The following is a 56316-nucleotide window of genomic DNA, read 5'->3' on the forward strand; positions in this document are numbered from 1 at the left end:
ACCATGCGGGTCGAGACGCCCCACGAGGTCTGCCAGACGAGCTCCTGCTTGCCTTCCTTCGACAGGTACTGCGTGTTGAAGGCCTTGGCGAAGTTGGTGCCGAGCTCGTGGCTCGTGCCCAGCTGGAGGGCCTTGCCGTCGCCCATCATGCCCTCGAGGGTGAGGGTGTTGATGGCGCCGGCGAAGCGCTCCTTCGCGGTCTTGCGGCCCAGCACGACGTCGATGCCGAGCACGTTCGTCATGAAGTCGCCGTAGACGTCGCGGTGGATCCGGGCGGCGTAGTCGCGGGCGTCCTCGTACGTGGCGTGGGCGGTGTGGCCCTCCTGCCAGAGGAACTCGCTCGTACGGAGGAACACGCGCGGGCGCATCTCCCAGCGGACCACGTTGGCCCACTGGTTGATCAGCAGGGGCAGGTCGCGGTAGCTCTGGACCCACTTGGAGAAGTAGTCGTTGATGATCGTCTCGGAGGTGGGCCGGACGACGACCGGCTCTTCCAGCTCCTTGCCGCCGCCGTGCGTGACGACCGCGAGCTCGGGGGCGAAGCCCTCGACGTGCTCCGCTTCCTTCGTCAGGTACGACTGCGGGATGAACAGCGGGAAGTACGCGTTCTGGGCGCCCGCGTCCTTGATGCGCGCGTCCATCTCCTGCTGCATCCGCTCCCACAGGCCGTAGCCGTACGGTCGGATGACCATGGTGCCGCGGACCGGACCGTTGTCGGCCAGTTCGGCCTTGTTGATCAGATCCTGGTACCAGCGGGGGAAATCCTCCGCCTGCGGGGTGAGAACGGGTGCCTTTGCCATGGCGCGAATGGTACGGCGCCGGGCGCGCCGAGCGTGAATCGGGTGGCGCGCTCCTCTGGACGCGGACGCGAATGGGGAGTTCTCTGGCAACGGGGGCAAGGGGGCGACACGGAATCAGGAGCGCTCTTTCGATGACACCGATGCCGACGGCCACGCTCGTCGCCCGGGACTGGGCCGAGATCCAGGAACGGATGCTGGTACCGCTGTACGAGGCGGTCTACGACCGGCTGGAGGTCGGGCCGGGCGATCGGCTGCTCGGCCTCGACTGCGGGGCCGGGCTGGCCCTGCTGCTCGCGGCCGGGCGGGGAGCCGTGGCCACGGGTGTGGAGGCGGATCCGGCGCGGCGCGCGCTGGCCCGTGAGCGCCTCCTGGACGTCCTGGCGGAACCTCCCGCGGCGCCGCCGGGGAACCGCCCGTACGACGCCCTGCTGGCCTTCTCGCCGGCCCCGGCGGCCCTGGCCGCGGCGCTGCCCGCGGTCCGGCGGGGCGGGGCCGTGGTGCTGGCCGACTGGGGTCCGGCGGAGCGCTGCACGGTGCCGTCGGTGCTGGGCGGCGGGCCGGTGCCCCGGGACCTGGACGCGCTGGTCGAGCGGGCCGGGCTGCGGCCGGACGGCTCCGGGCGGGTCTTCTGCCCCTTCGGGTACGCGGACGTGGACAGCGCCGTACGCGGGCTGCTGTCGACCCGCCTCTACGACGGCGCCGCGGACGCCTCGCTGGCGGAGAAGGAGCTGGCCGAGGCCCTTCACCCGTACGAGCGGCCCGACGGGTCCGTATGGCTGCCGAACATCTTCCGGTACGTGATCGCCCGAATGGCCTGACCCGTGCCGCTCACTCCGGGTCGGGGCCCTTCGTCAGGCGGGTGATGCCGGCGGCGGCGTACGCGGCCCGTTCGTCCAGGGTCTCGTTGGCGAGCAGGGCCTCGGCGAGGGAGTCGAGTTTCGGACGGTGTTCGCGCAGGAGGCGGCAGGCCTCCACGTAGCACTCGTCGACGATCCGCCGCATCTCGTGGTCCACCGTGTCGAGGGTGGTGGGGGCGGCGGACAGGCCGTACGGGCCGCCGCCGTCGGACGGGATGGCGGTGAGCTTGCCGACGCGCTCGCTCATGCCCCAGCGGCCGACCATGCCCCGGACGATGTTGGTGACCTGTTCGAGGTCGTTCTCCGCGCCCGTGGTGATGACGTCGTAGACGACGTGCTCGGCGGCCATGCCGCCGAGCGCCCCGATGATGCGGCCGCGCAGGTAGTCCTCGGTGTACGCGTACCGGTCGGCGTCCGGGGTCGAGAGGGTGACGCCGAGGGCGCGGCCGCGGGGCACGATCGTGATCTTGCGGACCGGGTCGGCGCCCGGCTGGAGCATGCCCAGGAGGGCGTGGCCGCTCTCGTGATAGGCGGTGCGGCGGCGTTCCTCCAGCGGCATGACCAGGGACCGCTCGGCGCCGAGCTGGACCTTCTCCAGGGCGTCGGACAGATCGGACTGGGTGACCTCGTCCTGCCGGCGCTTGACGGCCAGCAGGGCGGCCTCGTTGGCCAGGTTGGCCAGTTCGGCGCCGGTCATTCCCGGGGTGGTGCGCGCCACTTGGGCGAGGTCGACGCCCGGTGCGAGCGGGATGTCCCGGGTGTGGATGCGCAGGATGGCCTCGCGGCCGCCCCGGTCGGGCGGGGAGACGGTCACCGTGCGGTCGAAGCGGCCGGGCCGGGTCAGGGCGGGGTCCAGGACGTCGGCGCGGTTGGTGGCGGCGAGGACGACGACCCCCTCCGAGCCGGAGAAGCCGTCCATTTCGGTGAGGATCTGGTTCAGGGTCTGTTCGCGTTCGTCGTGGCCGCCCATGGCAGCGCCGCCGCCCCGCACCCGTCCGATGGTGTCGATCTCGTCGATGAAGATGATCGCGGGGGCCACCTTGCGCGCCTCGGTGAACAGTTCGCGCACCCGTGAGGCGCCGACGCCGACGATCATCTCGATGAACTCGGAGGCGGAGGCGGAAAAAAACGGCACCCCGGCCTCGCCGGCCACCGCCCGCGCGAGCAGGGTCTTTCCGGTGCCGGGCGGGCCGGACAGGAGCACGCCGCCGGGCATCCGGGCGCCCAGCCTGCGGTAGGCGTGCGGGTTCTTGAGGAAGTCGACGACGTCGTTGAGCTCGCCCTCGACCTCGTCGATGCCCGCCACGTCCTCGAAGGTGGTGCGCTGGGCGCCCTCCTCCAGCTCCACCGGCTTGGGCGGCGCCTTGCGGCCGAGCCCGCCGAGGCCGCCGCCCATGGCCGCGCCCATCCGCCGGGCGACGAAGACCCACAGCAGGACCAGGAGCAGCATCGGGGCGAGGGAGAGCAGCAGGTTGGCCAGGAAGCTGCGCTGCTCGACGACCGGGGAGGCGGTGACGTTCACGTTCTGCTTGGTGAGGTCGGCCCACAGGTCGTCGTCGGCGAAGGCGGGGCGCTGGGTGACGAACTTGGTGTAGTCGCCCTTGCCGCCGTCGGGCACCGGCTGCTTGGCCTTCAGCTGGCCCTGGATGGCGTCGCCTTTGGAGTAGATCTTCGAGACGTTGCCGCTCGCGACCTGCTTGCTGAACTCGGTGTACGAGATCGTCGGCTCGTCGCCCTCGTTGAAGAAGGACAGCACCAGGTTGGTGATCAGGTACACGATCAGTGCGGTGAGGATCAGCCACCGCCAGCCGCCCGGCATCCGCTTCTTCGGCGGAGCGGTGGGCGGCGCACCCTCGGAGCGCCAGGGCGTGTCGGCCCGGTCGCGGGGCGGTACGGGGGTGGGGCTGGGCACGGGGCGCCTCCTTCTGCCGACCTCCCGGCCGACGATAAGCGACAAATCCACCCACTGCCCCGCAGAATGCAGAGGGCCCCGGCCGTGACACACGACCGGGGCCCTCCGCTGCCTGCTCGCGCGGCCGCTACTTCATGAACTTCTTGAACTCGTCCGGAAGGTCGAATTCCTGTCCCGGGCGGCCGTCGCCGGCCGGAAGGCCGAAGGGGCTGCCGCCGGCCGCGGGCTCGATCGCCTGCGGGCCCTGCTCGCGGCGGGCCGCGGCTGCGGCCTCCTCTTCCTTGCGCTTCATCGGGTTGCCGCTCTTGCGCTTGCCCTTGGCCTGCTTGACCTGCTTCTTCTGGCGGCCGGGGCCGCCGCCCATCCCGGGGATGCCGGGCATGCCCGGCATGCCGCCGCCCTGGGCCATGCGGGACATCATCTTGCGGGCGTCGAAGAAGCGCTCGACCAGCGACTTGACGGCGCTGACCTCGGTGCCGGATCCCTTGGCGATACGGGCACGGCGCGAACCGTTGATGATCGTCGGGTCCTGGCGCTCGGCCGGGGTCATCGACTTGATGATCGCGGCGGTGCGGTCCACGTCACGCTCGTCGATGTTGTTGATCTGATCCTTGATCTGGCCCATGCCCGGGAGCATGCCGAGCAGCTTGGAGATGGAGCCCATCTTGCGGACCTGCTCCATCTGGGCCAGGAAGTCGTCGAGCGTGAACTCCTTGGGGCCCTTGGCGAGCTTGGCCGCCATCTTCTCGGCCTCGGCCTGGGAGAAGGTCTTCTCGGCCTGCTCGATGAGGGTGAGCATGTCACCCATGTCGAGGATCCGGCCCGCCATGCGGTCCGGGTGGAAGGCGTCGAAATCGTCGAGCTTCTCGCCGTTCGAGGCGAACATGATCTGCTTGCCGGTGACGTGCGCGATGGAGAGCGCGGCGCCACCGCGGGCGTCGCCGTCGAGCTTCGAGAGCACCACGCCGTCGAAGCCGACGCCGTCGCGGAAGGCCTCGGCGGTGTTGACCGCGTCCTGACCGATCATGGCGTCGACGACGAAGAGGATCTCGTCGGGCGAGACCGCGTCGCGGATGTCGGCGGCCTGCTGCATCAGCTCGGCGTCGATGCCGAGGCGGCCGGCGGTGTCGACGATGACGATGTCGTGCTGCTTGGTGCGCGCGTACTCGACGGAGTCCTTGGCGACCTGGACCGGGTCGCCGACGCCGTTGCCCGGCTGCGGCCCGTAGAACGCCACGCCCGCGCGGTCCGCGACGACGGAGAGCTGGTTGACGGCGTTGGGGCGCTGCAGGTCGCACGCGACGAGGAGCGGGGTGTGGCCCTGCCCCTTGAGCCAGAGGCCGAGCTTGCCCGCGAGGGTGGTCTTACCGGCACCCTGGAGACCGGCCAGCATGATCACGGTGGGGGCGGTCTTGGCGAACCGGAGCCGCCGGGTCTCGCCACCGAGGATCGTGACGAGCTCGTCGTTGACGATCTTCAGGACCTGCTGGCCGGGGTTCAGCGCCTTGCTGACCTCCTCGCCGCGGGCCCTTTCCTTGACGTTCGCGATGAAGGAGCGGACGACCGGGAGGGCGACGTCGGCCTCAAGGAGCGCGATACGGATTTCCCGGGCCGCCGAGTCGATGTCAGCCTCGGACAGCCGGCCTTTGCCGCGCAGGCCCTTGAAGGTATTCGCCAAGCGGTCGGAGAGCGTATCGAACACGGTGGTCGCGATTCCTCGGGTCGGGGGCGTGTAGTCGTCCCCCAGGGTATCCGCCCTCGCCGCCCATCCGGCCTTGCGGGCGACTTTCCCCCGGGGCTCCGCCCCGGACCCCGCCTCTCAAGCGCCGGGGAGGCTGGATTTTTGCCCGCCTGAGTACACAGGTGAGGGCACAAGATCGGGGCTCCGCCCCGCACCCCGCGCCTCAAACGCCGACGGGGCTGGATCTTCAGCCCGCCCGGCGTTTGAGGGCACGGGCGCGCAGCGCACGTATGGGGTCTGGGGCGGAGCCTCGGGGAACGGTGGAAGGGCGGGTAGGGGACGGCCCCGCGCAGCGGCCGCACCCGCTACGCCAGGGCCGACTCCACCAGCCCGGCCAGGGCGGTCGCGTCCGCGGGGTCCAGCGGCTTCCCCTCGGGGGTGGTGACGTACAGCGTGTCCACCGCGTTGGCGCCCAGCGTCGAGACGTGCGCGCTGCGGACCCGGACCCCGCCCGACTCCAGCGCCCGCCCGATCCGGTGCAGCAGGCCGACCGCATCCGGCGCCCGGACCTCCAGCACCGTGGCCAGCGAGGAGACGTCCGGTACCACCTCGACCCGCGGCGGGGGCGGGACCACGCCGCGCCGGCGCGGGTACGCCGCCTCGCGGTCCGCCAGCCGCCCCGGGACGTCCAGCGAGCCGTCCAGGGCCCGGATCAGGTCGGTCCGCAGCCGCGCCGCCTCCGGCAGGGAGCCGTACGCGGCCGCCACCCTCCAGCGCAGCACCAGGACCTCGCCCAGCCGGTCCGGAAGCTCCACGGAGCGCAGGTCGGCCGCCCGGACGGTGAGGCGGTGCAGGGCCAGCACCCCGGCCACCGCGGGGAGGACTCCCGGCTGGTCGGGGACGGCCACCACCAGCTCGACGCCGACCGCGTCCTCCTCCGGCCGGGTGTGCAGCGCGAGCACCGGTTCCCCGGTGCGCAGGGCCTCCACGGCCAGGCGCTCGTGTTCCGTGGTCGCGACCTCCGGCTCCCCCGCCACCGGGGCCGTGCCGCGCAGGACGGCGGTGACCCGCCCGACGAGGTCGGACACCAGGGAGCCCCGCCACGCGCTCCACGCCGCCGGCCCGGTGGCCAGGGCGTCCGCCTCCGTCAGGGCGTGCAGGATCTCCAGGGTGCCCACCGATCCGACGGCCTCGGCGACCGAGCGGACCGTGGCCGGGTCGTCCAGGTCGCGCCGGGTCGCGGTGTCGACCAGAAGCAGGTGGTGCCGTACGAGGGTGCCCAGGACGGCGACGTCCTGCGCGTCGAAGCCGAGCCGGACGGCCACGTCCCGGGCGATGGTCTCCCCGGCCACCGAGTGGTCCCCCGGCCAGCCCTTGCCGATGTCGTGCAGCAGGGCGGCCATCAGCAGCAGGTCGGGGCGGCCGACCCGGCGGGTGAGGGCCGAGGCCCGGACCGCCGTCTCGATCAGGTGTCGGTCCACCGTCCAGGTGTGGACGGGATTGCGCTGCGGGCGGCAGCGCACCCGTTCCCAGTCGGGCAGCAGGCGGGTGATCAGGCCCTCCGCCTCCAGGGCCTCCCACACGGCCACCGTCGGCTCCCCCGCGCCCAGCAGCGTCACCAGCTGCTCCCGGGCCTCCGCCGGCCACGGCACCGGCAGGGGCTTGGCCTGTACGGCGAGCCGGCGCAGGGCGTGCAGCGATACGGGAAGACCCGCCTGCGCGGCGGCCGCGGCGAGCCGCAGCGGCAGCACCGGGTCGCGGTCGGGGCGGGCGGCCAGGGCCAGGACGGCCTCGCCGTCGGACTCCACGACCCCCTCGGCCAGCGGCGCCCGCTCGGCCGCCGGGGCGCCCCGGGTGCCCAGCAGCCCGCGCAGCCGCGGACGGGCGGAGCGTGCCCGCAGTACGCGCCCCACCTCCCGCCAGGTCACGTCGGCGGCGTAGGCGACGACCCCCGCGGCCTCGTAGACCTCGCGCAGCAGTGCGTCCGCGTCGAGCACCCCGAGCCGGGCGGCGACCTGGTCCTGTTCCTGGAGGGAGAGCCGGTCGGTGGCCCGGCCGGTCACCAGGTGCAGGGCGTCCCGCGCGTCCAGGAGCCGGCGCCGGGCGTCGGCGAGGCCCTCGCGCGGGGCGTCGGCCAGCCAGGACGCCGCCACCGCCCGCAGCGCGGTGGCGTCCCGGAGCCCGCCGCGGGCCTCCTTCAGGTCGGGTTCCAGCAGGAAGCGCAGCTCCCCGGCCCGCTCGGCCCGCTCGCGGCACAGGGCGTCCAGCTGCGGGAGCCTCTTCGCGGCCTGGTTGCGCCAGTCGGCGAGCACGGAGGTCCGCAGGCCGGCGAGGAGGCCGACGTCCCCCGCGACCGGCCGGGCGTCCAGCAGGCCGAGGTGCACCTTGAGGTCCTCGGAGGCGGTCTTGCGGGCCTCGCCGGGGGTCCGTACCGAGTGGTCGAGGGCCAGGCCCAGGTCCCACACCGGGTACCAGAGGCGGTCGGCCAGCGCGCTCAGCGCCCGCGGATCGGCCTTGCCGTCGTGCAGCAGTACCAGGTCCAGGTCGCTGCGCGGGGAGAGTTCGGCCCGCCCGTAGCCGCCGACGGCCACCAGCGCGGCGCCGCGTACTCCGGTCTCCCGGACGGCGGTCGTGAACAGGGAGTTCAGCCATTCGTCGGTCAGCCCGGCCAGCGCGGAACGCCGGGAAGGCCCGGACCGCGACTCCTCCTGGAGGAGTCGCAGCCGGGCCGCGGCGTAGCCGCCGGGTCCCGAGTCGGCCGTGTGGTCCGTGGTCTCTTCGGCACTCGTCACCCGGGAGCTCCTCTGACTAGAGCGCGTCAGCGCCGCGCTCGCCGGTGCGGACCCTGACCACCGAGTCCACGGGGACGCTCCACACCTTGCCGTCGCCGATCTTTCCGGTGGCGGCGGAGCTCACGATGACCCGGATCACCTCTTCGGCGTCGGCGTCCTCGACCAGTACCTCGATGCGGATCTTGGGTACGAGGTCCACGGTGTACTCCGCGCCGCGGTAGACCTCGGTGTGGCCCCGCTGGCGGCCGTAGCCGCTGGCCTCGGTGACCGTGAGCCCCTGGACCCCGTAGGTCTGGAGGGCTTCCTTGATCTCGTCCAGCTTGTGCGGCTTGACGATCGCGGTGATCAGCTTCATGCGTCAACCTTCTTGCTCGCGGCGGCAGCGGGGACGGGGGCGGCGGTGCTCCGGGAGGAGGAGCCGCCGCCGGCGCCGCTGAAGTCGTAGGCGGTCTCGGCGTGTTCGACCTGGTCGATGCCGGAGACCTCGTCGTCCTCGGAGACCCGCATCCCGATCGTCTTGTCGAGGAGGAAGGCGAGCACCGCGGACGCGACGAGAGAGTAGGCGAGGACGGAGAAGACTCCGATGGCCTGCTTGCCGAGCTGCTCCAGGCCGCCGCCGTAGAAGAGGCCGGCCGCGTCGGACTGGACCCCGCCGGTGGCGAAGAACCCGACGAGCAGCGAGCCGACGACACCGCCCACGAGGTGGACGCCGACGACGTCGAGGGAGTCGTCGTAGCCGAACTTGTACTTGAGGCCGACGGCCATGGCGCACAGCAGACCGGCGATGGCGCCGATGGCGATCGCGCCGAGGGGGGAGCAGGAGCCGCCGGACGGGGTGATGGCGACGAGGCCGGCGACCGCGCCGGAGGCGGCGCCGAGGGTGGTGAAGGAGCCGTGGCGCAGCTTCTCGTAGAGGAGCCAGGCGAGCATGGCGGCGGCGGTGGCCACCTGGGTGTTGACGAACATGACGGCTCCGACGCCGTCGTCGTTGCCGAGCCAGGAGCCCGCGTTGAAGCCGAACCAGCCGAACCAGAGGAGACCGGCGCCGAGCATGACGAGCGGCAGGCTGTGCGGGCGCATCGGGTCCTTCTTGAAGCCGACGCGCTTGCCGATGACCAGGATCACGCCGAGGGCGGCGGCGCCGGCGTTGATGTGGACGGCGGTGCCGCCCGCGAAGTCGATGACGCCGAGCTCGAAGAGCCAGCCGCCGGCGCCCCAGACCCAGTGGGCGACGGGGAAGTAGACGACGGTGACCCACAGGACGGTGAAGAGGGTCCAGGCGCTGAACTTGACGCGGTCGGCGAGGGCGCCGCTGATCAGGGCCGGGGTGATGACGGCGAACATCAGCTGGAAGACGGCGAAGACGTAGACCGGGATGGTGTAGCCGTCCCACAGCTCGGTGATGCCGATGCCGCTGAGGCCGACGTAGTCGGAGTTCCAGCCGATGAGGGAGCCGGAGTCGGTGCCGAAGGCGAGGCTGAAACCGTAGAGCACCCAGAGGATCGTGACGATCCCGAGGCTGATGAAGCTCATCATCAGCATGTTGAGGCTGCTCTTGACGCGGACCATGCCTCCGTAGAAGAAGGCGAGGCCCGGGGTCATCAGCATGACCAGGGCGGAGCAGATGAGCATGAACCCGGTGTTCGCGGCAGACAGCGTGGGGGCGTCTGCCGCGAGGGTCGTGATGGCTGATGCCATCGGCGTCTCCTCGTCGTCGGTACGTTCGCGTGCGGGCGATCGTGAAAACCTGAGCGGCGGTGTAAGGAACTGGCCGGTTATTGGCCATGAGATTCGCGCAGGCCGGTTTCCGGCGGCGCCGCTCGGTGTTTCGTGCCCGTGACGAAGAGGTCGGGCGTGTTACGCGTCCATGAACGAGTGGTCTTCACAACCGGCCGCGGCGGTACCCGGACGTCCTGGCTGGGGGAGCCTGATCGGGCTTCACGGGGTGACTGCCGCGGCCGGGGCCTTGGGGGCGGCCGCGTGGGCCGTCAGACGGCCTCCGCCGCTTCGGGGAGGCGGGAGGCGAGGTGGTCGGTGAGCCGGACCACCTCGGCGACGTCGCCGTACTCACGGGCGGCGGTGTCGACGGTCTTGCGGAGCCGGGTGTTCACCCGTTCGGACCGAACCTTTCCGGCCACGTCGAGGGCCCGGCCGACGAGGACGGCGGCCTGTTCGGGCTCGCGCTGGAGCAGGTGGACGGTGGCCATGCCGATGAGGTTGAGGGCGTACGAGCGCTGGTGCTCCGGGTCCTTCTCGAACAGTTCGACGGCCCGTTCCATGACGGGTTCGGCGAGGGAGGCGTAGGTCGGGCTGCGGCCGGCGACGTAGGCCAGGTCGCGGTACGAGTGGGAGTTCTCGCCGTTCAGCTCGGCCTCGGAGAAGAAGCGGATCCAGTCGGGTTCCGGCTCGCCGCCGAAGCCGACGTCACCGAAGGTGTCCTCGGCCATCCGCACGGCCCGCTTGCAGCGGCTGGGCTGGCCCATGTTGGCGTAGGCGCGGGCCTCCATCGCATACAGCATGGCCTGCGTGCGCGGGCCGGCGCAGTCGCGGCTGCCGTACTGGGCGAGGTGGATGAGTTCGAGGGCGTCCTCGGGGCGGCCCAGGTGGATCATCTGGCGGCTCATGCTGGAGAGGATGTATGAGCCCAGCGGCTTGTCCCCGCCCTCCTTGGCGGCGTGCAGCGCGAGCACGAAGTACTTCTGCGCGGTGGGGTGCAGGCCGATGTCGTAGCTCATCCAGCCGGCCAGTTCGGCGAGCTCGGCGGCGACCTTGAAGAGCCGCTTCATGACCGGGGCCGGGTGGCTCTCCTGGAGCAGGTCGGTGACCTCGTGGAGCTGCCCCACGACGGCCTTGCGGCGCAGCCCGCCCCCGCACTGGGCGTCCCACTGGCGGAACATGACGGTGGTGGCGTCGAGGAGGTCGAGCTCGGGCTCGGAGAGCCGGGGCGGGCGGTGCCCCCCGAGGGCGCCCGCCGGCCCCGGCTGGCGCGGTCCCGGGTCGGCGGCCGGGACCGGGACGAGCCAGCGCTGCATGGGCTCGATGAGGGCGGGGCCGGCGGAGAGGGCGAGCGAGGTCCCGAGGAAGCCGCGGCGGGCCAGCATCAGGTCACTGCGGGAGAACTCGCCGAGCAGTTCGACGGTCTGCGGTCCGGCCCAGGGCAGGTCGACGCCGGACACCGAGGGGGTCTGGTGGGCGGTGCGCAGGCCGAGCTGCTCGATGGCGACGACCGAGCCGAAGCGCTCCGAGAACAGTTCGGAGAGGATCCGCGGAACGGGCTCGCGGGGCTGTTCGCCGTCGAGCCAGCGGCGGACCCGGGAGGTGTCCGTGCTGATGTGGTGGGCGCCCATCTGCCGGGCCCGGCGGTTGACCTGGCGGGCCAGCTCGCCCTTGGACCAGCCGCTGCGGACGAACCACGACGTCAGCTGTTCATTGCGCGCAGCAGGATGGTCCACCGTTCCGCTTGCGCCGTTGCCGCTCACTGGAACGCCCCCATCCGCTCAGCCTCTTCCACACGAAACCCTGTCGGGTGCGGCAAGCGCCGCCACGGACCTTCACAGGTCCTCCACACATTGCCTCCGGCATACCCACGGACGGGTCCGCCTTCGGGGTTCGTGCACTGAAAGTAATCCTACGATCACCCCTCCCGCGAGGCCGATTCCAGAAACGCCACCATTCGCCACCCCTTCGAATGAACAAGCCACCCGCCAGGCGCGATTCACTTGACATCGAGGTGAAACGGCTTTGGTTGGACTGGAGTGCGCTCGGGGCGCGCGCGGCGAGGAGTGCGCCGGGCCACCTCGCAGGACGCTCCGCGGACGACACCCCCGCGGCGGACCGCCCGCAGCCGGGGGAACCTCCCGGCGGCGGCCGGGGGAGTCCGGCCGACGTCGTAACCACCGGCGCGTCCGACCCGTTGGAGGGGGCATGGGCATGGGCTTCACGATCGGCGGCAGCCGCGGCACCAGGGAGTTCCGTTCCGGCATCCGGCGCCGCGGCCGGACCTCGGAGTGCACGGCGGTGGCGGAGTACACCGGCCTGTGGGGCTGGGACGTGGTCCCCGGAGCCCGCGCCGCGGCGCCCGCCCGGGACTGCTCCTGCGGGGACGCGCGATGCGCCGCCCCCGGCGCGCATCCGCTGGACTTCGCGCCCACGGTCAAGGCCGGGGCCACCCTGGACGAGGTCACCGAGGCCTGGGGCGAGTACCCCGGCGCGGCGGTGCTGCTGCCCGTCGGCCGCTCCTTCGACGTCATCGAGGTCTCCGAGGAGGCCGGGCGGCGGGCGCTGGTCCGGCTGGAGCGGATGGGCCTGCCGCTCGGGCCGGTCATCGTGACCCCGGACGGCCGGGCGCAGTTCTTCGTCGCCCCGGGCGCGGCCGCCGACCTTCCGCAGCTGCTGTACCGGATGGGCTGGGACGACGCCCACCTCGACCTCCGGGCCCTGGGGGACGGCGCCTTCGTCACGGCCCCGCCGTCGGACCGGGCCGGGCTCGGCCCGGTCGGCTGGCTGCGGCCGCCCGCGCTCGACTCGGCCGGGAGCCCGCCGCAGGCGCGGCTGCTGCTGGGCACGCTCGCCTACCTCTGCCACCGCTTCCGCCGCTGATGCCGTAGCCGCCCCCGGCCGCACATGCCGGTGCCCCCGCGTTCCGGGCGGAACACGGGGGCACCGGCATGGATCCGCGGGATCTGCGCCGTCCCTGCCCGCCCTCAGTCGCCGATCAGGGCGTCCACGAACGCCTCCGGCTCGAAGGGCGCCAGGTCGTCCGCTCCCTCGCCGAGGCCGACGAGCTTGACCGGAACACCCAGCTCCCGCTGGACGGCGATGACGATGCCGCCCTTGGCGGTGCCGTCGAGCTTGGTCAGCACGATGCCGGTGATGTCCACGACCTCCGCGAAGACACGGGCCTGCATCAGGCCGTTCTGCCCGGTGGTGGCGTCCAGGACCAGCAGGATCTCGTCGAGCGGGCCGTGCTTCTCCACGACGCGCTTGACCTTGCCGAGCTCGTCCATGAGGCCGGTCTTGGTGTGCAGGCGGCCGGCGGTGTCGATGAGCACCACGTCGGCGCCCTCGGCGATGCCCTCCTTGACCGCGTCGTACGCGATCGAGGCGGGGTCGCCGCCCTCGGGGCCGCGCACGGTACGGGCGCCGACGCGCTCGCCCCAGGTCTGGAGCTGGTCGGCGGCGGCGGCCCGGAAGGTGTCGGCCGCGCCGAGCACCACGCTGCGGCCGTCGGCGACGAGCACGCGGGCCAGCTTGCCGGTGGTGGTGGTCTTTCCGGTGCCGTTGACGCCGACGACCATGATCACGCCGGGGGTGTCCTCGCCGCTCTCGGTCTTCACGACACGGTCGAAGTCGGTGCCGACCAGGGTCAGCAGCTCCTCCTTCAGCAGCGCGCGCAGATCCGCGGGGGTGCGGGTGCCGAGCACCTTGACCCGCTCGCGGAGCCGGTCGACCAGCTCCTGGGTCGGGACGACGCCGACGTCGGCGACCAGGAGGGTCTCCTCGATCTCCTCCCAGGTGTCCTCGTCGAGGTGCTCCCGGGAGAGCAGCGTGAGCAGCCCCTTGCCGAGCGAGTTCTGCGAACGGGCGAGCCGGGCGCGCAGCCGGACCAGACGGCCGGCGGTGGGCTCGGGCACCTCGATCGGGGGCGCGGCCGGGACCTCGGGCTCCGCCGTCGGCGCCTCGACGGGAGCCGCGGCCTCCGCCTCCGGGAGCACGACCTCCTCGATCGTGCGGCGCGGCTCTTCCGCCGTCTCTACGGCGTCCTCCCCCACCTGCGGTTCGGCAGGCGGGGCAGTGATGGTCGGCGTGCTCGGCGGTGCCTGGGGCGGCAGCTGCTTCTTCTTGCGGCTGCTGACCACGAGCCCGCTGATCGCGCCGACCGCGACCAGGGCGATGACTACAGCAAGGATGAGGATGTCCATAACCCCACCAGTATCGGCCACGGGCGGCCCAGACCCCGGACCTCGGGCGTTCACACGGGACGGAAGCCCCCATTTGTGCTTTTAGCGGCACATCCATGATGATGAGCAGCTTCCCCCGCACCCTCCCCCACGGAGTCACCGCATGCCTGCCGAAGAGACCGCGGTCGAGACCCGCGGCCTGGAGCCCGTCCCGGACAGCGAGCGCGGCGGCCGGGTCCGCGAGCTCGTCCCCACCTGGGTGGCCGCCAACATCAGCGTGCTGCTGCTGACCATGGGCGCCGGCCTGGTGATCTTCAACAAGCTCAACATCTGGCAGGTGCTGGTCGTCGCGGTCGCCGCGCCCGTCGTCTCGTACGGGATCGTCGGCGTGATCTCGATCGCCGGCAAGCGCGGCGGCGCTCCCGGCATGGCCCTGTCACGGGCGGTGTTCGGGCAGCGCGGCAACCTCTTCCCGGGGGCGCTGATCTGGGTGGCCCGCTGGGGCTGGGAGACCATCAACGCGGTCAGCGGCGCCTACGCCGTCCTGACCGTGCTCGACCTGCTCTTCGGGGTCGAGAGCAGCACCCCGCTCATCGTCGTCACGCTGCTGTTCTTCGTGGGCTGCACCTTCGTGGTCTCCGGCCTGGGCATCAACGCCCTGCGCGTCTGCTCGAAGTGGTCCACGTACCTCTTCGGCGCCTTCAGCGTGCTCGTCCTCGCCTACCTGGTCTTCACCACCGACTGGGCCGCCGTCCTCGGCAAGCCGGCCGGCTCCACGGCCATGATGATCGCGGGCATCGGCACGATCGCGGCCGGCGGGATCAGCTGGGTGCCGTCCGGTCCCGACTTCACCCGCTACCTGCCCCGCACGGCCTCCTCCAAGGGCATGGTCGGCGCGACGATCGGCGGCGCGGGCGTGGTCGTCCTCCCCATGGTCCTGATGGGCGCGGTCATGGCCGTCGGCACCCCGGACCTGGCCTCCGCCCAGGACCCGGTCTCCTTCATCGGCGAGCTGCTCCCGGCGTGGATCGCGGTCCCGTACCTGCTCATCGCGCTCGTCGGCATGCTGCTGATCAACTCGATGTCCATGTACTCGGCCGGTTTCACCGCGCAGACCCTCGGCATCAGGGTCCCGCGCGCCTGGGCGGTCAGCGTCAACGCGGTGATCAGCCTGGTCTTCGGCTTCCTGCTGATGGTGGTCGCGACCGGCTTCTTCGGCTCCTTCATATCCTTCCTGACCCTGCTGGCCGTGGCCTTCTCCGCGTGGATCGGCGTCTTCGGCGTGGACATGCTGCGCGGCCGGACCTACGACGGCCCCGCGCTGCTGGACACCACGCGCACCAGCGCCTACTGGTACCGGGGCGGTTTCGCCTGGCAGGCGATGACCGCCTGGGGCCTCGCCCTGGTCGTGGGCCTGCTGTTCACCGAGGTGGACTGGTTCAGCGGACCGCTCGCCTCCACCAGGATCGGGGAGAACGGCCTGGGCTGGGCGGCGGGCATCCTCACCTCGGCGGTGCTGTACGCCGTACTGCCGCGCACGGCGCCCGTCGAGCCGGCCGCTGCCGAGGAGCGCGAGCTCGCCGGATCCCTGTCCAACTGACGCCACGTCAGCTAACGTCCCCCTTCGCCCACCCACATCCGGCGAAGGGGGACTTCTCCATGCCCATCACCGTGGCCCGGTTCAACCTCGTCGACCCGAACGGCACCCCCGAGTCCCTGTCCGCCCGCTACAAGGCGGCGCTGGAGATGGCCCGGTACGCGGACGACCGCGGGATCGACACCGTCCAGACCGAGGAGCACCACGGCACCGGCAACAACTGGCTGCCCTCCCCCTTCGCGTTCGCGGGCGCGGTCTTCGGCGCCACCCGCCGGATCGCCGTCACCGTCTCGGCGATCATCGGCCCGCTGTACGACCCGCTGAAGGTGGCCGAGGACATCGCCGTCCTCGACCTCCTGAGCGGCGGGCGCCTGGTCACGGTCGCGGGGATCGGCTACCGGCCCGAGGAGTACGAGCAGCACGGCGTGGAGTGGGGCCGGCGCGGCCGGCTCCAGGACGAGCTCCTCGAAACCCTGCTGAAGGCGTGGACCGGCGAGCCCTTCGAGTTCCGCGGCCGGACCGTACGGGTCACTCCGCGGCCCTTCACCCGGCCGCACCCGATGCTCCTGGTCGGCGGCAGCTCCGAGGCCGCCGCGCGGCGTGCGGCCCGGCTGGGGCTGCCCTTCTTCCCGAGCGCGCACCTGCCGGAGCTGGAGGCGTACTACCGGGCGAAGCTCGCGGAGTACGGGACGGAGGGCTTCTGCATGATGCCCGCGGCCGAGACCCCGCTGCTGCACATCTCCGAGGACCCCGACCGGACCTGGGCCGAGCACGGCGAGCGCTTCCTGCACGAGGCGCACATGTACGCGTCCTGGCAGTCGAAGGACATCCGCAGCGCCGTACGGTCGACCGCGCGGTCGGTGGCGGAGCTGCGCGCGGAGGGCGTCTACCGGATCCTCACCCCGGACGAGGCGGTGGCCCACGCCCGGGGCGCCGGCGAGTCGGGGAACCTGGTGCTGCACCCGCTGTGCGGCGGGATGCCGCTGGACGAGGGCTGGCGCAGCCTGCACCTGCTGTGCGAACAGGTACTGCCCCGGCTCAAGGACTGAGCCGGGGCAGTATCGAGGAGAAGGGGTGGTGGCGGGGAGTGTTACCCCATCTCCTCCAGCGCCTTGCCCTTGGTCTCCGGCACCCACTTGAGGATGAAGGGGATCGAGAGCACGGCGAAGACCGTGTAGATGACGTACGCGCCGGACAGGTTCCAGTCCGACAGGCTCGGGAACGTGACGGTGATGACCCAGTTGGCGATCCACTGGGCCGCGGCGGCGACGCCGAGGGCCGCGGCCCGGATGCGGTTGGGGAACATCTCGCCGAGCAGCACCCAGACCACCACGCCCCAGGACAGGGCGAAGAAGAGCACGAAGCAGTGCGCGGCGATGAGCGCGACCGTGCCCTGGGTGTCGGGCATGGAGATGTTGTCGCCGGTGCCGGTCTTGTAGGAGAACGCCCACGCGCAGAGGCCGAGCGAGAGCGCCATGCCGGCCGAACCGATGAGCGCGAGCGGCTTGCGGCCGATCCGGTCCACGAAGATCATCGCGATCACCGTGCCGATGATGTTGATGATCGACGTGGTGAAGGAGTACAGGAACGAGCTGGTCGGGTCGATGCCGACCGACTGCCACAGCGAGGAGCTGTAGTAGAAGATCACGTTGATGCCGACGAGCTGCTGGAAGACGGAGAGGCCGATGCCGATCCAGACGATGGGCAGGAAGCCGAAGCGGCCGCCGAGGAGGTCCCGGAAGGTGGACTTCTGCTCGGAGCGCATGGCCAGCTCGATCTCGGCCACGCGTACGTCCAGGTCGATCTTGGAGCCCTCGACCTCGCGCAGCACCTGCTTGGCCTGCTCGGTGCGGCCGACGGAGATCAGGAAGCGCGGGGACTCCGGGATGACGAAGGACATCATCCCGTAGAGCACGGCGGGGACGACCATGACGCCGAGCATCCACTGCCAGGCCTCGAAGCCGGCGAGCTTGCCGCGCTGGTCGCCGTCGGCGAGGTTCAGGATGCCCCAGTTGACGAGCTGGGACACGGCGATGCCGATGACGATGGCGGCCTGCTGGAAGGAGGCGAGGCGGCCGCGGTAGGCGGCCGGGGACACCTCGGCGATGTAGGCGGGGCCGATCACGGAGGCCATGCCGATGCCGAAGCCGCCGATCACGCGCCACGCGGCCAGGTCCCAGAGGGCGAACGGCAGGGCCGAGCCGATGGCGCTCGCCGTGAAGAGGAGGGCGGCGATCTGCATGCAGCGGATGCGGCCGATCCGGTCGGCGATGCGGCCGGCGGTGGCGGCGCCGAGGGCGCAGCCGATCAGGGCGGCGGCGATGACCTGGGCGAGTGCCCCGGACCCGATGTCGAAGCGGTCGCGGATGGCGACGACGGCGCCGTTGATGACGGAGCTGTCGTAACCGAAGAGGAAGCCGCCCATGGCAGCGGCCGCGGTGATGAAGACGACGTGGCCGAGGTGGTCGGGGTGGGCGGCGCGGCCACTGCCTGACGCTGGTGCGTTCGCTGTGCTGGTCAAGATGCGCTCCTGGGCCCGGCGTCGAGGGCGGCCGGTGTGGGGGTATGCGTGTTTGAGCGTGTTCCTCCAGTGGCGCACAGCAAACCGCTCACCACCACCTGAACGTCGAACACGGCACGGCAGAGCTTATTGGTTCACTTCCTGAAGTCAATAGGCGAGGGATGACGGTCAACAGGGAGCAGAGGGAGCTATAGCGTTCATCTTCTGAAGTGAGTAGGCCTAGCGGAGGCGTTGGCTGATGACCTTGGAGACCCCGTCGCCCTGCATCGAGACGCCGTAGAGCGCGTCCGCGACCTCCATCGTCCGCTTCTGGTGGGTGATGACGATCAGCTGCGAGCTCTCCTGGAGCTCCTCCATGATCCGGATCAGCCGCTGCAGGTTGGTGTCGTCGAGCGCGGCCTCGACCTCGTCCATCACGTAGAACGGGCTGGGCCGCGCCTTGAAGATGGACACCAGCAGCGCCACGGCGGTCAGCGAGCGCTCGCCGCCGGAGAGCAGCGACAGCCGCTTGACCTTCTTGCCCGGCGGGCGGGCCTCGACGTCCACCCCGGTGGTCAGCATGTTCTCGGGGTCGGTGAGGACCAGCCGGCCCTCCCCGCCGGGGAACAGCCGCGAGAACACCCCCTCGAACTCCCGGGCCGTGTCCCGGTACGCCTCGGTGAAGACCTGCTCGACGCGCTCGTCGACCTCCTTCACCACCTGGAGGAGGTCGGCGCGGGTCTTGCGCAGGTCCTCGAGCTGTTCGCTGAGGAACTGGTGGCGCTCCTCCAGCGCGGCGAACTCCTCCAACGCCAGCGGGTTGACCTTGCCCAGCTGCTGGTAGGCGCGCTCGGCCGCCTTGAGCCGCTTCTCCTGCTGGGCGCGGACGAAGGGGCCGGGCCGGTTGCGGGGGTGCTCCGGGTCGTCGGGCAGGTCCTCGCCCTCGGCGGGCGGGGCGGGCGGCACCGGCTGGTCGGGACCGTACTCGGCGACGAGCGCGGCGGCTTCCATGCCGAACTCCTCCAGCGCCTTGTCCTGCACGGCCTCGATGCGCAGCCGCTTCTCCGCGCCGAGCACCTCGCCGCGGTGCACGGAGTCGGTGAGCTTGTCGAGCTCGCCCTTCAGGTCGCGGCCGGCGGTACGGGCCTCGCCGAGCTCCCGCTCGCGCAGTCCCTTGGCGTACTCGGCCGCGGCCCGCTCCTCTTCGGCGCGCAGGAGGGAGACCTCCACGTGGGCGAGGAGCTGGCGGGCCCCGTCGGCGACCGCGCGCGCCACCTCCGCCTCGTGCCGGAGCCGGGCCCGGCGGCGCTCGGCGCGGGCCCGGGCCTCACGTTCCGCCCGGGCCCCCCGATCGAGTGAATCGGCTCGCCCGGCCAGGCCCTTCACCCGCTCCTCGTGGGTCCGCAGCTGCAGCCGGGCCTCCATCTCGGTCTGCCGGGCGTTGGCGCCGTCGGCGGCGAGCCGGTCCCGCACGGCGGTGTCGGGCTCGTCCTCCACGGGCATCTCCTCGGCCACGGCCAGGCGTTCCGCGCACTCCTCCACGTCGGCCAGCGCCTGTTCGAGCGCGTCCTGGGCCTTGGCCGCGGCGGCGGCACTGCGCTCCGCCTCGCCGGCGGCTCCCTTGGCCTGCCCCGCGAGCCGCCCGAGCTGCTGCGCGACCCCGGCTCGGGCCTGCTCGGCGGCCCGCCGCCGCTCGGCGAGCTCGTCGACCAGCGCCGCGGCCTCCTGCCGGCGGTCCCGGGCGGCGGCCTGGGCGGCGGCCAGCTCCGCGCACTGCCCGTCCAGCCGGGCCAGCTCCGCCTCGGCCTCGTCCACCGCGGCCTGCACCTCGATCAGGCTGGGCGCCCCGGCGGAGCCGCCGTGCGCGAGATGTGCGCCGAGCACGTCTCCGTCCAGGGTCACGGCGACGACCCCGGGCCGCCGGGCGACGAGCCTCTCGGCCTCGTCCAGCGTCCCGACCACGACGTGCTCCCGCACCACCCATGCGACGGCCCGCCACACCCCGGCGTCCCCCTGCACCAGCCCCGCGACGGGCACCCCGCCTTCCGCCTCAAACGCCGGCGGGGCTGAAGCCACGGGGCCCGCCCCGGGCACCAGCGGAGCCGGAACCGCGGGGCTCCGCCCCGCACCCCGCGCCTCAAACGCCGGCGAGGCTGAAAGTGCCGCTGCGCGGCACTCCGGAGAACCCGGGTACGCGGACCGCGACTCCGGTTCCGCCGTACCTTCCAGCCCCGCCGGCGTTTGAGGCGCGGGTCCGGGCAAAGCCCGGTTTCGGGAAGGGGCGGGGTGGGGGAACACTCCCTCGGCCCCGGCCGAAGCCACCGAGCCCGGGGCCTGCCCCTGACGGGCCGGCTCCGGCTGAGCCCCGAAATCCGCCGCCTGCCCCGGCAGAGCAGCTGTCCCGGCGGAGCCCGGGGCCTGGCCCGGGAGGGTGGCTGTCCCGGCGGGGGCCGGGGTCTGGCCCGGGACGGTGGCTGTGGCTGCGGGGCCCGGGGTCTCGGGAGGGGTGATCAGGAGGGTGGCGCGGCCGGCGTCCGCGGTGCGGAGGTGGCGGATCGCGGCGGCCGCGGAGGCCGGGGACGACACCGCCAGCGCGTCCGCCGCGGAGCCCAGGGCAGCGGCCACGGCGACTTCGTAGCCCGGCGCCACCGACAGCCGCTCCGCCGCCGGACCCAGCAGCCCGGCCAGCCGTTCGCGCGCCGCCAGCAGCGCCCCCGTACCGTCCTTGCGGCGCAACCCGAGCGCCAGCGCGTCCCGGCGCGCCGAGACCGCCGCGCGGGACCGTTCCGCCGCGGTGACCGCGTCCCGCGCGGCTGCCAGCTCCGCCTCCGCCGCCGCAAGGCCGGTCCGCGCCGCCTCGTGGTCGGCGCCCACCGCAGGGTCGTCCAGGCCCCCGACCTCCTCTGCCAGGGCCTCGTACTCCTCCTGCGCCGCCACCGCCCGGGACTCCGCCTCGTCGCGCGCCGCGACCAGCCGGTCGATCTCCGCCTGTGCGGCGCCCGCCCGCGACCGGGCCGCGCCGAGGCGCCCCGTCAGCCGGGCCAGCCCCTCGCGCCGGTCGGCGATGGCCCGCGCCGCGTCCCGCAGCCGCCGTTCCTCCCCGTCCAGCGCCCGCTCCAGCTCCGCCCGGTGGGCGGCCGTGTCCTCCAGCGCGCGCGACGCCGCTTCCAGGGCCGCCGTCAGTTCCGCCTCCTGCTCACGGATCCGCGCGGCCTCCCGCTCCATGTCCTCCGGATCACGGCCCCGCCGCTCCTCCTCCACCGGAGCCGTCGCGCTCTTGACCCGGGCGTCCGCCAGGGACGCCGTCCCGCGGACCCGCTCGGCCAGCTGCGAGAGCTCGTACCACGTCTGCTGCGCCCGCTGGAGCCGGGGCGCGAGCTCCCGTACGGCCTGCTCCAGCTCCGCCTCGCGCCGCAGCGCGTCCGCGAGCTGCGCCTCCGCGGCCTCCTTGCGCTCCTTCAGCGCGGCTTCGTCGGCGATCTCCGCGTCGAGGGCCCGGCGCAGCGTGACGAGGTCGTCGGCGAGCAGCCGCAGCCGCGCGTCCCGCAGGTCCGCCTGGATGACGGCCGCCCGCCGGGCCACCGCCGCCTGCCGCCCGAGCGGCTTCAGCTGTCGCCGCAGCTCTTCGTTGAGGTCCTGGACGCGCGCGAGGTTGGCCTGCATCGCGTCCAGCTTCCGCAGCGCCTTCTCCTTGCGCTTGCGGTGCTTGAGGACACCGGCCGCCTCCTCGATGAAGGCGCGGCGCCCCATGGGATCGGCGTGCAGTACGGAGTCCAGCTGGCCCTGGCCGACGATGACGTGCATCTCGCGGCCGATGCCGGAGTCGGAGAGCAGTTCCTGGATGTCGAGGAGCCGGCAGGTGTCCCCGTTGATCTGGTATTCGCTGCTGCCGCCGCGGAACATGATCCGGGTGATGGTGACTTCGGCGTAGTCGATGGGCAGGGCGCCGTCGGAGTTGTCGATCGTCAGGGAGACCTCGGCGCGGCCGAGCGGCGGCCGCCCGGTGGTCCCGGCGAAGATGACGTCTTCCATCTTCCCGCCGCGCAGGGATTTGGCGCCTTGTTCGCCCATGACCCAGGAGAGCGCGTCCACCACGTTGGACTTGCCCGAGCCGTTCGGCCCCACGACGCAGGTGATGCCGGGTTCGAAGCGCAGGGTGGTCGCGGAAGCAAAGGATTTGAAGCCGCGCAGGGTCAGGGACTTGAGGTGCACGCCGCCGGACTCTACCTTTCACGTTCGGTTTCGCCCATGAAGGCGCAGGGCACGACAGACGTCAAAGGCAGCGGCGGCCGAGGAGAGAGGCCAAGAAAGAAGGGACGCCGGAGCGTCCCTTGCAGATCATGCGGGGCTGGAGTCGAGCGACGACGTTATGGGATCAGGTGAGCGCAGGCTCCGCCTGGGGTACGTCGATGTCGATGCTGTTCATCAGCGAGTCTCCGTCGTGCTGAGCGGCGGCCGCGTTCAGCGCGTCATTTTCGGACTGAATCCGTACGAGCTCGGACTCGAGGTCCTGGACGCGCTGCTGAAGCCGTCGCATCTCGGCGAGGAGTCGCGGATCGGAACCGCCGACGTAACCGAGAAGCGCCTTTGCCATGATGGATGGTCCTCCACACTGAGTGACCGACCGAAGCGGTGTGGGTCGTGAGGGATTCGCACCCGCGGTGTCCGGCAGCGACTGTCAGTCACTGCGCTTGGTACTGCCAGCACTGCCAAACAGCTCGGGTGCGCGGGGCTTCCAGCGTCTCACCAAAAAGTTTGACGGTCAACACGATCACGCCCCGTATCGGCGGGCGACCCGGCCCTCGCAGGGGACGTGGAGATCATCCTCATCTCCGAGCCTTCCACGGATCGCCGGCGTCGGCAACGGGCCACCGGAGAATGCGCAGATCCGACCGGGTACGGACGGTCCGGGGGTGTGATCAGTACACGATCAGGCGGGCGCTCAGCGGATGGCGAACCCGTCGTAGCCACCGCGCGGTGTGCCCCAGATCTCCGTCACACCGTCCACCCGGCCGGGCGTGTCGGCCGAGCGCAGCCAGTCCAGCAGCCGGTGGCAATTCTCACGTTGACCTTCCGCCACCACCTGTACTCGCCCGTCGTCGAGATTGAGCGCGAAGCCGACCACCCCACCGACCTCCAGGGCGTTCTCCCTGGTGAACCAGCGGAAGCCCACTCCCTGTACACGGCCGCGCACCCAGGCGGTCATGCGGACATCTTCATTCATGCGTGAACGCTAACCGGGCAAAGACTTTTGGGACACATCGCCCCCTGGCCCCATGGCGTACAGTCGCGCACCAATGAACTCACCCGTTTGGGTGAGTAAAGGACGATCTTGACCTTGAGGGAAGGCACGACGCCGATGGGACGCCACCGACTCCACGCCGCGCCGCGTCGCAGCGGCAAGCGCGGCACCGCCGTGCGCAACGGCCTTCTGGGTGTCTCGGTGGCCGTGGCGCTGGGCACGGCGGCGGTCACCACCGGTGTGGTGCCGGTCGGCAACTCCTTCCCCTACGTGGGGGTCGGCGGTACGGGTTCCGAGGGCGGCGCGCGGGCCGTGGCGAAGTCCTCGGCGAGCCCCGACCACGCGATCGAGCAGCAGGGCGGCCTCGCCAGCCTGTCCGGCCGCAACTCCGCCGGTACGGGTGAATCCCCCTCCGGCAGCCCGTCGGCCTCCCCCTCCCCCTCCCCCTCCCCCTCGGCTTCTGCGTCGAGCTCGCCGAGCCCCTCTGCCTCGCCCTCGCCGAGCGCCTCCCCCTCGGCCGCGCCCTCCACCAAGGCCCCGCGGAAGGCGCCCGCCCCGGCGCCCTCGATCCCGGTGCCCTCGAAGCCGGCGACCAAGGCACCCGCGCCGGTCCCGGCCGCCCCGACGGATTCGGACGGGCACTCGGCCGAGGAGGCCGCCGTGGTGGCCCTCGTGAACCAGGAGCGCGCCCAGGCCGGGTGCGGTCCGGTCCGGGCCAACCCGCCGCTGGCGGCGCTGGCCGGGGCCTTCAGCAAGGACATGGCCGTCCGCGGCTTCTTCGGCCACACCGACCCCGACGGGAACACCCCCTGGGACCGCGCCACCAAGGCCGGGATCTCGGGCCTGGGCGGCGAGAACATAGCCCGCGGTCAGGGTGACGCCACGGCCGTGATGAAGGCCTGGATGAACAGCCCGGGCCACAAGGCGAACATCCTGAACTGCGAGTTCCGCACCCTGGGCGTCGGCGCCCACTTCGCCGCCGGCGGCCCCTGGTGGACGCAGGACTTCGGCTTCTAGCCCACCAGCGCGCCCGGCGACTGGACCGCCGCGAGCGCGGCGCGGCCCGCGATGACCACACGGGTGTGCTCGGCGACCCGGCGGCCGAGGTGCTCGGCGGTCGCGATGTCCGCCTTGTGGACCGCGTCCGCGCCCTCGTCGGCGTTGGACTGGGCGGCCGCACCGGAGGAGAAGCCGAGGCGGTTGAGGTCGTTCTCGGAGCCGGTGCTGGAGTTCCAGCCCGGCTTCAGGCCCAGGTTGACCCAGCTCATGCCGTGCTGCGAGGCCAGCATCTGGAAGTACTGCAGCGTGTTCAGCTTGTCGCCGCTCTTGGAGGCGGAGTTGGTGAAGCCCGCCGCGACCTTGTCCTGCCAGGCGTCGCCGAACCAGCGCTTCGAGGTGGCCTCGGCGAAGACGTGGAAGGCGCCGGAGGCGGTGCCCATGTAGGTCGGGGAGCCGAAGACGATCGCGTCGGACCCGTCGAGCAGCTCCCACTGCGCGTCGTCGATCTCGTCGACCTTGATCAGGTGGACGGTGGCGCCGGCCTCGGCGGCACCGGCCCGGACGGCCTCGGCGATGACGGCGGTGTGGCCGTAGCCGGAGTGGTAGGCGATCGACACGACGGGGGTGGGGGTGATTGCGGACACGGTGACTCTCCTCGGGTGGCTCCGCCGCACCACGGGGCGCGGTGCGACACCAGAAGAAAAGCACTAACTTTTGGAAAGCGCAACCCCATGGTTAGCGCTGCACCGGGGTACGCTCTTTCCATGGAGACACCAGCCATCTGTACCGAGGACGCCCAGACCACCGGACCCGACCCCGCGTTCGACGCCTTCGCGCGCGCGTGCCCGTCCCGGGAAACCCTGGAGCACGTCACCGGCCGCTGGGGCAGCCTCACCGTGAGCGCCCTGCGCGAGGGCCCGTGCCGCTTCAACGAGCTGCGCCGCCGGGTCGACGGCGTGAGCGAGAAGATGCTCTCCCAGACCCTGCACGCGCTGGAGCGCGACGGCATCGTCAACCGCGAGGCGCAGCCCACGAACCCGCCGCGCGTCGACTACGAACTGACCCCGCTCGGTGTCGAGGTCGCGAACCGGCTTCTCGCGCTCATCCACTTCCTCGAGGGGAGCATGCCGCAGGTGCTGACCGCCCGTGAGTCCTACGACGGGGCGCGCGGCGGCCGCTGACAGCGCGGGCAGAAGTAGCTCGACCTGTTCATCCACGGGCGGCGCCGCATCGGCGTGCCGCAGCGCCGGCAGGGCTCGTCCTCGCGCCCGTAGGCGTCGAGCGAGCGGTCGAAGTAGCCGGACTCGCCGTTCACGTTGACGTAGAGGCTGTCGAAGCTGGTTCCCCCGACGTCGAGGGCCGCGTTCATCACGTCCCGCACGTGACCGAGGAGTTCCGCGCTCCGGGGGCGCGTGAGCGTGGCGGTGGGGCGCTCGTAGTGCAGTCTGGCGCGCCACAGCGCCTCGTCCGCGTAGATGTTGCCGACCCCGCTGATCAGCGACTGGTCCAGCAGCGCCCGCTTGACGGTGGTCCGCTTGGCGCGCAGCGCCAGGTGGTAGGCCCCCTCGTCGAACAACGGGTCCAGGGGATCCCGCGCGATGTGCGCGATGACGTCGGGCAGCCCGTCGGGCGTGTTCTCGTGCAGGGACAGCCCGCCGAAGGTCCGCTGGTCCACGAAGCGCAGCTCGGTCCCGGCCGCGCCCGCGGCGGAGCCGCTGCCGGAATCGGTGAACCGCACCCGGATCCGCAGGTGCTTCTCGTCCGGGGCGTCCTCGGGCTGTACGAGCAGCTGCCCGCTCATCCCCAGGTGCCCCAGCACGGACAGGTCCCGCCCCTCCAGCGGCAGCCACAGGTACTTCCCGCGCCGCTGCGGCACGCCGATGGTCTGCCCGGCGAGCCGCGCCGCGAAGTCGGCCCCGCCGGCCGGGTGGCGCCGTACGGCCCGCGGGTGCAGGACCTCGACGGACTCGACGGTCCGCCCGGCCACCCAGCGCTCCAGCCCCCGCCGCACCACTTCGACTTCGGGCAGCTCTGGCACGTGTTCCTCCGGCGTGGGACGTGGGGTCGCGGACAGGAAAACCCCGCCGCACCGGGGTGCGACGGGGTCACTGTAAAAGAAAGCGGTCAGGCGTCCGGCGCCGGGTCGGCGGGCTTCGGCGCCCCGCCGTCCACGGCCACGGCCTCGGCCGGAGCCGGGACCCCCGCCGGAGCGGCGGCGGCAGCGGCTTCCGCCGCGATCCGCTGGTCCGCCGCGGCACGGATACCGCGCCAGGCGGACTCCGCCGCCTGCTGTTCCGCTTCCTTCTTGCTGCGGCCGGTGCCGGTGCCGTACGAGACACCACCGACGCGGGCGGCAGCAGTGAAGGTCTTCTCGTGGTCCGGGCCGGTCTCGGTGACCAGGTATTCCGGTACGCCAAGACCTTCGGCCGCCGTGAGCTCCTGGAGACTGGTCTTCCAGTCCAGGCCGGCCCCGAGGTTCGAGGACTTCTCGATGAGCGGGTCGAAGAGCCGGTGAACCAGCTCCGAGGCCGCGTCGAGGCCCTGGTCGAGGTAGACCGCACCGATCACCGCTTCAAGGGTGTCGGCGAGGATGGAGGCCTTGTCCCGGCCGCCCGTGCCCTCTTCGCCCCGGCCGAGCCGGATGAAGGAGCCGAGGTCGAGGCCGCGTCCGACCTCCGCCAGTGCGCGCGAGTTGACCACCGCGGCCCGAAGCTTGGCCAGCTGGCCTTCGGGGAGATCGGGGTGGGTCGTGTACAGCGTGTCCGTGACCACCAGGCCCAGCACGGAGTCCCCGAGGAACTCCAGCCGCTCGTTGGTGGGCAGACCGCCGTTCTCGTACGCGTACGAGCGGTGGGTCAGAGCACGCACCAGAAGGGCGGACTCGAGTCGATACCCGAGCCGCCCTTCCAGAAGCGTGTGGGACGAGGCCGCGTTGTTACTGTCTGCCTGCTTCTCAGCGTTGGACAGCTCAGACATTGCGCCTCTCACCAGCCGCTCAGACCTCGAGGACCTGGCGCTTGTTGTAGGTGCCGCAGCTCGGGCACGCAATGTGCTGGAGCTTCGGCTCCTGGCAACGCTCACACGAAACCAGGGTGGGGACCGCAGCCTTCCACTGCGACCGGCGGTGGCGCGTGTTGCTGCGCGACATCTTCCGCTTCGGAACAGCCACGGCTACTTCTCCTGCTTCTCGGCGGCGCTCTGAACGTCGTCAGATGCAGTGCCGCTCATGTTGTCCTTCTCGCCGTCCTGATCGGTCACGACGAGTTCCTGCAATGCCGCCCAACGGATGTCGACGGCGTCATGGTGGTGGTCCGGGTCGTCGTTCAGGCTGAGCCCGCAATCGGGGCACAGTCCGAGACAGTCCTCCCGGCACACCGGCTGCATGGGCAGTGCGAGCACCACCACATCGCGCAGCACGGGTTCGAGGTCGAACAAACCGTCCTCGAGGAAGAGCGTGTCCTCGTCGTCCTCGGCGTCGTCGGCCGGTTCCGCCTTGGAGCGGCTCCGGTCGTCGGCGTCAGGGTACGAGAACATCTCCTGGAAGTCCGCCTTGAGCTCGCGCTCGACGGCCTCCAGACACCTTACGCACTCCCCTACGGCCGACGCACGGGCGGTGCCTGTGACAAGCACCCCTTCCATGACCGACTCGAGGCGGAGGCTGAGCTTCACCGGGGCGCCTTCCGGCACTCCGATGACGCCGGCGAGACCGAGGTCCGCCGGTGCCGCGATCTCTCGGGACAGCCGCTGCATGGCACCAGGACGCCGACCCAGCTCGTGCGTGTCGAACACGAGGGGGTTGCGGTGGTCGAGGCGGGTGTTCAGGGCCGTTCCTGCTTTCACAGATCGCTGAAGATCAATCCCTGCGCCGTAAACGATGACCGCTTACGGGCAGCATGGATCGCGGTGCATACGCGCGACCGAACAGCCAGGATACCCGGCGCCGCGCTCTGCGCCCAATCGGCCCTAGCGCCCCTGTTCGTACTGGCGCAGCTGGTCCAGATTGATCATGCTCGTGTCGAAGAAACTGGTCTCGTCGAGGGAGGGCTGCGGGGCCTGGGCCTGCGGCTCCTGGTAGGCCGCGTAAGGGTCGGGCTGCTGCGCACCGTAGTGCGCGGCGTAAGCCGCTCCGGTGGAGCCGGTGCTCGCACCGGGGTACGGGTCGGGCTGCTGGTGCCCGTAGCCCGCGTACGGGTCCTGGTGGCCCTGGTAGGCGTAGCCGTCCTGTTGCTGCGGCTGCCGGTCCTGCTGGTAGCCGTACGTGTCGTACACCGGCTCCGGCTGCGCCGGGATCGGCGCCTGCACCGGCTGCTGGGGTTCGGCCAGGCCCGCCAGGAAGTCCGCGTCGCTCGCCGAGCGGGAGGGCTGCCCGGCCGCCGCGTCCTGGGCGGCCATGTGCGCGCCGAGGTCGTCCGTCGGCACCCGGCCGAGCAGCTTCTGCCGGCCGCGGCCGACGGCCTCCAGGGTCTTGGAGAGCACCGCCTCGAAGGTCGCCAGCTTGGTGTCCACGTACGCGTCCGCCTGCTGCCGCTGCGTCTCCGGGTCGTGGCTGCGCTCGGGCGCCTCCGCGTCCGCGTAGCCGTGCTCGTCCAGCCCGGGACCGCGGCCGAGGAGCTTCTCGCGGCCCCGGTCCACCGAACCGATGGTCTTGGTGAGCACGACCTCGAAGTTCGCGAGCTTGCTGTCGACGTAGTCGTCGGCCTCGGCCCGGATCTCCTCCGCCTCCCGGCGCGCCTCCTCCAGGATCCGGTCCGCCTCGGCCTGGGAGCGCCGCACGATCTCGGTGTCGGAGATGAGCGAACCGCGCTGGTTGTGGGCGGACTCGATGATCCGCTCCGCTTCCCTGCGGGCCTCCTCGACCATCTGCTCCCGGCCGCCGATGAGCTCCTGCGCCTGCGCGAGGGAGCCGGGGAGCGCCTGGCGCACCTCTTCGAGCCGTTCGAGCAGTTCGGCGCGGTTGATCACGCAGGAGGACGACATGGGCATGGACCGGGCGCCGCCGACGGCCGCGACGATCTCGTCGAGCTTCTTCTGCACGTCCATGGGGGCTCGCACTCTCTCGGCCTCGGGCGGTTCCCGAGTCGGTCGGGACGACTGTAAGGCCACCGGGAGCGCCCGGGACACAGACTGACGGCCCGTCAGCCGGTCAGCGGTTGCGCAGCCGCTCCATCAGCGCCGTGTGCACGTGCGCCGGCAGCAGGTGGGCCACGTCGCCGCCCCAGGCCGCGACCTCCTTGACCAGCGAGGAGGACAGGAAGCTGTAGGTGGGGTTGGTCGGCACGAACAGCGTTTCGACGCCCGACAGCCCGATGTTCATCTGGGCCATCTGGAGCTCGTAGTCGAAGTCGCTGACGGCGCGCAGGCCCTTGACGATGGCCGGGATGTCCCGCTGCTTGCAGAAGTCGACGAGCAGGCCGTGGAAGGCCTCGACCTGGACGTTCCCGTAGTCGGCCACCGCCTCGCGGATCAGCTCGATCCGCTCTTCGACGGTGAACAGGCCCTGCTTGGACTGGTTGATCATCACGGCGACGTGGACGACGTCGTAGAGCCTGGAGGCGCGTCCGATGATGTCGAGGTGTCCGTTGGTGATGGGATCGAAGGATCCCGGACAGACGGCGCGGCGCACGTGAGCTCCCTCGTTCATGAGTCTTCGCTGGTGAAGGCGGCGCGACCGTACCAAAGAGTGCCCTCGCCGTACTTCCGGGACCGGAGCGGCTCGAAGCCGTCGGGCCACGGGAAGGCTCCGCTCCTGGTGCTGCGTTCCACGGTGACGAGCGCACCGTCCGTGAGCCAGCCATTGGACCGGAGTGTGAGGAGGATCTCCCGAAGATCGTCGTGGCCGACGGCGTACGGGGGGTCCAGGAAGACGATGTCGTACGGTTCCCCGCTCGCGGCGCCCGTGACGATCTGCTCGGCCTTGCCCGACCGGAACTCCGCGCCGGGCAGGCCCACCGCCTTGATGTTGTCCCGGATGGACTTGGCGGCCTTGGGGTCGGTCTCGACCAGCAGCGCGTGCACCGCGCCCCGGGAGAGGGACTCCAGCCCCACGGCGCCGGAGCCCGCGTAGAGGTCGAGGACCCGGGCCCCCTCCACTCCGTGCAGGGACTCCCAGGTGGAGAAGAGGCCTTCGCGCATCCGGTCCGAGGTCGGCCGGGTGCCGGTGCCCGGGGGCACGGCCAGCCGTCGCCCGCCGGCGGTGCCGGCGATCACGCGGGTCATCTGGGGTCCTTCTGTACGGCGGTCGGTGGGTGCCGTGGCGGCGCCGCGGCACTCCCACGATAGGTCGTGCCGCTCAGCCCTTGTCCAGGTACTGCTCGCGCTCGGTGTCCAGCAGGGCGTCCAGGGCGGTCCGCAGGCCGGGCAGCCGCTCCAGTTCGGGGTCGGCGGCGACCACGCGGGTGGCCTCCTCGCGGGCCTGGGCGATGACCTCCTCGTCCTCGATGACGGCGAGCATCCGCAGGCTGGAGCGGACGCCGGACTGGGCCTGGCCCAGCACGTCGCCCTCGCGGCGCTGTTCCAGGTCGATCCGGGAGAGCTCGAAGCCGTCGAGGGTGGCGGCGACGGCGGCCAGCCGGGCCCGCGCGGGGCTCGCCTCGTGCATCTCGCTGACCAGCAGGCACAGGCCGGGCGCGGAGCCCCGGCCGACGCGGCCGCGCAGCTGGTGGAGCTGGGAGACGCCGAACCGGTCCGCGTCCATGATCACCATGACGGTGGAGTTGGGGACGTTCACCCCCACCTCGATGACCGTGGTGGCGACCAGCACCTTGACCTCGCCGGCGGCGAAGCGGCGCATGACGTCGTCCTTGTCGGCGGGGTCCATCCGCCCGTGCAGCACCTCGACGCCCAGCCCGGCGAGCGGGCCGCGCGCGAGCTGCTCGGCGATCTCCAGGACGGCCAGGGGCGGCCGCTTCTCCGCCTCGTCCTCGGCGGAGGCCTTCTTCTTCTTGGGCTCGTCCTCGGCGTCGCCGATGCGCGGGCAGACCACGTACGCCTGGTGGCCGTTCTCCACCTCCTCGCGCACCCGCTCCCAGGCCCGCGCGAGGAAGTGCGGCTTGTCCTTGGCGGGCACCACGTGGGTGGCGATCGGCGAGCGCCCGGCGGGCAGCTGGTCGAGGACCGAGGTCTCCAGGTCGCCGAAGACGGTCATCGCGACGGTGCGCGGGATCGGGGTCGCGGTCATGACCAGCAGGTGCGGCGGCTGCTTGCCCTTCGACCGGAGCGCGTCGCGCTGCTCGACGCCGAAGCGGTGCTGTTCGTCGACGACGACCAGGCCGAGGTCGTGGAACTGCACCTTGTCCTCGATCAGCGCGTGCGTGCCGATGACGATCCCCGCCTCCCCGGTGACGAGGTCGAGCAGTGCCTGTCGGCGCGCGGGCATCCCCATCGACCCGGTGAGCAGCACCACTTTGGTGCCCTGGTCGGATCCGCCGAGCATGCCTCCCTCGGCCAGCTCGCCCATCATCTCGGTGATGGACCGGTGGTGCTGCTGCGCCAGGACCTCGGTGGGCGCGAGCATCGCGGCCTGCCCGCCGGAGTCGACGACGGCGAGCATGGCCCGCAGCGCCACCATCGTCTTTCCCGAGCCCACTTCTCCCTGGAGGAGGCGGTGCATGGGGTGGCTGGTGGCCAGGTCGTCGAAGATCTCCTTCGAAACGGTCTGCTGGCCCTCGGTGAGCGTGAAGGGGAGCTTGGCGTCGAAGGCGTCGAGCAGGCCGCCGGGGGCGGGGCGGCGGGGCACGGCCGGGAGCTGGGAGTCGGCGTGCCGGCGGCGGGCCAGGGCGACCTGGAGGACGAAGGCCTCGTCCCACTTCAGGCGTTGGCGGGCGTCCTCGATGTCGGCCTTGGTGCCAGGCCGGTGGATCTTGAGCAGGGCCTCGGTGAGCGGGATCAGCCCGCGGCCCTCGCGCAGGGCGGGCGGCAGCGGATCCACGGCCTCCCGGGCGCTGGGCAGCACCGCGTCCACGCACTTGGCGATCTTCCAGGACTCCAGCTTGGCGCAGGCCGGGTAGATCGGGATGAGCTGGTTGGCGAAGGCGGTGGCGGCGTCCCGGTCGGAGGCCTCCGCGCCGAGCGGCTCGTACGCGGGGTGCGCCAGCTGGAGCTTGTGGTTGAACTTCGACACCTTGCCGGCGAACATCGCGCGGCTGCCGGGCAGCAGTTCCTTGTGCGGCTTGTGGACGCCGGCGCCGAAGAAGACCAGCTGGAGCCGGCCGCTGCCGTCGGTGATCGTCACTTCGAGGCGTTTCCCGCGGCCGCCGTTGAAGGTGAGGACGCGGGCGTCGGCGACCTGCGCGACGACGGTCACGTGCTCGTCGATCTGATCGGCGAGCTCGGCCAGCGAGGTCAGCTCCCCCCGTTCGGCATACCGCCGGGGGTAGTGGTGGAGCAGGTCCAGGGCCGTGTGCAGGCCGAGCTGCTCGGCCAGCACCTTGGCGGTGGCGGGGCCGAGCGTCTTCTTGAGGTCTTCGTCGAGCGCGGGCACGTGTTCATTGCACACCATGGCGCTGACAAGGGGGGCGTTCGACCCCTGATCGCCCCCTGATCACCGCCTGATCACCGCTTGCCCGCCCCTTGCCCGCCCCTATTCGACGCCGATCAGGAGCGGCGCCGAGTGCCGGCCGCCCCGGTAGGTGACGGTGTCCACGGCCAGGTGGCCGTGCTGTACGTACGCCTCCAGGCGCTCGGCGAGGGCCTCCGGCACCTCGGGGCCCAGGACGAGGGTGACCAGTTCGCCGCCTGAGCCCAGCATGCGCTCCAGCACGGCCTCGGCGGTCTCGGTGAGGCCCGAGCCGATGACGGCGACGTCCCCGTCGATCAGACCGAGCACGTCGCCCGCCTGGCAGATGCCGGCCGAGGTGAAGGACTGCCGTTCGGCGACGGCGAGCTCCCCGTAGCGGGTGGCGCCGGCCGCGGACGTCATGGCGACGACGTCCTCGTCGAAGCTGCCCTCGGGGTCGTGCACGGCGAGGGCGGCCAGGCCCTGGACCGCCGAGCGCGTGGGGATCACGGCCACCCGGACGCCGTCGGCGCGGGCCTGCTCGGCGGCCGCGGCGGCGGTCGCGCGCAGCTCGGCGCCGCCCGGCAGGAGCACCACCTCGCGGGCGTGCGCGCGCCGGATGGCCTCGACCAGCTCGGAGACGGCCGGGACCTCCCCGGGGGGCGCGAGCACGGCGGTCGCGCCCGCCTCCGCGCACAGCCCGGCCAGGCCCTCGCCGGGAACCACCGCGACGACGGCCCGCTGGACACGTTCGCCGCGCGCCCGGCGCCGCTCGTCGCCGAAGTGCGTGATGCGTATCCGGTAGGGCCGTCCGGCCACGACGCCGGCCTCCACGGCCGCTCCGGGGTCGTCGACGTGGACGTGGACGTTCCACAGCCCCTCGCCGCCGACCACGACCAGGGAGTCGCCGAGCCCGTCGAGCCGCTCGCGCAGCTCGCCGACCGCCGCGTCGGAGGCCTCCAGCAGGTAGACCACCTCGTACGCCGGCCCGTCGTCCGGCTGCTCGCACGGGTCGGGCGGCCGGGGTACGGCCACGGCCCGGCCCGGCACCGGTTCGGCGGCCGGCTCCTCGCCGGACAGCGCCTGCCACAGGGCCCCCAGTACGGCGACCACTCCGCAGCCCCCGGCATCGACCACCCCGGCCCGGCCCAGCGCGGCCAGCTGCCCCGGGGTCTCGGCCAGGGCGGCGCGGGCCGCGTCGTAGGCGGCCCGGGCCACGTCGGCGGCGGTCCCCGCGTCCTGCGCGCCCTCGCCGGCCCGGGCGGCGGCCGCGGCGACGGTGAGCATGGTGCCCTCCACCGGGTGGGCGACGGCCTGGTACGCCTCCTGGGCGGCCCGGGTCAGGGCCCGGGCCAGCAGCGGGCCGGGCTGCCGCTCCCCGGGCTCCTCCTCCCCGAGCACGTCGGCCACGCCCCGCAGCAGCTGCGCCAGGATCGTCCCGGAGTTCCCCCGCGCCCCTATGAGCGCGCCGTGCGCGTAGGCCCGTACGGCCTGGGCCAGCGTGGTGCCCGGTGTGGCGTCCGTCATGCCGGGGGCCGGCTGTGCGAAGAGCTCGCCGAGGGCCCGGTCGGCCGCCTCGGCGGTGAGGTGGAGGTTGGTTCCGGTGTCCGCGTCGGCCACGGGGTAGACGTTGATCGCGTCGATGTCCTCGCGGGCCCGGCCCAGTGCGGCCACGGCCAGCGAGCTCCAGGTGCGCACCGCTTCGGCGTCGAGCTTGTCGGCGGGCTGCGGCGCAGGCTCGTACGGCACCGGGCGTTCCTCCTTGTGCGGGCCGGGGTTCACCGCAGGGTAACCAAGGACTGCCGGGGCGTCCGGACCGCGGGGCGGGGGCCGGGGCGGCCATGGTAGTTTTCTTGGACGGACGCAGTCGTTGTATGCTGCTCCGGTTGCCCGATGAGAGTCGGGCCATTCCCCCGGCAAACCACTTCAGACTCTCTGATTCCGGTGCGCCGGATTCACTGTAATTGCATCTGAAGTTTTGGAGTGACCTGTGGCTGCCAACTGCGACGTTTGCGCCAAGGGGCCGAGCTTCGGCAACAACATCTCCCACTCGCACCGCCGCACCTCGCGTCGCTGGAACCCGAACATCCAGCGCGTCCGTGCCGTGGTCAATGGGACGCCGAAGCGCCTCAACGCCTGCACCTCGTGCATCAAGGCCGGCAAGGTCTCGCGCTGACGCCTCACGTCGTAGCGCAGCCCTTCCCGGTTGCCAAAAGGAAGGCCGGTTCACCTCTGGTGAACCGGCCTTTTGCCTTCTCCGGGCAGTCTCAGCGCCACTGCCAGCCGTGATCCACCGGGCCGGTCCCCGCGCCGAGCGGGAAGCCGGCGGCGATGGCGCCCGTGACGTACGCCTTGGCGGCCGTGACCGCCTCCGGGACGGCCAGGCCCTTCGCCAGGCCGGCAGCGATCGCGCTCGCGAGGGTGCAGCCCGTGCCGTGGGTGTGGCGGTTGGCGGACCGCGGGGCCCGCAGCCACCGCTCGTCGGTGCCGTCCGTCAGCAGGTCCACGGCCTCGCCGCCGTGCGCCGCCAGGTGGCCGCCCTTGATGAGCGCCCACCGGGACCCGTGGCCGAGGACCGCGCCGGCGGCCCGCCGCATGTCGTCCTCGGTCTCCACCACCACGCCCGTCAGCTGCGCCACCTCGTCCAGGTTGGGCGTGGCCACGGTGGCCCGCGGCAGCAGCTCCCGGCGTACGGCGTCCAGCGCCGAGGCGGCGAGCAGCTCGTCGCCGTGCTTGGAGACGCCCACGGGGTCCACGACGGCCGGGGCGGGGGTGGCGGCGAGCAGCTCCGCCACCGTCTCCACGAGCACGGCCGAGGACAGCATCCCGGTCTTCACGGCCTGTACGCCGATGTCGTCCACGACGGCCTGGTACTGGGCCCTGACGGCCTCGGCGGGCAGCTCCCAGGCTCCCCGTACCCCGAGGGAGTTCTGCGCGGTCACGGCGGTCACCACGCTCATCCCGTGCACGCCGAGCGCGAGCATCGTCTTGAGGTCGGCCTGGATGCCCGCGCCGCCGCCGGAGTCGGATCCGGCGACGGTCAGGCAGAGCGGCGGGGCGCCGGCCGGCGTGCCCACGGTGCTCATGACGGGGCGCCCTCCGCGGCGGGGTCGGCCCCGAAGTGGTCCCAGCCACCGGTGCTGGTCCAGGGGGCGCCGTCCACGGTCACCTGGGGCAGCGCGGAGCGGTTCAGGACCTCGCCGATGACCTTCCAGCGGGCCGGGAGCTTCACGTCGGGCGGGAAGGTCGCCACGATCGCGTGGTCCTCGCCCCCGGTGAGCACCCACTGGAGCGGGTCCACGCCGACCGCCTGCCCGATGTCGTGCATCTGGGTCGGGATGTCGACGGACGCCGAGCGCAGGTCGATCCGTACCTTGCTGGCCTCGGCGATGTGCCCGAGGTCGGCGATCAGGCCGTCGCTGACGTCGGTCATGGCGGTGGCGCCGAGCCCGGCGGCCGCGGGGCCCGCGTGGTACGGCGGCTCGGGGCGCCGGTGCGCCTCGACGAAGGCCCGCGGGGAGCGGAAGCCGCGCGAGAGCACGGCGAAGCCGGCGGCGGACCAGCCGAGCCAGCCGGTCACGGCGACGACGTCGCCGGGCTGGGCACCGGAGCGCAGGACGGGCTCGTGGTTGCGCAGGTCGCCGAGGGCCGTGATGGCGACGGTGATGGCGTCGCCCCGGACGACGTCCCCGCCGACCACGGCCGCACCGGCGACCTGGCACTCGTCGCGGATCCCGTCCATCAGCTCGGTGGGCCAGGTGACCGGCAGTTCGGCCGGGACGACGAGGCCGAGGAGCAGCGCGGTCGGCACCGCGCCCATGGCGGCGATGTCGGCGAGGTTCTGCGCGGCGGCCTTGCGGCCGACGTCGTAGGCCGTGGACCAGTCGCGCCGGAAGTGCCTGCCCTCCAGCAGGATGTCGGTGCTCGCCACGACCCGCCGGTCGGGGGCCGACACCACCGCGGCGTCGTCGCCCGGTCCGAGCCGGACCGCCGGGGTGGTGGTGAGCCGTGAGGTGAGCTCCCGAATGAGCCCGAACTCCCCCAGCTCGCCCACAGTGCCCTTCATCGCTGTGCCCCTTCTTGCCCAGTCCGCTTGCGGTCGCGAGCCGTCACAGCTCTGGGTACCGTCAACAGATACGTCAACTTCTGCTCTTCGTACGCCCCGCTGTGCGTGGCGCCGGGCTCGCGGGTCTCCCCGTGGCGCGCGGCGACGCGGTACCGTGGCGTCCCTTCTTCCCCCGGCCCTTCCGATTGTGTGGGGCCCACCCGAAGGTTAGGGGAAATGACCCTCGTGGCCGCCCTGGAGGTTCCGTGGTACAGGCGTACATCCTTATCCAGACCGAAGTGGGCAAGGCGTCGTTCGTCGCCGAGTCCATCGGCCAGATCCCGGGGGTGATCCAGGCCGAGGACGTGACGGGCCCGTACGACGTGATCGTGCGCGCCCAGGCCGACACCGTGGACGAGCTCGGCCGCATGGTGGTCGCCAAGGTCCAGCAGGTGGAGGGGATCACCCGCACCCTGACCTGCCCGGTGGTCCATCTGTAGCCCCCGTCTACTCTTGGCCGGTGATGTCCCTCCACCGCCGGCCCGTCCGTCTGCTGGCCCTGCCCGCCTTCTCGGCCCTGCTGGCCCTCGCGGGCTGTGCCCCGGGGGATTCCGAGGCCCGGGTGGACCCGCCGCCCACGCCGCCCGCCGACGTCGCGGGCTTCTGTGCAGCACTGCACGAGGAGCTCCCGGAGAAGGTGGGCGGCCTGGCGCGGACCCGGACCGCACCGGAGTCCGATCTGACCGCCGCTTGGGGCGGCTCGGCGATCGTACTGCGGTGCGGTATCCCCAAACCCCCCGCGATGACGGATCCCCAGCAGGACGGCGTCCACGTCAACGGGGTCGCCTGGCTCCTGGAGAAGCGCGAGAACGGTGGGTTCCGGTTCACCACCGGGATGCGGCTGGCGTACACGGAGGTACTGGTCGACAAGGAGCATGCCACGGATGCGGGCATGCTGGTCGGCCTGTCCACGGCCATCGCCGCGACCGTGCCCGAGGGCATCTCCTCCTACTGAGCGGTCCGCCGGGCACACCGCCGCCCGCCGGCCCTGCCTTTCAGGGCGGGCCGGCGGGCGGTCGGCTGTACGGGTCTCCCCCGTCCCCCGGACGGAGTCCGAGGGGGGAGGCTAGCGCAGCCCGGTGGAGCGGCGCAGGGCCGCCTGGATCAGGCGGTCCACCAGCTCCTGGTACTCGATGCCCGACTCCTGCCACATCCGCGGGTACATGGAGATCGGCGTGAACCCCGGCATCGTGTTGATCTCGTTGATGACGAAGGTGCCGTCCTCGGTGAGGAAGAAGTCGGCGCGCACCAGGCCCTCGCAGGACGCGGCCTCGAAGGCCTCGATCGCGAGCCGCTGCACCTCGGCGGTCTGCTCCGGGGTGAGCGGGGCGGGCACGATCCCGGAGGCCGAGTCGATGTACTTCGCCTCGAAGTCGTAGAAGTCGTGGCTGGAGACCGGCGGGATCTCGGCGGGGACGCTCGCGCGCGGGCCGTCTTCGAACTCAAGGACGCCGCACTCGATCTCCCGGCCGCGCAGCAGCGCCTCCACGATGATCTTCGGGTCGTGGCGCCGGGCCTCGCGGATCGCCGCGTCCAGGCCGGAGGCGTCGTCGACCTTGGTGATGCCGATGGAGGAGCCGGCCCGGGCGGGCTTGATGAACAGCGGCCAGCCGTGCTCGGCGGCGAAGTCCAGGATCCTGGCCTCGGCGGCGTCCCGGTCGGCTTCCCACTCGCGCGGGCGGATGGTCACGTACGGGCCGACGCGCAGCCCGAAGGAGGTGAACACCCGCTTCATGTAGTCCTTGTCCTGGCCGACGGCCGAGGCGAGGACGCCCGAGCCGACGTACGGGACGCCGGAGAGTTCCAGGAGGCCCTGGAGGGTGCCGTCCTCGCCGTACGGGCCGTGCAGCATCGGGAAGACGACGTCGACCTCGCCCAGCGCCTTGGGAATGGCGCCCGGCTCGGTGTAGACGACCTCGCGGCTGGCCGGGTCGACGGACAGCACGACGCTGCCCTCGTCGGAGTCCGCGAGCTCCTCGACGCTCGGGAGCTTGCGGTCGGCGATGGCCATCCGCGACGGCTCGTCGGCGGTCAGCGCCCACCGGCCGTCCGTGGTGATGCCGATGGGCAGCACCTCGTACTTGGAGCGGTCGATGGAGCGCAGGACCGCGCCCGCCGTGACGACCGAGATGGCGTGTTCCGAGCTGCGGCCGCCGAACACGACGGCCACGCGGGGCTTGCGGCCCTGCTGCTCAGGGGTCTGGGGGAGGTTCTCGCTGCTCATATCGCCACGAGAGTACCCGCTCGCGCGTGCGGAAAGGAGTCAGCGACGTTCCGGTTTGGCGCTGCGTCCCATCAGCTCCTTGAGGGCGACCAGGGTCGGCTTGCCGTGGTGGACGATGTCCACCACCGTGTCCGTGATCGGCATGTCGATCCCGTACCGGCTGGCCAGATCGGCCACGGACTGGCAGGACTTGACCCCCTCGGCGGTCTGCCGGGTGACCGCGATGGTCTCCTCCAGGGTCATCCCCCGGCCGAGGTTGGTGCCGAACGTGTGGTTCCGGGAGAGCGGCGAGGAGCAGGTGGCGACCAGGTCCCCGAGGCCCGCGAGGCCGGAGAAGGTGAGCGGGTCGGCGCCCATCGCCACGCCCAGGCGGGTCGCTTCGGCGAGGCCGCGGGTGATGAGGGAGCCCTTGGTGTTGTCGCCCAGGCCCATGCCGTCCGCGATGCCGACGGCGAGGCCGATGACGTTCTTGACGGCGCCGCCGAGCTCGCAGCCGATGACGTCGGTGCTGGTGTACGGGCGGAAGTACGGGGTGTGGCAGGCGGCCTGGAGGCGCCGGGCCACGGCCTCGTCCACGCAGGCGACGACGGAGGCGGCGGGCTGCCGGGCGGCGATCTCGGGGGCCAGGTTCGGGCCGGTGACGACCGCGATCCGCTCGGCGGGGACCTTGGCCACCTCCTCGATGACCTCGCTCATCCGCTTGGCCGTGCCGAGTTCGATGCCCTTCATGAGGGACACGAGCACGGTGTCGGGGGCGAGCAGCGGCGCCCAGGCGGCGAGGTTCCCGCGCAGGGTCTGCGAGGGGATGGCGAGGACGGTGAAGTCGGCGCCCGCCGCGGCCCGTGCGGGATCGGTGGTGGCGCGGATGTTGGCCGGGAGTTCGACGTCCGGGAAGTAGTCCGGGTTGGTCCGGCCGGTGTTGATGGCGTCCACCAGCTCCTGGCGGCGGCCCCACAGGGTCACCTCGCAGCCGGCGTCGGCGAGGACGATGGCGAAGGCCGTGCCCCACGAGCCGGTTCCGAAGACGGTCGCCTTCACGGGACGTGTCACTTCTTGCCCTCCCCTGCGGCCTTGCGCCGCTGTTCCGCCCTGGCCTTGCGATGGTCGTACGGCTGCTCGGGGGCGGTTTCCCCCCGCACTTCCTCCAGCAGCCCGGTGATGGCGGCCATGATGACCTCGGTGACCTCCTTGAGCACGTCCGGGGTGGGTTCCCGGTCGTAGTACGCGGAGAGGTCCACGGGCGGTCCGGCGAGCACCTGGAGGGTCTTGCGCGGGAAGAGCCGGACCTTGTTCTCCTTGGCGTAGGGCGGCATCGCGAGGTTCGCGCCCCACTGGGCCACCGGAATGACGGGGGCCTTGGTGATCAGCGCGACGCGGGCGGCGCCGGTCTTGCCGGCCATCGGCCACATGTCGGGGTCGCGGGTGAGGGTGCCTTCCGGATAGAAGGCCACGCATTCTCCGCGGTCGATCGCGTCCACCGCGGCCCGGAAGGCGTCCAGGGCGTTGGTGCTCTCCCGGTAGACCGGGATCTGCCCGGAACCGCGCAGGATCGCGCCGACCACGGGCACCTTGAAGAGGGCGGCCTTCGCCAGCAATCGGGGCACCCGGCCGGTGTTGTACTGGAAGTGCGCGTAGGAGAGCGGGTCCAGATACGAGTTGTGGTTGACGGCGGTGATAAAGCCGCCCTCGGCCGGAATGTGCTCCATTCCCCGCCAGTCCCGCTTGAAGAGCACTACCAGCGGCGGTTTTGCGATGACCGCCGCCAGGCGGTACCAGAAGCCGATTCTGCGGCGGGACACTCGGACACCTTCCTCTAGGACCGGGGGGCGGCTCGGGCACCTCGTCGGCCGGACAAGTGTCGCCCCGGGCCCGGTCTCTGTCGAGAACACCGTACGCCCCGCTCAGGACACCGGACCCCCGGGTTGCCCGGGCGGAGGTGACAATGGGCCGACACATGACCCGGCCATGACCCGGCCATGGTCCGCGAAGGTGCCGGAGCGCACCGGGGGGAAGGGATCCGTCACGAACGCCGTCTGGAGTCTGGTGGTCCCGCTGAAGCCCCTGGCGACGGCCAAGAGCCGTCTCGCGGCGGCCGTGGGCGCGTCCCGGCCGGGCCTCGCGCTCGCTTTCGCCCAGGACACCGTGGCGGGGGCGCTGGCCTGCGCGGCGGTCGCGGATGTGGTGGTCGTCACGGACGACTCCCGGGCGCGGACGGAACTGGCCCGGCTCGGCGCGCGGATCGTCCCGGACTCCCCGGCGGCCGGGCTCAACGCGGCGCTGGCCCACGGTGCGCGGGCGATACGCGCGGGGCGGCCGGGGGCGGCCGTGGCCGCGATGAACGCGGATCTCCCGGCACTGCGGCCGCCGGAATTGCTACGCGTGCTCGAAACCGCCTCCGCATTTCCCCGGGCATTTCTGGCTGATGCGGCCGGAATCGGGACGACCTTGCTTTCCGCGGCGCCCGAGATGGAATTGGCACCCGCGTTCGGCGGCTCGTCGCGGGCCCGGCATTCCGCGTCGGGGGCGGTGGAAATCGCGCTGGCGGGTGTCGACAGCGTCCGCCGGGACGTGGACACGGCGGAGGATCTGCGGACGGCGCTCGCCCTCGGCGTGGGGCGTCACACGGCCCGATACAGTGCCGGTATGCAGGCGACCGCGTACACGTACGACTCCCAGACCCGCAGCGGCAGTGTGCTGCTGGACGACGGCACCCCGGTGCCCTTCGAGGCCGCGGCGTTCGACGCGGGCGGCCTGCGGCTGCTGCGGCCCGGGCAGCGGGTGCGGATCGAGACGGACGGCGAGGGCCCGTCCCTGCGGATCACCCTGGTCACGCTGCAGACGTTCTGACCTGCGCGGCCGCGCACCGGCACACGCGCCTGCACACCCGTATCACCTGCGAAAACGCACCGCGGGCCGACTCCCCCCACGAAGGGGAAACCGGCCCGGCGTGTGTGACTCGTGCCCCTACTTCTTGCGGGCGGTGGTCTTCTTCGCGGTGGCCTTGCGCGTCGCCGTCTTCTTGGCGGGTGCGGTCGTCTTCGCCGTGGCCTTCTTGGCCGCCGGAGCGGTCTTCTTGGCGGTGGCGGTGGTCTTCTTGGCCGCCGGCGTCGTCTTCTTGGTGGTGGCCGTGGTCTTCTTCGCCGTGGCCGTCGTCTTCTTCGCGGTGGGCGTGGCCTTCTTCGCGGTGGCGGTGGTCTTCTTGGCGGTGGTCTTCTTTGCGACCGCGCTCTTTGCCGCCGCCTTCTTGGCGGTGGTGGCCTTCTTCGCGGCGGCCTTCTTGACCGTCGCGGAGGCGCCGCCGGTGAGGCTGCCCTTGGGCGCCTTCTTCACCGAGACCTCGCCACCCTTGGGGAGCTTCTTGGTGCCGCTGACCAGGTCCTTGAACCCCTGGCCCGCGCGGAATCGGGGCACCGAGGTCTTCTTGACCCGGACGCGTTCTCCGGTCTGCGGGTTGCGGGCGTAACGAGCCGGACGGTCGACCTTCTCGAACGAGCCGAAGCCCGTGACCGAGACCCGGTCGCCCGCGACGGTAGCGCGGACGATCGCGTCCAGTACCGCGTCGACAGCATCCGCGGCCTGCTGGCGGCCGCCCAGCTTGTCGGCAATCGCTTCTACGAGCTGCGCCTTGTTCAACGTCTTCCCCTTCGGAGACTTCGCCAGAACGAATGTGTTCAAGCTTATTTCGCACGTTAGGCGGATATATACCGCAAATCAAACACGAAACGGGCTAATCACCCTAGTGCCGCAACGCGGTAGGCCGTTACGGAGTTCCTTCGCATCAGTCGCCTTCAGGGAATCGACCCTCGTCGAGGTCCTTCATCAACCTGTCCAGGCGCCTTGCCGCATCGGCGAGATCGTGCTTCGCCGCGGCCGTGACGACCAACAGCTTCCGGGACAGCGCCATCCTTACCGCCTCCGGGACTTGCAGTGAGCGCACCCGTGTGTGTGCTTCTTTCAGCCGGTCCGCGACGAGTTCGTAGAGCTCAAGTTGACTGTCGCGTTCCATGCACAGATTGTGCCATCTGGGGCGAGTTGTCGCCTCACAGGGCCTCAACACACGACTGTGCCCCCTGCCGGAAGGCGGGGGGCACAGTGTTGTCGCGGTGATCACCCAGGGGCCGATAAGCCCTGATCAGGCTGGAATCAGGCCTGAATCGTACGCGGCTTGAAGGCCGGCCGGGCGCTTTCGTACGAGGCGATGTCCGCTTCGTTCTGAAGGGTGAGGGAGATGTCGTCCAGACCCTCCAGCAGACGCCAGCGGGCGTTGTCGTCGAGCTCGAACTCGGCCTCGACGCCTTCCGCTCGCACCTGGCGGGCGACCAGGTCGACCGTGATCTCGGCGGTCGGGTCGGCCTCGGTCAGCTCCCACAGCCGGTCGACGGTCTCCTGCGGCAGGACGACGGTCAGCAGGCCGTTCTTCAGCGAGTTCCCGCGGAAGATGTCGGCGAAGCGGGAGGAGATGACCGTCTTGAACCCGAAGTTCTGCAGGGCCCAGACGGCGTGCTCACGCGAGGAACCGGTGCCGAAGTCGGGGCCGGCCACCAGCACGGTCGCGCCGGCGCGCTCCGGACGGTTGGTGATGAACTCCGGGTCCTTGCGCCAGGCCTCGAAGAGCCCGTCCTCGAACCCGTCACGGGTGATCTTCTTCAGCCAGTGGGCCGGGATGATCTGGTCGGTGTCGACGTTGCTGCGGCGCAGCGGGACGGCCCGGCCGGTGTGGGTGGTGAAGGCTTCCATGGTTCAGACTCCGGCGGTCGCGTGGGCGTCGGACAGGTCGGCGGGCGAGGCCAGATGGCCCAGCACCGCGGTGGCGGCGGCCACCTGCGGGGAGACCAGGTGGGTGCGCCCGCCCTTGCCCTGGCGGCCCTCGAAGTTGCGGTTGGAGGTGGACGCGGAGCGCTCACCGGGCGCCAGTTGGTCGGGGTTCATGCCCAGACACATCGAGCAGCCCGCGTGCCGCCACTCGGCTCCGGCCTCCTTGAAGACCTTGTCCAGGCCTTCTTCCACGGCCTGCAGGGCGACCCGGACCGAACCGGGGACGACCAGCATCCGTACGCCGTCGGCGACTTTGCGGCCCCCGATGATCCCGGCGACGGCACGCAGGTCCTCGATGCGGCCGTTGGTGCAGGAACCTACGAAGACGGTGTCGACCTTGATCTCGCGCAGCGGCTGCCCGGCGGTCAACCCCATGTACTCCAGGGCCTTTTCGGCGGCCAGGCGCTCCGAAGCGTCCTCGTACGAAGCCGGGTCGGGGACGTTGGCCGACAGCGGCGCGCCCTGGCCCGGGTTGGTGCCCCAGGTGACGAACGGGGACAGCGCGGCGCCGTCGATGACGACCTCGGCGTCGAAGACCGCGTCCTCGTCGGTGCGCAGCGTCTTCCAGTACGCGACCGCCGCGTCCCAGTCCTCGCCCCTGGGGGCGTGGTCGCGGCCCTCCAGGTAGTCGAAGGTGGTCTGGTCGGGGGCGATCATGCCCGCGCGGGCGCCGGCCTCGATCGACATGTTGCAGATGGTCATGCGGGCTTCCATCGACAGCTTCTCGATGGCCTCGCCGCGGTACTCCAGGATGTAGCCCTGGCCGCCGCCGGTGCCGATCTTGGCGATGATCGCCAGGATCAGGTCCTTCGCGGTGACGCCCTCGGCCAGCTCGCCGGTGACGGTGATCGCCATCGTCTTCGGGCGGGCCAGCGGCAGGGTCTGGGTGGCCAGCACGTGCTCGACCTGGCTGGTGCCGATGCCGAAGGCCAGCGCGCCGAAGGCGCCGTGGGTGGAGGTGTGGGAGTCACCGCAGACCACCGTGGTGCCGGGCTGGGTCAGACCCAGCTGCGGTCCCACGACGTGGACGACGCCCTGCTCGACATCGCCCAGCGAGTGCAGGCGTACGCCGAACTCGGCGCAGTTCTTGCGCAGCGTCTCCAGCTGGGCCCGGGAGACCGGGTCCGCGATCGGCTTGTCGATGTCGATGGTGGGGGTGTTGTGGTCCTCGGTCGCGATGGTGAGGTCGAGGCGTCGGACCTTGCGGCCGGCCTGGCGCAGGCCCTCGAAGGCCTGCGGGCTGGTCACCTCGTGCAGCAGGTGAAGATCAATGAAGAGGAGGTCGGGCTCACCTTCGGCGCGCCGGACGACATGGTCGTCCCAGACCTTCTCCGCGAGTGTCCTACCCATCGCTTTCCCTCCGGCCGGCCGGTTGTGCCGGCGCTTTATAGAGATCTTGTGCGCCTGGATCGCCCGTACCCCACGCTCCGGACGACGGCTCGGACCCAGTGGTTCGTGGACCCGCACATACAGACTCGCTTGTTCTTGGAAAAATTGAACTTGCGTTTCACAGTGTGAGACGTGAATATCGTTTCATGGACAACTCTAGCGGCGTCGGCGTTCTCGACAAGGCAGCTCTGGTACTGAGCGCACTGGAGTCCGGTCCGGCCACCCTCGCCGGGCTGGTCGCGGCGACAGGGCTCGCACGACCCACGGCACATCGCCTTGCCGTGGCACTGGAACACCACCGGATGGTGGCGAGGGACATGCAGGGCCGGTTCATCCTCGGTCCGCGGCTGGCGGAGCTCGCCGCCGCGGCCGGCGAGGACCGCCTGCTGGCCACGGCGGGACCTGTACTCACGCACCTCCGGGACGTGACGGGCGAGAGCGCGCAGCTCTACCGCCGTCAGGGAGACATGCGCATCTGCGTGGCGGCCGCGGAACGGCTCTCGGGCCTCCGGGACACCGTGCCCGTGGGCTCCACGCTCCCCATGAAGGCGGGCTCGGCCGCGCAGATCCTGATGGCCTGGGAGGAGCCGGAGCGGCTTCACCGCGGTCTGCAGGGCGCGCGTTTCACGGCGACGGCGCTCTCGGGCGTACGGCGCCGCGGCTGGGCGCAGTCGATCGGCGAGCGGGAGCCCGGCGTGGCCTCCGTCTCGGCGCCGGTGCGCGGGCCGTCGAACCGTGTGGTGGCCTCCGTGTCGGTCTCCGGGCCGATCGAGCGGCTGACCCGCCACCCGGGCCGGATGCACGCGCAGGCCGTCATAGACGCGGCCGCCCGACTCACGGAGGCCCTGCGCCGCTCCGGCTGATCCCCTCCCGGCCGCAGCACCTCTCCTCCCCTCACTCCCCCGGGCCCGGGGGCGCGTACGACGCCGCACACGTCCGAACGCGCGCCTCCGGGCCCGTACTTATGCCCGGAAGCCCGCGGAGCGGGAACGGCGCGAGGCAGGCGCAAGACAACGAAAGAGGCCCTCCGCGATGAACGCGGAGGGCCTCTCCCTTACGTACCCCCGACCGGATTCGAACCGGCGCTACCGCCTTGAGAGGGCGGCGTGCTAGGCCGCTACACAACGGGGGCGAGCCTTGCAGCTTTCACTGCACTGCGCTGGGCTACCAGGACTCGAACCTAGAACAAAGGAACCAGAAACCTTCGTGTTGCCAATTACACCATAGCCCAAAGTGGTCTATACCAGACCAACAGTACCCCCGACCGGATTCGAACCGGCGCTACCGCCTTGAGAGGGCGGCGTGCTAGGCCGCTACACAACGGGGGCCCTAGCGATCCTGCATCAAGACGTACGGGAGCTACCCAGGACACCTCACGGGAAGGATCTGTACCCCCGACCGGATTCGAACCGGCGCTACCGCCTTGAGAGGGCGGCGTGCTAGGCCGCTACACAACGGGGGCAAAGCACTGCGTTACTGCTGCACTGCGCTGGGGTACCAGGACTCGAACCTAGAATAAGGGAACCAGAAACCCTCGTGTTGCCAATTACACTATACCCCACTGAAAGTCAAGCCCTTGCTGGGTCTTTCTTTCGAGTGGCGCCTCCGTCCGGCCTTTCGGCCCGCTCGGGCGGCGCAGAAAGAACATTACCGGATGCCTGACCATGCTCCAAAACGGGTATCGCGGCCAGCAGCTCCGGCAGGTGTTCGAGCCCGGCGATCCGGTGCACGCCGTCGGGGCCGGCGCCGCGTTCGCCGTCGCGGTCGAGCCAGACGGCCAGCAGCCCGGCGTCCCGGGCGCCGCGCGCGTCGATCTCCGGCTGGTCCCCCACGTAGGCCACGTCGGCCGGCGGCAGCCCCAGTGCCTCACAGGCGGCGAGGAAGGCCCTGGCCTCGGGCTTGCTCACGCCGAGCTCGACGGCGCAGATCAGCACCTCGAAGCGGTCCCGCAGGCCCAGGTCGCGCAGCTTGGGGTCCTGGTTGACGAGGGAGGAGTTGGAGAGCACCCCGTGCCGGTAGCCGGCGGCGAGGGCGTCGAGGGCGGGCACCACGTCGGGGAAGACCGTCCACGCGGACTTGTAGTGGGCGACGTACTGGTCGAACCAGCCGTCGGCCTCGCCGTCGGTCATCCAGGGCTGCTCCAGGAACTCCCGCACCCGCTCGCGCCGCTGCCCCTGGAAGGTGCCCTCGCCCCCGGCGAAGCGTTCCCAGTGCCGGTCGGTGATCCGCCGCCACAGGGCGAGCGCCTCGGCGGGGGTCCCGTACCGCCCTGCAATGCCCTCGGCCTCCAGCTGTCGCGACAGCCCGATGGCATCGGCCCCCGTGTAGTCGAAGAGGGTGTCGTCGATGTCCCACAGGACCGCTCGGATCGGCATACGCCGAGCCTATGCCCGGGAGGTCGCGCGCGGAGGGCCTTTCCAGGCCTTGGGGTGCCCGTGGGACGCCGAAGGGGCGGCGGCCGGTGTCGGCTGCCGCCCCTTCGGGGACGTACGGGTCAGGCGGCGAGCTTGGCCAGCGCCGCGTCGATGCGGGCCAGGGAGCGGTCCTTGCCGAGGATCTGCAGCGACTCGAAGAGCGGCAGGCCGACGGTGCGGCCGGTGACGGCCACGCGGACGGGGGCCTGCGCCTTGCCGAGCTTGAGGCCGTGGGCCTCGCCGGCGGTCAGGACGGCCTGCTTGAGGGACTCCGGGTCCGACCAGTCGGCCGACTCCAGGTTGGCGCGGGCCGTGGTCAGCAGGGCCGCGGGCTCGCCCTTCATGGCCTTGTCCCACGAGGCCTGGTCCTCGACCGGCTCCTTCAGGAACAGGAAGTCGACGTTGGCCGTGATGTCCGACAGGACGGTCACCCGGGTCTGGGCGTACGGCGCGATGGCCGCCCACGCCTCGGCGTCGAAGTCCTCGGGCGCCCAGTTGGCGTGCGGAGCCTGCAGCCACGGCGTGCAGGCGTCGGCGAACGCCTTCGGGTCCAGCAGGCGGATGTGGTCCGCGTTGATGGCCTCGGCCTTCTTGAGGTCGAAGCGCGCCGGGTTGGCGTTCACGCCGTCGATGTCGAACTTCGAGACCATCTCCTCGATGGAGAAGACGTCCTGGTCCTTGGAGAAGGACCAGCCGAGGAGCGACAGGTAGTTCAGCAGGCCCTCGGGGAGGAAGCCGCGCTCGCGGTACAGGTTGAGCGAGGACTCGGGGTCGCGCTTGGAGAGCTTCTTGTTGCCCTCGCCCATCACGTACGGCAGGTGGCCGAACTGCGGCACGCCGGTGGCGATGCCGAGCTCCATGAGCGCCTTGTACAGGGCGATCTGGCGCGGGGTGGAGGACAGCAGGTCCTCGCCGCGCAGCACGTGCGTGATCTGCATCAGCGCGTCGTCGACCGGGTTGACGAGCGTGTACAGCGGGGCGCCGTTGGCCCGCAGGATGCCGAAGTCCGGCACGTTCTCCGGGGTGAAGGTCAGCTCGCCGCGGACCAGGTCGGTGAAGGTGATCGGCTCGTCGGGCATCCGGAAGCGGACGATCGAGGCGCGGTGCTCGCCCTGGTAGGCCTCCAGCTGCGCCGGGGACAGGTCGCGGCAGTGGCCGTCGTAACCGGAGGGCTTGCCGGCCGCGCGGGCGGCGGCGCGGCGCGCGTCCAGCTCCTCGGTCGTGCAGTAGCAGTCGTACGCGTAGCCGCCGTCGCGCAGGCGCTGGGCGACGTCGGCGTAGATGTCCATGCGCTGCGACTGGCGGTACGGGGCGTGCGGACCGCCCACCTCGGGACCCTCGTCCCAGGTGAAGCCGAGCCAGCGCAGCGAGTCGAGCAGCTGCTCGTACGACTCCTCGGAGTCGCGGGCCGCGTCGGTGTCCTCGATGCGGAAGACGAACGTACCGCCGTGGTGGCGGGCGAACGCCCAGTTGAAGAGGGCGGTCCGGACCAGGCCCACGTGGGGGTTGCCGGTCGGGGAGGGACAGAAACGTACGCGGACGTTCGCGTTAGCCACGCTTGATCACCTTGTTGGTGAGAGTGCCGATGCCTTCGATGGTGACGGCGACCTCGTCGCCGACGTTGAGGGGGCCGACTCCGGCCGGGGTCCCCGTGAGGATGACGTCGCCCGGGAGCAGCGTCATGGCCTCGGTGATGTGGACGATCAGGTCCTCGATGGAGCGGACCATGTCGCTGGTGCGGCCGAGCTGGCGCTGTTCGCCGTTGACCGTGCACTGGATGGTCAGGTCGCCCGGGTCGAGGTCGGTCTCGATCCAGGGGCCGAGGGGGCAGGAGCTGTCGAAGCCCTTGGCGCGGGCCCACTGCTTCTCGCGCTGCTGGACGTCGCGCGCGGTCACGTCGTTGGCGCAGGTGTAGCCGAGGATGACGTCCTTCACGCGCTCGCGCGGGACCTCGCGGCACATGCGGCCGATGACCACGGCGAGTTCCGCCTCGTGGTGGAGGTCCTGGGAGAAGGAGGGGTACGTGATCGGGTCGCCCGGGCCGACCACCGAGGTGGAGGGCTTGAAGAAGGTGATGGGGGCCTCGGGGACCGTGTTGCCGAGCTCCGCCGCGTGCTCCGCGTAGTTGCGGCCGATGGCCACGACCTTGTTGGGGAGCACGGGCGGCAGCAGCCGGACCTTGCTCAGCGGGACCTTCGTACCGGAGAGCTCGAAATCAGCGAAGGGAATGCCCTTGATGATGTCGAGGACGAGCTCCCCTTCGGCGCCGGGGGCGGCGTCGCCCTCGACCGCGCCGAACGCGACGTTTCCGTCGATCGAGAACCTGGCGATGCGCACGTGTTGCGTCTGCCCCTCTTGTATTTCCGCTGCTGGAGTCTGCGGGCTCCAGGCTAACGCGGCGGGCAGGGGCGCTCGGCGCTCTCTTGCGCGAGGACTACTGCGCGGCGGCGGCGACCGGCGCGTCCATCAGGATCGTGCGGCGCGGGTTCGCGGTCTGGGTCGGCAGCTCGACGGCGTGCTCCGGGGTGGCCGGGGCCGCCTGCAGCTCCTCGGCGTCCTTGAGGTGCGCGAGGGTGGTGCGGCGGGGGTTGGCTATGTTGCGGAACATCGGCGACGTCGTCTTCATCGGAGTTTCGGGCCCTCGGCTCGGAGTGTGAACGGTGCGGTCGGTGCATGCGCCAACCCTTGAAGAGGCAAGGCTAAACATCTGAATCCCCCGCCGAACCAGGAAGTAATGGCCACGGCTATGTGAGTTTGCTCACCCGTCACCCGGCATTACCGGCATAACGGACAGTCAATTGTGGCCAACAAAACGGACATTGCGCCACTGAATAAGCCATTCCGCTGCTGATCATCTCGACTGGGACACCTTGCCAGCCATTGCGTTTGGAGGGTGTAAGTCCGGTTTACCCCGGAATCCGTCCCACATGGCGTAGCGCGCCTGTCACATGCCGTCACCGACTCTCCGGGCCGACGCTCGCACCTTGTTGGAGATCCTCCACTGTGCTGGAATTCGCGGGACCGCCGCGGGAACAGCCGGCGCGCAGGTGGCGCGAGACAGCGCCGAGAGCGGCGGCACGAGAGGGAGACGCGCCGGTCACCGACGACCACCATGGGGCCGTTAGTGCCCTACGACTCGACACCGTCCCACCGGCCACCGGCGGGACGCCTGGTCCAGAGGTTGCGACGCTAGTGCAGGGACGATTCAAGAGGGACAGCGCTGCGGCGGAGCAGGAGCCGCGCGGCGGGACCGACCGTGGCTCCTCGCCCCAGCACGCCCAGAACCGCGGGCCGGCTGTCGACGGCGCAGGCCCCGACTCCTCCGCCACGGTGAAGGCGAAGGGCCGGGGCAAGTCCGCCAAGGGCAAGGCCAAGGCCAAGCCGCAAACCGGTTCGGTGGAGCAGGACGTGGCGATACCGAAGGCCCCCAGTGGGCCCGGTTCCCGTCTCGCCATGCAGAACTGGCGCATCAGCACGCGTCTGGTGTCGCTGCTGACCCTGCCGGTCGTGGCCGCCACCACCCTCGGTGGCTTCCGTATCAACGACTCGCTCAACGACATCGCCCAGCTGGAGCACATGCAGCTGCTGACGACGATGACCCGGCAGGCCACCACCCTGGCCGCCGCGCTCCAGGAGGAGCGCGACAAGTCCGCGGGTCCGCTGTCCGCCGCGGCCGCCGCCAAGACGGTGAACCCGCAGAACAGCACCGTCGCCGGCGTCCGCGAGACGACCGACTCCGCCGCCAAGGCCTTCGCCGCCGCGACCGACAAGGTCGACAACACGGAGGACAAGGACGAGACGCTCAAGTCGATCCGCAACAACGTCCTGCAGATCGGCCGCCAGCTCACCAACCTCGAGGAAATCCGCAAGAAGGCGTACGCGAACGGCGCCCAGCAGACCGTCACCGAGTACAACTCGCTGATCGTCTCGCTGCTCTCGCTCTCCGCGGACATGGCCCAGGCCACCTCCAACCCGGAGATGATCAAGCGGACGCGCGCCCTGGCGGCCTTCTCCGCCTCCAAGGAGTACGCCTCCGTCCAGCGTGCGATCATCGCCGCCTCGCTCCCCGACAACGCCGAGAAGCAGGGCTCCCTCAAGGAGAACGACCGCCTCTACGCGCTCTCCGCCCTCAAGGGCGAGCAGCAGTCGAAGAAGACCTTCGAGCTCGTCTACCAGGGCCACTCCGAGGAGCTCCTCTCCTCGCTCGGCGACGGCAACCCGGAGATCGGCCGCGCCGACCACTACGCGCGCCGTGTGCTGGCCACCGACGGGCAGTTCGCCAAGGAGGCGACGTACCGGTCGTGGATGGACTGGTACGACGCCGACGACACCAAGCTCCAGGCGATGAAGAAGATCGAGCTCAGCCTGCTCCAGGAAATGGAGAGCAAGGCCCGCGAGCTCAAGAACGAGTCGCAGCAGGACGCCATCATCAACGGTGCCCTGATCCTCCTCGTCCTCGGTGTCTCCCTCGTCGGTGCCTTCGTCATGGCCCGGTCCATGATCCGGTCGCTGCGCCGCCTGCAGGACACCGCGACCCGCGTCGCCCAGGACCGGCTGCCCGAGCTCGTCAAGCAGCTGTCCGAGTCCGACCCGCAGGACGTGGACACGTCCGTGGAGTCCGTCGGCCTGCACACCCGCGACGAGATCGGCCAGGTGGCCGCGGCCTTCGACGACGTGCACCGCGAGGCCGTCCGCCTCGCCGCCGAGCAGGCCCTCCTCCGGGGCAACGTCAACGCGATGTTCACCAACCTCTCGCGCCGTTCGCAGGGCCTCATCCAGCGCCAGCTCTCGCTCATCTCCGAGCTGGAGTCGCGCGAGGCCGACCCGGACCAGCTCTCCTCCCTCTTCAAGCTCGACCACCTCGCGACCCGCATGCGCCGCAACGGCGAAAACCTCCTCGTCCTCGCGGGCGAGGAGCCGGGCCGCCGGTGGACCCGCCCCGTCCCGCTCGTCGACGTGCTCCGCGCCGCCGCGTCCGAGGTGGAGCAGTACGAGCGCGTCGAGCTGGCCTCGGTGCCCGGCACCGACGTCGCCGGCCGCGTCGTCAACGACCTCGTGCACGTGCTCGCCGAGCTGCTGGAGAACGCCACCTCGTTCTCCTCCCCGCAGACCAAGGTCAAGGTCACCGGTCACGCACTGCCCGACGGGCGCGTGCTCGTCGAGATCCACGACACGGGTATCGGCCTCTCCCCCGAGGACCTCGCCGCGATCAACGAGCGGCTCGCGTCGCCGCCGACCGTGGACGTCTCCGTCTCCCGCCGCATGGGTCTGTTCGTGGTCGGCCGCCTGTCCCTGCGACACGGCATCCGCATCCAGCTGCGCCCCTCCGACTCGGGCGGTACGACGGCCCTCGTCATGCTGCCGGTGGACGTCGCCCAGGGCGGCAAGAAGCCGGCCCCGATGCCGGGTGCCTCCGGCGCTCCGCAGGGCGGTCCCGGTGGTGCTCCGGGCAACGGCGGTCTCTCCAAGCAGGCTTCGGTCCCCGGTGCGGGCGCGCGTCCGCCCATGGGCGCGGGCCCGCAGCGCGGCCAGGTCGCCGGTGGCGGTCAGCGTGCCGCCCTGCCGGGCCGCGACGGTGCCGGTGCAGGTGCCGGACAGCGTCCGCAGGGCCCGCAGAATCCGCAGGGCCCCCAGGGTGGCCGGCCGCAGCCGGGTCCGACGACCGCGGGTCAGGGCCAGGGCGCCTTCGGCGGCGGTGCGCCGTCGGCAGGCCGCGGTCCGCAGGCCCGTCCGGTGCCCGCGCCGTCCGCTTCCGGGCAGGGCGGCTTCCCGCAGGGCAACGGCTTCGAGCGTCCCCAGCAGCCGCCGCAGGCTCCGCAGCAGCAGCCGGCCGCTCCCGCGGCTCCGGCTCCGCGCGGCCCCCGGCCGCAGCTGCCGCCGCGCGGTGGCGCGCCGCGTGCCGAGCTTCCGGGACCTCAGACCACCAGCTGGGCCGCCGACCAGGCCCGCGGCCACGACGAGCTCTCGGGCCCCGGCTCGACGGCGGAGTTCCCCCGCCCGGACTTCAACGCCCCGATGCCCCAGGCGAACGGCGGCAACAGCACGACCGGCCAGTTCGAGCGTCCGGACGTACGCGGTCCCCTGGACCCGTCCGCCACCGGCCAGTTCGAGCGTCCGGCCGGCTACCAGCCGACCGGTCAGCCGCAGCGGCCCGGCGGCCCCGGTGTCGGCGGCTTCGACCAGCGGCCCCAGGCCCCGCAGCAGCAGCCCCAGGCCCAGCAGCCGGGTGGCTACGCCCCCGCGGCGCCCCAGCGTCCGGAGGCCTCGCGGCTGCCGCAGGCCGCCCGGCCCGAGGCGCTGCCCGCGGCGGGCGGCGCCGGCGACGGCCGCAGCCCGATCTTCGACACGCTGGAGTCGAACTGGTTCCGCGAGGAGGGCCAGCAGCCCCCCGCGCAGGGACCGGCGGTGCCCCAGCAGCCGCAGCAGTCCGCTCCGACGGGCCCGGCTCCGCAGCAGCCCCTGCCGCAGCGCGGCCAGGAGCACGCGGCCGAGCCCGCCACCGCGGCGACCGGCGCCATGCCGACCGTCAGCTGGCGGTCCTCGCCGAACGACGAGCTGATGCGGCAGGCCGAGCGCGTGCGCCAGCCCGCCGCCGGCGGCATCACGACCTCGGGCCTGCCCAAGCGGGTCCCGCGGGCGAACCTCGTGGCCGGCACCGCGCAGCAGCAGGCCGACGCGCAGCCCGGTCCGCAGGTCTCGCGTGCGCCGGACGACGTCCGGGGTCGCCTGACCAACCTCCGACGCGGTATCCAGCAGGGCCGTCAAGCCGGGAACAGCGGCCCGGCGACCGGCAGTTACCACATCGACCCCACTTACCAGCAGGAGCGATAGTTGAGTTCGATGAGCCAGGCGGCACAGAACCTGAACTGGTTGATCACCAACTTCGTGGACAACACCCCCGGGGTGTCCCACACGGTGGTGGTCTCCGCCGACGGACTCCTTCTGGCGATGTCGGAAGGTTTCCCCCGTGACCGCGCGGACCAGCTGGCGGCCGTGGCCTCCGGTCTGACCTCGCTGACCGCCGGAGCCTCCCGTATCTTCGAGGGTGGCGCCGTCAACCAGACCGTGGTCGAGATGGACCGGGGTTTCCTCTTCCTCATGTCCGTCTCCGACGGGTCCTCGCTGGCCGTCCTGGCGCACCCCGAGTGCGACATCGGCCTCGTGGGCTACGAGATGGCCCTCCTCGTGGACCGTGCCGGCAGCGTCCTCACCCCGGACCTGCGCGCGGAACTCCAGGGAAGCCTGCTCATCTGACTTTCCCCTCCCGGCCGGCCGGTACTGCCGGCCGGGATACCGGGGCCCGCCCCGGAACCCAGTACCCCCGACAGGCCGTCATACCGTCCCCCCACCGGCCGCCCTGTCAGACGGCACGCTGACCACTGCTGTCCAGCCCGGAGGATCAATGACCCCGCCCCCCGCCTACCCCGATGCGTACGGAGATTCGTACTCGGAAGGCGACCAGCCGCTGGTGCGTCCGTACGCGATGACCGGCGGCCGGACCCGACCGCGCTACCAGCTCGCCATCGAGGCCCTGGTCAGCACCACTGCCGATCCGATGCACCTTTCCGGCCTGCTCCCGGAGCACCAGCGCATCTGCACCCTGTGCCGTGAGGTCAAGTCGGTCGCGGAGGTCTCCGCACTGCTGTCGATGCCGCTCGGTGTCGCCCGGATCCTCGTCGCCGACCTGGCGGAGGCCGGAATGGTGGCCATCCACCAGCCGGGCAATGGAGAGGCCGGCGGCACGCCGGACGTGACGCTGCTCGAAAGGGTGCTCAGTGGACTTCGCAAGCTCTAACGGCGGTTCTGTCGGCGCGCCGCGCTCCACCACCTCCGCGAAGATCGTGGTGGCGGGCGGCTTCGGCGTGGGCAAGACCACGTTCGTGGGAGCCGTGTCCGAGATCAACCCGCTGCGCACCGAAGCCGTCATGACCAGCGCCTCCGCCGGAATCGACGACCTCACGCACACCGGTGACAAGACGACCACCACGGTCGCCATGGACTTCGGCCGCATCACCCTGGACCAGGACCTGATCCTGTACCTCTTCGGTACCCCGGGCCAGGACCGCTTCTGGTTCATGTGGGACGACCTGGTCCGCGGCGCCATCGGCGCGATCGTGCTGGTCGACACGCGCCGGCTGGCCGACTGCTTCCCGGCCGTCGACTACTTCGAAAACAGTGGCCTGCCCTTCGTCGTGGCTCTCAACGGTTTCGAGGGGCACCAGCCGTACACCCCGGAGGAAGTCCGCGAGGCCCTGCAGATCGGCCCGGACGCCCCCATCATCACCACGGACGCCCGCCACCGGGCGGACGCCAAGAGCGCACTCATCACGCTCGTCGAGCACGCCCTCATGGCCCGACTCAAGTAACACGACTCGGGTGACGCGACTCAAGTGGCGCCACCCTAGTAACACCGGTTCTTCACAATGTGAGAGGGCGGGCTGTGTCCTACGACACGGCCCGCCCTGCTCGTTCATAACGTTTCGACAGAGAATTGGAGGCAGTTGGACACAGGGTGCGTTTGGCCGGTGCCGCTGCGCTCACAAGTGGCCCCGTTTTTGCCGCAGCTCGCTCTTTATGTCCGATTTATCTGGCGCA

49 protein-coding genes, 5 tRNA genes and 1 pseudogene (1 of these 55 cut by a window edge) are annotated in these 56316 nt (G+C 71.5%); 15 read left to right on the forward strand and 40 right to left on the reverse strand.

Annotation, left to right across the window (positions count from 1 at the left end):
- Window positions 1–800, reverse strand: partial view of a proline--tRNA ligase gene (proS, locus tag ACIP5M_RS29835; protein ID WP_401202444.1) — the 5' portion only. 613 nt of this gene lie to the left of the window's left edge; 800 of the gene's 1413 nt are visible here — the first part of the coding sequence; it begins with the start codon at window positions 798–800; the stop codon falls past the left edge of the window.
- 131 nt (window positions 801–931) lie between these two features.
- Here proS and ACIP5M_RS29840 point away from each other — a divergent pair, with 131 nt between their 5' ends.
- Window positions 932–1618, forward strand: coding sequence for a methyltransferase type 11 (locus ACIP5M_RS29840; protein ID WP_401202445.1), 687 nt, complete (start codon window positions 932–934; stop codon window positions 1616–1618).
- Window positions 1619–1628: 10 nt separating this feature from the next.
- On the opposite strand, the gene ftsH is transcribed toward ACIP5M_RS29840, so the two are convergent.
- The 6 genes from ftsH to ACIP5M_RS29870 all read right to left on the reverse strand — a co-directional run bounded on the left by ftsH (window position 1629) and on the right by ACIP5M_RS29870 (window position 11521).
- Complete coding sequence (ftsH, locus tag ACIP5M_RS29845) at window positions 1629–3569, reverse strand: ATP-dependent zinc metalloprotease FtsH (protein ID WP_401202447.1); 1941 nt, start codon at window positions 3567–3569, stop codon at window positions 1629–1631.
- A 127-nt stretch (window positions 3570–3696) separates the two neighbouring features.
- Entirely contained in the window at window positions 3697–5271 is a 1575-nt protein-coding gene (gene ffh / locus ACIP5M_RS29850; RefSeq protein ID WP_401202449.1) for a signal recognition particle protein, read from the reverse strand.
- A gap of 344 nt (window positions 5272–5615) precedes the next feature.
- The gene (locus ACIP5M_RS29855; protein ID WP_401202451.1) at window positions 5616–8042 is read right to left on the reverse strand and encodes a [protein-PII] uridylyltransferase; all 2427 of its coding nucleotides are present in this window, start codon (window positions 8040–8042) and stop codon (window positions 5616–5618) included.
- 16 nt (window positions 8043–8058) lie between these two features.
- Complete coding sequence (locus ACIP5M_RS29860) at window positions 8059–8397, reverse strand: P-II family nitrogen regulator (protein WP_401202453.1); 339 nt, start codon at window positions 8395–8397, stop codon at window positions 8059–8061.
- Window positions 8394–9740 (reverse strand): ammonium transporter, encoded by a 1347-nt coding sequence (locus ACIP5M_RS29865; RefSeq protein WP_401202454.1) that lies wholly within the window; start codon window positions 9738–9740, stop codon window positions 8394–8396. The genes ACIP5M_RS29860 and ACIP5M_RS29865 overlap by 4 nt, the downstream gene beginning before the upstream one ends.
- Window positions 9741–10030: 290 nt before the next feature.
- Window positions 10031–11521, reverse strand: a complete 1491-nt coding sequence (locus ACIP5M_RS29870; RefSeq protein WP_401202455.1) for a hypothetical protein — start codon at window positions 11519–11521, stop codon at window positions 10031–10033.
- A 451-nt stretch (window positions 11522–11972) separates the two neighbouring features.
- On the opposite strand from ACIP5M_RS29870, the gene ACIP5M_RS29875 reads away from it, so the two are divergent.
- Window positions 11973–12641 carry a bifunctional DNA primase/polymerase gene (locus tag ACIP5M_RS29875; RefSeq protein ID WP_401202525.1) on the forward strand — a complete coding sequence of 223 codons (669 nt, stop codon included), beginning with the start codon at window positions 11973–11975 and terminating at the stop codon, window positions 12639–12641.
- A gap of 104 nt (window positions 12642–12745) precedes the next feature.
- On the opposite strand, the gene ftsY is transcribed toward ACIP5M_RS29875, so the two are convergent.
- The gene (gene ftsY, locus ACIP5M_RS29880; protein WP_401202457.1) at window positions 12746–13963 is read right to left on the reverse strand and encodes a signal recognition particle-docking protein FtsY; all 1218 of its coding nucleotides are present in this window, start codon (window positions 13961–13963) and stop codon (window positions 12746–12748) included.
- 142 nt (window positions 13964–14105) lie between these two features.
- Here ftsY and ACIP5M_RS29885 point away from each other — a divergent pair, with 142 nt between their 5' ends.
- Both ACIP5M_RS29885 and ACIP5M_RS29890 read left to right on the forward strand, forming a co-directional pair.
- Window positions 14106–15542 (forward strand): purine-cytosine permease family protein, encoded by a 1437-nt coding sequence (locus ACIP5M_RS29885; RefSeq protein WP_401202459.1) that lies wholly within the window; start codon window positions 14106–14108, stop codon window positions 15540–15542.
- Between the two features lie 59 nt (window positions 15543–15601).
- The gene (locus tag ACIP5M_RS29890) at window positions 15602–16588 is read left to right on the forward strand and encodes an LLM class flavin-dependent oxidoreductase (RefSeq protein WP_401202461.1); all 987 of its coding nucleotides are present in this window, start codon (window positions 15602–15604) and stop codon (window positions 16586–16588) included.
- A gap of 41 nt (window positions 16589–16629) precedes the next feature.
- Here ACIP5M_RS29890 and ACIP5M_RS29895 read toward each other — a convergent pair whose 3' ends face one another.
- From ACIP5M_RS29895 to ACIP5M_RS29910, 4 genes are all read right to left on the reverse strand, one after another.
- Window positions 16630–18060, reverse strand: a complete 1431-nt coding sequence (locus ACIP5M_RS29895) for a sugar porter family MFS transporter (RefSeq protein ID WP_401202463.1) — start codon at window positions 18058–18060, stop codon at window positions 16630–16632.
- A 219-nt stretch (window positions 18061–18279) separates the two neighbouring features.
- Complete coding sequence (locus ACIP5M_RS29900) at window positions 18280–22251, reverse strand: AAA family ATPase (RefSeq protein ID WP_401202465.1); 3972 nt, start codon at window positions 22249–22251, stop codon at window positions 18280–18282.
- 163 nt (window positions 22252–22414) lie between these two features.
- Window positions 22415–22633: a hypothetical protein gene (locus ACIP5M_RS29905; protein WP_030775046.1), complete on the reverse strand. Its 219-nt coding sequence runs from the start codon at window positions 22631–22633 to the stop codon at window positions 22415–22417.
- A 348-nt stretch (window positions 22634–22981) separates the two neighbouring features.
- Window positions 22982–23263 carry an acylphosphatase gene (locus tag ACIP5M_RS29910; protein WP_215013014.1) on the reverse strand — a complete coding sequence of 94 codons (282 nt, stop codon included), beginning with the start codon at window positions 23261–23263 and terminating at the stop codon, window positions 22982–22984.
- A gap of 135 nt (window positions 23264–23398) precedes the next feature.
- Between ACIP5M_RS29910 and ACIP5M_RS29915 the strand changes: the two genes are divergently transcribed.
- Window positions 23399–24298, forward strand: a complete 900-nt coding sequence (locus ACIP5M_RS29915; protein ID WP_401202468.1) for a CAP domain-containing protein — start codon at window positions 23399–23401, stop codon at window positions 24296–24298.
- Here ACIP5M_RS29915 and ACIP5M_RS29920 read toward each other — a convergent pair.
- A complete protein-coding gene (locus ACIP5M_RS29920) occupies window positions 24295–24924 on the reverse strand; it encodes a flavodoxin family protein (RefSeq protein WP_401202470.1) in 630 nt (209 codons plus the stop codon). The two genes, ACIP5M_RS29915 and ACIP5M_RS29920, sit on opposite strands and share 4 nt — an antisense overlap.
- A 120-nt stretch (window positions 24925–25044) precedes the next feature.
- Here ACIP5M_RS29920 and ACIP5M_RS29925 point away from each other — a divergent pair, with 120 nt between their 5' ends.
- Complete coding sequence (locus tag ACIP5M_RS29925; protein ID WP_401202471.1) at window positions 25045–25461, forward strand: winged helix-turn-helix transcriptional regulator; 417 nt, start codon at window positions 25045–25047, stop codon at window positions 25459–25461.
- On the opposite strand, the gene mutM is transcribed toward ACIP5M_RS29925, so the two are convergent.
- The 9 genes from mutM to ACIP5M_RS29970 all read right to left on the reverse strand — a co-directional run bounded on the left by mutM (window position 25434) and on the right by ACIP5M_RS29970 (window position 34523).
- Complete coding sequence (gene mutM, locus ACIP5M_RS29930; RefSeq protein ID WP_401202472.1) at window positions 25434–26318, reverse strand: bifunctional DNA-formamidopyrimidine glycosylase/DNA-(apurinic or apyrimidinic site) lyase; 885 nt, start codon at window positions 26316–26318, stop codon at window positions 25434–25436. The two genes, ACIP5M_RS29925 and mutM, sit on opposite strands and share 28 nt — an antisense overlap.
- Before the next feature lie 86 nt (window positions 26319–26404).
- The gene (gene rnc / locus ACIP5M_RS29935; RefSeq protein WP_401202473.1) at window positions 26405–27256 is read right to left on the reverse strand and encodes a ribonuclease III; all 852 of its coding nucleotides are present in this window, start codon (window positions 27254–27256) and stop codon (window positions 26405–26407) included.
- A 19-nt stretch (window positions 27257–27275) separates the two neighbouring features.
- Window positions 27276–27449, reverse strand: coding sequence for a 50S ribosomal protein L32 (rpmF, locus tag ACIP5M_RS29940; RefSeq protein WP_003965982.1), 174 nt, complete (start codon window positions 27447–27449; stop codon window positions 27276–27278).
- 2 nt (window positions 27450–27451) lie between these two features.
- Window positions 27452–28102 (reverse strand): YceD family protein, encoded by a 651-nt coding sequence (locus tag ACIP5M_RS29945; RefSeq protein WP_401202526.1) that lies wholly within the window; start codon window positions 28100–28102, stop codon window positions 27452–27454.
- A gap of 141 nt (window positions 28103–28243) precedes the next feature.
- Window positions 28244–29320 (reverse strand): cell division initiation protein, encoded by a 1077-nt coding sequence (locus tag ACIP5M_RS29950; protein WP_401202474.1) that lies wholly within the window; start codon window positions 29318–29320, stop codon window positions 28244–28246.
- A 103-nt stretch (window positions 29321–29423) separates the two neighbouring features.
- Window positions 29424–29903, reverse strand: a complete 480-nt coding sequence (gene coaD / locus ACIP5M_RS29955; protein ID WP_401202528.1) for a pantetheine-phosphate adenylyltransferase — start codon at window positions 29901–29903, stop codon at window positions 29424–29426.
- A gap of 14 nt (window positions 29904–29917) precedes the next feature.
- Window positions 29918–30496: a 16S rRNA (guanine(966)-N(2))-methyltransferase RsmD gene (rsmD, locus tag ACIP5M_RS29960; protein ID WP_401202476.1), complete on the reverse strand. Its 579-nt coding sequence runs from the start codon at window positions 30494–30496 to the stop codon at window positions 29918–29920.
- 73 nt (window positions 30497–30569) lie between these two features.
- Window positions 30570–32777 (reverse strand): ATP-dependent DNA helicase RecG, encoded by a 2208-nt coding sequence (gene recG / locus ACIP5M_RS29965; protein ID WP_401202477.1) that lies wholly within the window; start codon window positions 32775–32777, stop codon window positions 30570–30572.
- Between the two features lie 81 nt (window positions 32778–32858).
- Complete coding sequence (locus ACIP5M_RS29970) at window positions 32859–34523, reverse strand: DAK2 domain-containing protein (RefSeq protein WP_401202478.1); 1665 nt, start codon at window positions 34521–34523, stop codon at window positions 32859–32861.
- A 241-nt stretch (window positions 34524–34764) separates the two neighbouring features.
- On the opposite strand from ACIP5M_RS29970, the gene rpmB reads away from it, so the two are divergent.
- Window positions 34765–34950 carry a 50S ribosomal protein L28 gene (rpmB, locus tag ACIP5M_RS29975; protein WP_007266795.1) on the forward strand — a complete coding sequence of 62 codons (186 nt, stop codon included), beginning with the start codon at window positions 34765–34767 and terminating at the stop codon, window positions 34948–34950.
- A gap of 91 nt (window positions 34951–35041) precedes the next feature.
- Here the strand turns inward: rpmB and thiD are convergent, their stop codons facing one another.
- Both thiD and ACIP5M_RS29985 read right to left on the reverse strand, forming a co-directional pair.
- A complete protein-coding gene (thiD, locus tag ACIP5M_RS29980; protein ID WP_401202479.1) occupies window positions 35042–35860 on the reverse strand; it encodes a bifunctional hydroxymethylpyrimidine kinase/phosphomethylpyrimidine kinase in 819 nt (272 codons plus the stop codon).
- Window positions 35857–36840, reverse strand: a complete 984-nt coding sequence (locus ACIP5M_RS29985) for a thiamine-phosphate kinase (RefSeq protein WP_401202481.1) — start codon at window positions 36838–36840, stop codon at window positions 35857–35859. Before ACIP5M_RS29985 ends, thiD begins: the two co-directional genes overlap by 4 nt.
- A 245-nt stretch (window positions 36841–37085) precedes the next feature.
- Here ACIP5M_RS29985 and ACIP5M_RS29990 point away from each other — a divergent pair, with 245 nt between their 5' ends.
- Both ACIP5M_RS29990 and ACIP5M_RS29995 read left to right on the forward strand, forming a co-directional pair.
- Window positions 37086–37319 carry an Lrp/AsnC family transcriptional regulator gene (locus tag ACIP5M_RS29990; protein ID WP_030028650.1) on the forward strand — a complete coding sequence of 78 codons (234 nt, stop codon included), beginning with the start codon at window positions 37086–37088 and terminating at the stop codon, window positions 37317–37319.
- A gap of 23 nt (window positions 37320–37342) precedes the next feature.
- A complete protein-coding gene (locus ACIP5M_RS29995; RefSeq protein ID WP_401202530.1) occupies window positions 37343–37834 on the forward strand; it encodes a DUF3515 domain-containing protein in 492 nt (163 codons plus the stop codon).
- Between the two features lie 111 nt (window positions 37835–37945).
- Here the strand turns inward: ACIP5M_RS29995 and ACIP5M_RS30000 are convergent, their stop codons facing one another.
- The 3 genes from ACIP5M_RS30000 to ACIP5M_RS30010 are packed head-to-tail and all read right to left on the reverse strand — an operon-like array spanning window position 37946 to window position 40902.
- Window positions 37946–39103, reverse strand: coding sequence for a D-alanine--D-alanine ligase family protein (locus ACIP5M_RS30000; protein ID WP_401202483.1), 1158 nt, complete (start codon window positions 39101–39103; stop codon window positions 37946–37948).
- A gap of 39 nt (window positions 39104–39142) precedes the next feature.
- Complete coding sequence (locus tag ACIP5M_RS30005; protein WP_401202485.1) at window positions 39143–40153, reverse strand: NAD(P)H-dependent glycerol-3-phosphate dehydrogenase; 1011 nt, start codon at window positions 40151–40153, stop codon at window positions 39143–39145.
- On the reverse strand, window positions 40150–40902 hold the full coding sequence (locus ACIP5M_RS30010; protein WP_401202487.1) for a lysophospholipid acyltransferase family protein: 753 nt from the start codon (window positions 40900–40902) through the stop codon (window positions 40150–40152). The genes ACIP5M_RS30005 and ACIP5M_RS30010 overlap by 4 nt, the downstream gene beginning before the upstream one ends.
- Window positions 40903–41068: 166 nt before the next feature.
- On the opposite strand from ACIP5M_RS30010, the pseudogene cofC reads away from it, so the two are divergent.
- Window positions 41069–41749, forward strand: a pseudogene (gene cofC, locus ACIP5M_RS30015) (2-phospho-L-lactate guanylyltransferase); the annotation flags it as partial.
- 318 nt (window positions 41750–42067) lie between these two features.
- Here the strand turns inward: cofC and ACIP5M_RS30020 are convergent.
- The 4 genes from ACIP5M_RS30020 to leuC form a co-directional block, all read right to left on the reverse strand.
- Window positions 42068–42736: an HU family DNA-binding protein gene (locus tag ACIP5M_RS30020; protein ID WP_401202489.1), complete on the reverse strand. Its 669-nt coding sequence runs from the start codon at window positions 42734–42736 to the stop codon at window positions 42068–42070.
- 145 nt (window positions 42737–42881) lie between these two features.
- Window positions 42882–43109 carry a hypothetical protein gene (locus ACIP5M_RS30025; protein ID WP_401202491.1) on the reverse strand — a complete coding sequence of 76 codons (228 nt, stop codon included), beginning with the start codon at window positions 43107–43109 and terminating at the stop codon, window positions 42882–42884.
- A 137-nt stretch (window positions 43110–43246) separates the two neighbouring features.
- Complete coding sequence (leuD, locus tag ACIP5M_RS30030; protein ID WP_401202493.1) at window positions 43247–43840, reverse strand: 3-isopropylmalate dehydratase small subunit; 594 nt, start codon at window positions 43838–43840, stop codon at window positions 43247–43249.
- Window positions 43841–43843: 3 nt separating this feature from the next.
- Window positions 43844–45268 carry a 3-isopropylmalate dehydratase large subunit gene (gene leuC / locus ACIP5M_RS30035; protein ID WP_401202495.1) on the reverse strand — a complete coding sequence of 475 codons (1425 nt, stop codon included), beginning with the start codon at window positions 45266–45268 and terminating at the stop codon, window positions 43844–43846.
- A 185-nt stretch (window positions 45269–45453) separates the two neighbouring features.
- On the opposite strand from leuC, the gene ndgR reads away from it, so the two are divergent.
- A complete protein-coding gene (gene ndgR, locus ACIP5M_RS30040) occupies window positions 45454–46170 on the forward strand; it encodes an IclR family transcriptional regulator NdgR (RefSeq protein ID WP_007266782.1) in 717 nt (238 codons plus the stop codon).
- Window positions 46171–46366: 196 nt separating this feature from the next.
- On the opposite strand, the gene ACIP5M_RS30045 is transcribed toward ndgR, so the two are convergent.
- The 9 genes from ACIP5M_RS30045 to ACIP5M_RS30085 all read right to left on the reverse strand — a co-directional run bounded on the left by ACIP5M_RS30045 (window position 46367) and on the right by ACIP5M_RS30085 (window position 50347).
- Window positions 46367–46439, reverse strand: a tRNA-Glu gene (locus tag ACIP5M_RS30045).
- A gap of 27 nt (window positions 46440–46466) precedes the next feature.
- Window positions 46467–46538, reverse strand: a tRNA-Gln gene (locus ACIP5M_RS30050).
- A gap of 24 nt (window positions 46539–46562) precedes the next feature.
- Window positions 46563–46635, reverse strand: a tRNA-Glu gene (locus ACIP5M_RS30055).
- Between the two features lie 61 nt (window positions 46636–46696).
- Window positions 46697–46769 (reverse strand) — tRNA-Glu (locus ACIP5M_RS30060).
- Between the two features lie 27 nt (window positions 46770–46796).
- A tRNA-Gln gene (locus ACIP5M_RS30065) sits at window positions 46797–46868 on the reverse strand.
- A gap of 7 nt (window positions 46869–46875) precedes the next feature.
- Window positions 46876–47682: an HAD family hydrolase gene (locus ACIP5M_RS30070; RefSeq protein WP_401202498.1), complete on the reverse strand. Its 807-nt coding sequence runs from the start codon at window positions 47680–47682 to the stop codon at window positions 46876–46878.
- A gap of 119 nt (window positions 47683–47801) precedes the next feature.
- Complete coding sequence (gene gltX, locus ACIP5M_RS30075) at window positions 47802–49277, reverse strand: glutamate--tRNA ligase (RefSeq protein ID WP_401202500.1); 1476 nt, start codon at window positions 49275–49277, stop codon at window positions 47802–47804.
- A complete protein-coding gene (locus ACIP5M_RS30080; protein ID WP_401202502.1) occupies window positions 49270–50058 on the reverse strand; it encodes a fumarylacetoacetate hydrolase family protein in 789 nt (262 codons plus the stop codon). Before ACIP5M_RS30080 ends, gltX begins: the two co-directional genes overlap by 8 nt.
- A 97-nt stretch (window positions 50059–50155) precedes the next feature.
- On the reverse strand, window positions 50156–50347 hold the full coding sequence (locus ACIP5M_RS30085; RefSeq protein ID WP_401202504.1) for a hypothetical protein: 192 nt from the start codon (window positions 50345–50347) through the stop codon (window positions 50156–50158).
- Window positions 50348–50913: 566 nt separating this feature from the next.
- Between ACIP5M_RS30085 and ACIP5M_RS30090 the strand changes: the two genes are divergently transcribed.
- From ACIP5M_RS30090 to ACIP5M_RS30105, 4 genes are all read left to right on the forward strand, one after another.
- On the forward strand, window positions 50914–54552 hold the full coding sequence (locus tag ACIP5M_RS30090) for a nitrate- and nitrite sensing domain-containing protein (protein WP_401202506.1): 3639 nt from the start codon (window positions 50914–50916) through the stop codon (window positions 54550–54552).
- A 9-nt stretch (window positions 54553–54561) separates the two neighbouring features.
- On the forward strand, window positions 54562–54975 hold the full coding sequence (locus ACIP5M_RS30095; RefSeq protein ID WP_008739864.1) for a roadblock/LC7 domain-containing protein: 414 nt from the start codon (window positions 54562–54564) through the stop codon (window positions 54973–54975).
- 148 nt (window positions 54976–55123) lie between these two features.
- Complete coding sequence (locus ACIP5M_RS30100; protein ID WP_007266775.1) at window positions 55124–55516, forward strand: DUF742 domain-containing protein; 393 nt, start codon at window positions 55124–55126, stop codon at window positions 55514–55516.
- A complete protein-coding gene (locus ACIP5M_RS30105; RefSeq protein WP_401202508.1) occupies window positions 55497–56087 on the forward strand; it encodes a GTP-binding protein in 591 nt (196 codons plus the stop codon). The genes ACIP5M_RS30100 and ACIP5M_RS30105 overlap by 20 nt, the downstream gene beginning before the upstream one ends.
- The last annotated feature ends 229 nt before the right edge of the window (window positions 56088–56316 follow it).

It is taken from the genome of Streptomyces sp. NPDC088762, assembly GCF_044750905.1.
In the GTDB taxonomy this organism is placed as follows: domain Bacteria; phylum Actinomycetota; class Actinomycetes; order Streptomycetales; family Streptomycetaceae; genus Streptomyces.

Coding starts and splice junctions, on each gene's coding strand:
- ACIP5M_RS29925 (WP_401202471.1), top strand. CDS start 25,045: ATGGAGACACCAGCCATCTGTACCGAGGACGCCCAGACCACCGGACCC.
- ACIP5M_RS30095 (WP_008739864.1), top strand. CDS start 54,562: ATGAGCCAGGCGGCACAGAACCTGAACTGGTTGATCACCAACTTCGTG.
- ACIP5M_RS29840 (WP_401202445.1), top strand. CDS start 932: ATGACACCGATGCCGACGGCCACGCTCGTCGCCCGGGACTGGGCCGAG.
- ACIP5M_RS29865 (WP_401202454.1), bottom strand. CDS start 9,740: ATGGCATCAGCCATCACGACCCTCGCGGCAGACGCCCCCACGCTGTCT.
- ACIP5M_RS30100 (WP_007266775.1), top strand. CDS start 55,124: ATGACCCCGCCCCCCGCCTACCCCGATGCGTACGGAGATTCGTACTCG.
- thiD (WP_401202479.1), bottom strand. CDS start 35,860: ATGAGCACCGTGGGCACGCCGGCCGGCGCCCCGCCGCTCTGCCTGACC.
- leuC (WP_401202495.1), bottom strand. CDS start 45,268: ATGGGTAGGACACTCGCGGAGAAGGTCTGGGACGACCATGTCGTCCGG.
- ACIP5M_RS29985 (WP_401202481.1), bottom strand. CDS start 36,840: ATGAAGGGCACTGTGGGCGAGCTGGGGGAGTTCGGGCTCATTCGGGAG.
- ACIP5M_RS29915 (WP_401202468.1), top strand. CDS start 23,399: ATGGGACGCCACCGACTCCACGCCGCGCCGCGTCGCAGCGGCAAGCGC.
- ACIP5M_RS30070 (WP_401202498.1), bottom strand. CDS start 47,682: ATGCCGATCCGAGCGGTCCTGTGGGACATCGACGACACCCTCTTCGAC.
- ACIP5M_RS29950 (WP_401202474.1), bottom strand. CDS start 29,320: ATGGACGTGCAGAAGAAGCTCGACGAGATCGTCGCGGCCGTCGGCGGC.
- ftsY (WP_401202457.1), bottom strand. CDS start 13,963: ATGGACATCCTCATCCTTGCTGTAGTCATCGCCCTGGTCGCGGTCGGC.
- ACIP5M_RS29890 (WP_401202461.1), top strand. CDS start 15,602: ATGCCCATCACCGTGGCCCGGTTCAACCTCGTCGACCCGAACGGCACC.
- ndgR (WP_007266782.1), top strand. CDS start 45,454: ATGGACAACTCTAGCGGCGTCGGCGTTCTCGACAAGGCAGCTCTGGTA.
- ACIP5M_RS29905 (WP_030775046.1), bottom strand. CDS start 22,633: ATGGCAAAGGCGCTTCTCGGTTACGTCGGCGGTTCCGATCCGCGACTC.
- ACIP5M_RS30085 (WP_401202504.1), bottom strand. CDS start 50,347: ATGAAGACGACGTCGCCGATGTTCCGCAACATAGCCAACCCCCGCCGC.
- rnc (WP_401202473.1), bottom strand. CDS start 27,256: ATGTCTGAGCTGTCCAACGCTGAGAAGCAGGCAGACAGTAACAACGCG.
- ACIP5M_RS29910 (WP_215013014.1), bottom strand. CDS start 23,263: ATGAATGAAGATGTCCGCATGACCGCCTGGGTGCGCGGCCGTGTACAG.
- ACIP5M_RS29875 (WP_401202525.1), top strand. CDS start 11,973: ATGGGCTTCACGATCGGCGGCAGCCGCGGCACCAGGGAGTTCCGTTCC.
- ACIP5M_RS30025 (WP_401202491.1), bottom strand. CDS start 43,109: ATGGAACGCGACAGTCAACTTGAGCTCTACGAACTCGTCGCGGACCGG.
- ACIP5M_RS29995 (WP_401202530.1), top strand. CDS start 37,343: ATGTCCCTCCACCGCCGGCCCGTCCGTCTGCTGGCCCTGCCCGCCTTC.
- leuD (WP_401202493.1), bottom strand. CDS start 43,840: ATGGAAGCCTTCACCACCCACACCGGCCGGGCCGTCCCGCTGCGCCGC.
- ACIP5M_RS29885 (WP_401202459.1), top strand. CDS start 14,106: ATGCCTGCCGAAGAGACCGCGGTCGAGACCCGCGGCCTGGAGCCCGTC.
- ACIP5M_RS30000 (WP_401202483.1), bottom strand. CDS start 39,103: ATGAGCAGCGAGAACCTCCCCCAGACCCCTGAGCAGCAGGGCCGCAAG.
- recG (WP_401202477.1), bottom strand. CDS start 32,777: ATGGTGTGCAATGAACACGTGCCCGCGCTCGACGAAGACCTCAAGAAG.
- ACIP5M_RS29860 (WP_401202453.1), bottom strand. CDS start 8,397: ATGAAGCTGATCACCGCGATCGTCAAGCCGCACAAGCTGGACGAGATC.
- rsmD (WP_401202476.1), bottom strand. CDS start 30,496: ATGACCCGCGTGATCGCCGGCACCGCCGGCGGGCGACGGCTGGCCGTG.